At 70.1% G+C, this 54,907-nt stretch carries 61 protein-coding genes, 1 tRNA gene and 1 pseudogene (2 of these 63 cut by a window edge); 36 read left to right on the top strand and 27 right to left on the bottom strand.

What is annotated here, in order from left to right; translation table 11 throughout:
• The 5 genes from AB5L52_RS28870 to AB5L52_RS28850 all read left to right on the top strand — a co-directional run.
• Positions 1-184: the 3' end of a hypothetical protein gene (locus AB5L52_RS28870; protein WP_369367044.1), read on the top strand. The gene continues 1,091 nt to the left of window position 1, outside the view; the window shows 184 of its 1,275 coding nt (coding positions 1,092-1,275); its start codon lies beyond the left edge, outside the window; the stop codon is at positions 182-184.
• Entirely contained in the window at positions 181-2,649 is a 2,469-nt protein-coding gene (locus tag AB5L52_RS28865; protein WP_369367043.1) for a tetratricopeptide repeat protein, read from the top strand. Before AB5L52_RS28870 ends, AB5L52_RS28865 begins: the two co-directional genes overlap by 4 nt.
• 3 nt (positions 2,650-2,652) lie before the next feature.
• A complete protein-coding gene (locus AB5L52_RS28860) occupies positions 2,653-4,032 on the top strand; it encodes a protein phosphatase 2C domain-containing protein (protein ID WP_351574635.1) in 1,380 nt (459 codons plus the stop codon).
• Between the two features lie 185 nt (positions 4,033-4,217).
• On the top strand, positions 4,218-5,558 hold the full coding sequence (locus AB5L52_RS28855; protein WP_369367042.1) for a VWA domain-containing protein: 1,341 nt from the start codon (positions 4,218-4,220) through the stop codon (positions 5,556-5,558).
• Positions 5,559-5,616: 58 nt separating this feature from the next.
• On the top strand, positions 5,617-7,335 hold the full coding sequence (locus AB5L52_RS28850) for an FHA domain-containing protein (RefSeq protein WP_369367041.1): 1,719 nt from the start codon (positions 5,617-5,619) through the stop codon (positions 7,333-7,335).
• An 18-nt stretch (positions 7,336-7,353) separates the two neighbouring features.
• Here AB5L52_RS28850 and AB5L52_RS28845 read toward each other — a convergent pair whose 3' ends face one another.
• Positions 7,354-8,331, bottom strand: a complete 978-nt coding sequence (locus tag AB5L52_RS28845) for a methyltransferase domain-containing protein (RefSeq protein ID WP_369368990.1) — start codon at positions 8,329-8,331, stop codon at positions 7,354-7,356.
• Positions 8,332-8,428: 97 nt separating this feature from the next.
• Between AB5L52_RS28845 and AB5L52_RS28840 the strand changes: the two genes are divergently transcribed.
• From AB5L52_RS28840 to AB5L52_RS28825, 4 genes and pseudogenes are all read left to right on the top strand, one after another.
• Complete coding sequence (locus AB5L52_RS28840; RefSeq protein WP_351026659.1) at positions 8,429-8,833, top strand: globin; 405 nt, start codon at positions 8,429-8,431, stop codon at positions 8,831-8,833.
• A 51-nt stretch (positions 8,834-8,884) separates the two neighbouring features.
• Positions 8,885-9,115, top strand: a pseudogene (locus tag AB5L52_RS28835) (hypothetical protein); the annotation flags it as partial.
• Positions 9,116-9,147: 32 nt separating this feature from the next.
• Positions 9,148-9,363: a hypothetical protein gene (locus tag AB5L52_RS28830; protein WP_369367040.1), complete on the top strand. Its 216-nt coding sequence runs from the start codon at positions 9,148-9,150 to the stop codon at positions 9,361-9,363.
• Positions 9,360-9,584: a hypothetical protein gene (locus tag AB5L52_RS28825; protein WP_369367039.1), complete on the top strand. Its 225-nt coding sequence runs from the start codon at positions 9,360-9,362 to the stop codon at positions 9,582-9,584. The genes AB5L52_RS28830 and AB5L52_RS28825 overlap by 4 nt, the downstream gene beginning before the upstream one ends.
• Positions 9,585-9,594: 10 nt before the next feature.
• Here the strand turns inward: AB5L52_RS28825 and AB5L52_RS28820 are convergent, their stop codons facing one another.
• Genes AB5L52_RS28820 through ettA form a run of 3 tightly spaced genes read right to left on the bottom strand, consistent with a single transcriptional unit; the run spans position 9,595 to position 12,389 of the window.
• The gene (locus tag AB5L52_RS28820) at positions 9,595-10,272 is read right to left on the bottom strand and encodes a hypothetical protein (protein ID WP_369367037.1); all 678 of its coding nucleotides are present in this window, start codon (positions 10,270-10,272) and stop codon (positions 9,595-9,597) included.
• Positions 10,269-10,718 carry an acyl-CoA thioesterase gene (locus AB5L52_RS28815; protein WP_369367036.1) on the bottom strand — a complete coding sequence of 150 codons (450 nt, stop codon included), beginning with the start codon at positions 10,716-10,718 and terminating at the stop codon, positions 10,269-10,271. The genes AB5L52_RS28820 and AB5L52_RS28815 overlap by 4 nt, the downstream gene beginning before the upstream one ends.
• A 6-nt stretch (positions 10,719-10,724) precedes the next feature.
• Positions 10,725-12,389 carry an energy-dependent translational throttle protein EttA gene (gene ettA, locus AB5L52_RS28810; protein ID WP_351574615.1) on the bottom strand — a complete coding sequence of 555 codons (1,665 nt, stop codon included), beginning with the start codon at positions 12,387-12,389 and terminating at the stop codon, positions 10,725-10,727.
• 241 nt (positions 12,390-12,630) lie between these two features.
• On the opposite strand from ettA, the gene AB5L52_RS28805 reads away from it, so the two are divergent.
• Positions 12,631-13,125, top strand: a complete 495-nt coding sequence (locus AB5L52_RS28805; RefSeq protein ID WP_369367035.1) for an HAD domain-containing protein — start codon at positions 12,631-12,633, stop codon at positions 13,123-13,125.
• Here the strand turns inward: AB5L52_RS28805 and AB5L52_RS28800 are convergent.
• Positions 13,122-13,877 carry a GntR family transcriptional regulator gene (locus tag AB5L52_RS28800; protein WP_369367033.1) on the bottom strand — a complete coding sequence of 252 codons (756 nt, stop codon included), beginning with the start codon at positions 13,875-13,877 and terminating at the stop codon, positions 13,122-13,124. The two genes, AB5L52_RS28805 and AB5L52_RS28800, sit on opposite strands and share 4 nt — an antisense overlap.
• A gap of 79 nt (positions 13,878-13,956) precedes the next feature.
• Between AB5L52_RS28800 and AB5L52_RS28795 the strand changes: the two genes are divergently transcribed.
• The 4 genes from AB5L52_RS28795 to AB5L52_RS28780 all read left to right on the top strand — a co-directional run bounded on the left by AB5L52_RS28795 (position 13,957) and on the right by AB5L52_RS28780 (position 16,021).
• Positions 13,957-14,241 carry a hypothetical protein gene (locus AB5L52_RS28795; RefSeq protein WP_369367032.1) on the top strand — a complete coding sequence of 95 codons (285 nt, stop codon included), beginning with the start codon at positions 13,957-13,959 and terminating at the stop codon, positions 14,239-14,241.
• A gap of 516 nt (positions 14,242-14,757) precedes the next feature.
• Positions 14,758-14,982 carry a hypothetical protein gene (locus AB5L52_RS28790; protein WP_369367031.1) on the top strand — a complete coding sequence of 75 codons (225 nt, stop codon included), beginning with the start codon at positions 14,758-14,760 and terminating at the stop codon, positions 14,980-14,982.
• 8 nt (positions 14,983-14,990) lie between these two features.
• A complete protein-coding gene (locus tag AB5L52_RS28785; RefSeq protein ID WP_369367030.1) occupies positions 14,991-15,722 on the top strand; it encodes a GntR family transcriptional regulator in 732 nt (243 codons plus the stop codon).
• The gene (locus AB5L52_RS28780) at positions 15,719-16,021 is read left to right on the top strand and encodes a hypothetical protein (protein WP_369367029.1); all 303 of its coding nucleotides are present in this window, start codon (positions 15,719-15,721) and stop codon (positions 16,019-16,021) included. The genes AB5L52_RS28785 and AB5L52_RS28780 overlap by 4 nt, the downstream gene beginning before the upstream one ends.
• A gap of 479 nt (positions 16,022-16,500) precedes the next feature.
• Here AB5L52_RS28780 and AB5L52_RS28775 read toward each other — a convergent pair whose 3' ends face one another.
• The 4 genes from AB5L52_RS28775 to AB5L52_RS28760 form a co-directional block, all read right to left on the bottom strand.
• Positions 16,501-17,343 carry a hypothetical protein gene (locus AB5L52_RS28775; RefSeq protein WP_369367028.1) on the bottom strand — a complete coding sequence of 281 codons (843 nt, stop codon included), beginning with the start codon at positions 17,341-17,343 and terminating at the stop codon, positions 16,501-16,503.
• 10 nt (positions 17,344-17,353) lie between these two features.
• Positions 17,354-18,232, bottom strand: coding sequence for a DNA adenine methylase (locus AB5L52_RS28770; RefSeq protein WP_369367027.1), 879 nt, complete (start codon positions 18,230-18,232; stop codon positions 17,354-17,356).
• Complete coding sequence (locus AB5L52_RS28765) at positions 18,229-19,578, bottom strand: hypothetical protein (protein ID WP_369367026.1); 1,350 nt, start codon at positions 19,576-19,578, stop codon at positions 18,229-18,231. Before AB5L52_RS28765 ends, AB5L52_RS28770 begins: the two co-directional genes overlap by 4 nt.
• Before the next feature lie 430 nt (positions 19,579-20,008).
• Positions 20,009-20,473 (bottom strand): NUDIX hydrolase, encoded by a 465-nt coding sequence (locus AB5L52_RS28760; protein WP_369367025.1) that lies wholly within the window; start codon positions 20,471-20,473, stop codon positions 20,009-20,011.
• 18 nt (positions 20,474-20,491) lie between these two features.
• On the opposite strand from AB5L52_RS28760, the gene AB5L52_RS28755 reads away from it, so the two are divergent.
• The 14 genes from AB5L52_RS28755 to AB5L52_RS28690 all read left to right on the top strand — a co-directional run bounded on the left by AB5L52_RS28755 (position 20,492) and on the right by AB5L52_RS28690 (position 29,213).
• The gene (locus AB5L52_RS28755; RefSeq protein ID WP_369367024.1) at positions 20,492-21,271 is read left to right on the top strand and encodes a GntR family transcriptional regulator; all 780 of its coding nucleotides are present in this window, start codon (positions 20,492-20,494) and stop codon (positions 21,269-21,271) included.
• Between the two features lie 138 nt (positions 21,272-21,409).
• Positions 21,410-21,766, top strand: coding sequence for a hypothetical protein (locus AB5L52_RS28750; RefSeq protein ID WP_369367023.1), 357 nt, complete (start codon positions 21,410-21,412; stop codon positions 21,764-21,766).
• Positions 21,767-21,768: 2 nt separating this feature from the next.
• Complete coding sequence (locus AB5L52_RS28745; RefSeq protein WP_369367022.1) at positions 21,769-23,124, top strand: FtsK/SpoIIIE domain-containing protein; 1,356 nt, start codon at positions 21,769-21,771, stop codon at positions 23,122-23,124.
• Positions 23,125-23,209: 85 nt separating this feature from the next.
• Positions 23,210-23,428, top strand: coding sequence for a hypothetical protein (locus tag AB5L52_RS28740; RefSeq protein WP_369367021.1), 219 nt, complete (start codon positions 23,210-23,212; stop codon positions 23,426-23,428).
• Positions 23,428-24,102, top strand: coding sequence for a DUF2637 domain-containing protein (locus AB5L52_RS28735; protein WP_369367019.1), 675 nt, complete (start codon positions 23,428-23,430; stop codon positions 24,100-24,102). Before AB5L52_RS28740 ends, AB5L52_RS28735 begins: the two co-directional genes overlap by 1 nt.
• Positions 24,103-24,122: 20 nt before the next feature.
• Positions 24,123-24,317 (top strand): hypothetical protein, encoded by a 195-nt coding sequence (locus AB5L52_RS28730; protein WP_071384853.1) that lies wholly within the window; start codon positions 24,123-24,125, stop codon positions 24,315-24,317.
• A gap of 1 nt (position 24,318) precedes the next feature.
• A complete protein-coding gene (locus AB5L52_RS28725; protein WP_369367017.1) occupies positions 24,319-24,510 on the top strand; it encodes a mobile element transfer protein in 192 nt (63 codons plus the stop codon).
• A 12-nt stretch (positions 24,511-24,522) separates the two neighbouring features.
• Positions 24,523-24,678, top strand: a complete 156-nt coding sequence (locus AB5L52_RS28720) for a hypothetical protein (RefSeq protein ID WP_107069211.1) — start codon at positions 24,523-24,525, stop codon at positions 24,676-24,678.
• Positions 24,679-24,702: 24 nt separating this feature from the next.
• Entirely contained in the window at positions 24,703-25,020 is a 318-nt protein-coding gene (locus tag AB5L52_RS28715) for a SpdD-like protein (RefSeq protein WP_071384855.1), read from the top strand.
• Between the two features lie 127 nt (positions 25,021-25,147).
• Positions 25,148-26,524, top strand: coding sequence for a replication initiator protein RepSA (repSA, locus tag AB5L52_RS28710; RefSeq protein ID WP_369367014.1), 1,377 nt, complete (start codon positions 25,148-25,150; stop codon positions 26,522-26,524).
• Positions 26,525-26,526: 2 nt separating this feature from the next.
• Positions 26,527-26,724, top strand: coding sequence for an AlpA family transcriptional regulator (locus AB5L52_RS28705; RefSeq protein ID WP_071384857.1), 198 nt, complete (start codon positions 26,527-26,529; stop codon positions 26,722-26,724).
• Complete coding sequence (locus AB5L52_RS28700; RefSeq protein ID WP_369367012.1) at positions 26,724-27,986, top strand: tyrosine-type recombinase/integrase; 1,263 nt, start codon at positions 26,724-26,726, stop codon at positions 27,984-27,986. Before AB5L52_RS28705 ends, AB5L52_RS28700 begins: the two co-directional genes overlap by 1 nt.
• Positions 27,987-28,156: 170 nt before the next feature.
• Complete coding sequence (locus AB5L52_RS28695; RefSeq protein WP_369367011.1) at positions 28,157-28,732, top strand: hypothetical protein; 576 nt, start codon at positions 28,157-28,159, stop codon at positions 28,730-28,732.
• Positions 28,733-29,027: 295 nt separating this feature from the next.
• The gene (locus AB5L52_RS28690; protein WP_369367010.1) at positions 29,028-29,213 is read left to right on the top strand and encodes a hypothetical protein; all 186 of its coding nucleotides are present in this window, start codon (positions 29,028-29,030) and stop codon (positions 29,211-29,213) included.
• A 12-nt stretch (positions 29,214-29,225) separates the two neighbouring features.
• Here the strand turns inward: AB5L52_RS28690 and AB5L52_RS28685 are convergent, their stop codons facing one another.
• From AB5L52_RS28685 to AB5L52_RS28670, 4 genes are all read right to left on the bottom strand, one after another.
• Positions 29,226-30,581, bottom strand: coding sequence for a TQXA domain-containing protein (locus tag AB5L52_RS28685; protein WP_351026763.1), 1,356 nt, complete (start codon positions 30,579-30,581; stop codon positions 29,226-29,228).
• Between the two features lie 321 nt (positions 30,582-30,902).
• Positions 30,903-31,379, bottom strand: a complete 477-nt coding sequence (locus tag AB5L52_RS28680) for a single-stranded DNA-binding protein (protein ID WP_369367008.1) — start codon at positions 31,377-31,379, stop codon at positions 30,903-30,905.
• Positions 31,380-32,005: 626 nt separating this feature from the next.
• Positions 32,006-34,504, bottom strand: a complete 2,499-nt coding sequence (locus AB5L52_RS28675) for a GTPase (protein WP_369367007.1) — start codon at positions 34,502-34,504, stop codon at positions 32,006-32,008.
• Positions 34,505-34,507: 3 nt separating this feature from the next.
• Positions 34,508-36,118, bottom strand: a complete 1,611-nt coding sequence (locus tag AB5L52_RS28670) for a dynamin family protein (protein ID WP_351026670.1) — start codon at positions 36,116-36,118, stop codon at positions 34,508-34,510.
• 320 nt (positions 36,119-36,438) lie between these two features.
• Between AB5L52_RS28670 and AB5L52_RS28665 the strand changes: the two genes are divergently transcribed.
• Positions 36,439-36,511: transfer RNA gene (locus AB5L52_RS28665), tRNA-Arg, on the top strand.
• 99 nt (positions 36,512-36,610) lie between these two features.
• Positions 36,611-37,570 carry a D-2-hydroxyacid dehydrogenase family protein gene (locus AB5L52_RS28660; protein ID WP_369367005.1) on the top strand — a complete coding sequence of 320 codons (960 nt, stop codon included), beginning with the start codon at positions 36,611-36,613 and terminating at the stop codon, positions 37,568-37,570.
• A 211-nt stretch (positions 37,571-37,781) separates the two neighbouring features.
• On the opposite strand, the gene AB5L52_RS28655 is transcribed toward AB5L52_RS28660, so the two are convergent.
• Entirely contained in the window at positions 37,782-38,057 is a 276-nt protein-coding gene (locus AB5L52_RS28655; protein WP_351026673.1) for a hypothetical protein, read from the bottom strand.
• A gap of 71 nt (positions 38,058-38,128) precedes the next feature.
• On the bottom strand, positions 38,129-38,887 hold the full coding sequence (locus AB5L52_RS28650) for a hypothetical protein (RefSeq protein WP_351026675.1): 759 nt from the start codon (positions 38,885-38,887) through the stop codon (positions 38,129-38,131).
• 500 nt (positions 38,888-39,387) lie between these two features.
• On the opposite strand from AB5L52_RS28650, the gene AB5L52_RS28645 reads away from it, so the two are divergent.
• From AB5L52_RS28645 to AB5L52_RS28635, 3 genes are all read left to right on the top strand, one after another.
• Entirely contained in the window at positions 39,388-39,849 is a 462-nt protein-coding gene (locus tag AB5L52_RS28645; protein ID WP_351026676.1) for a hypothetical protein, read from the top strand.
• A gap of 228 nt (positions 39,850-40,077) precedes the next feature.
• Positions 40,078-40,374: a hypothetical protein gene (locus tag AB5L52_RS28640; protein WP_351026677.1), complete on the top strand. Its 297-nt coding sequence runs from the start codon at positions 40,078-40,080 to the stop codon at positions 40,372-40,374.
• Positions 40,375-40,637: 263 nt separating this feature from the next.
• Positions 40,638-40,937: a hypothetical protein gene (locus tag AB5L52_RS28635; RefSeq protein WP_351026679.1), complete on the top strand. Its 300-nt coding sequence runs from the start codon at positions 40,638-40,640 to the stop codon at positions 40,935-40,937.
• Positions 40,938-41,081: 144 nt separating this feature from the next.
• Here the strand turns inward: AB5L52_RS28635 and AB5L52_RS28630 are convergent, their stop codons facing one another.
• The 8 genes from AB5L52_RS28630 to AB5L52_RS28595 form a co-directional block, all read right to left on the bottom strand.
• A complete protein-coding gene (locus AB5L52_RS28630; RefSeq protein ID WP_351026681.1) occupies positions 41,082-41,456 on the bottom strand; it encodes a hypothetical protein in 375 nt (124 codons plus the stop codon).
• Between the two features lie 338 nt (positions 41,457-41,794).
• The gene (locus tag AB5L52_RS28625; RefSeq protein ID WP_351026682.1) at positions 41,795-42,046 is read right to left on the bottom strand and encodes a hypothetical protein; all 252 of its coding nucleotides are present in this window, start codon (positions 42,044-42,046) and stop codon (positions 41,795-41,797) included.
• A 152-nt stretch (positions 42,047-42,198) separates the two neighbouring features.
• Positions 42,199-42,531, bottom strand: coding sequence for a hypothetical protein (locus AB5L52_RS28620; RefSeq protein ID WP_351026683.1), 333 nt, complete (start codon positions 42,529-42,531; stop codon positions 42,199-42,201).
• 172 nt (positions 42,532-42,703) lie between these two features.
• On the bottom strand, positions 42,704-42,946 hold the full coding sequence (locus AB5L52_RS28615) for a hypothetical protein (RefSeq protein WP_351026685.1): 243 nt from the start codon (positions 42,944-42,946) through the stop codon (positions 42,704-42,706).
• A gap of 228 nt (positions 42,947-43,174) precedes the next feature.
• Positions 43,175-44,587, bottom strand: a complete 1,413-nt coding sequence (locus AB5L52_RS28610) for a condensation domain-containing protein (RefSeq protein WP_351026687.1) — start codon at positions 44,585-44,587, stop codon at positions 43,175-43,177.
• 302 nt (positions 44,588-44,889) lie between these two features.
• Entirely contained in the window at positions 44,890-45,756 is an 867-nt protein-coding gene (locus AB5L52_RS28605; protein WP_369366999.1) for a tyrosinase family protein, read from the bottom strand.
• On the bottom strand, positions 45,740-46,156 hold the full coding sequence (locus AB5L52_RS28600; protein ID WP_351026690.1) for a tyrosinase family oxidase copper chaperone: 417 nt from the start codon (positions 46,154-46,156) through the stop codon (positions 45,740-45,742). Before AB5L52_RS28600 ends, AB5L52_RS28605 begins: the two co-directional genes overlap by 17 nt.
• Positions 46,157-46,406: 250 nt before the next feature.
• Complete coding sequence (locus AB5L52_RS28595; protein ID WP_351026691.1) at positions 46,407-46,997, bottom strand: vitamin K epoxide reductase family protein; 591 nt, start codon at positions 46,995-46,997, stop codon at positions 46,407-46,409.
• Positions 46,998-47,251: 254 nt separating this feature from the next.
• Between AB5L52_RS28595 and AB5L52_RS28590 the strand changes: the two genes are divergently transcribed.
• From AB5L52_RS28590 to AB5L52_RS28580, 3 genes are all read left to right on the top strand, one after another.
• Positions 47,252-49,171 carry a long-chain fatty acid--CoA ligase gene (locus tag AB5L52_RS28590; protein WP_369366998.1) on the top strand — a complete coding sequence of 640 codons (1,920 nt, stop codon included), beginning with the start codon at positions 47,252-47,254 and terminating at the stop codon, positions 49,169-49,171.
• A gap of 244 nt (positions 49,172-49,415) precedes the next feature.
• Positions 49,416-50,228, top strand: coding sequence for a hypothetical protein (locus AB5L52_RS28585; RefSeq protein WP_351026694.1), 813 nt, complete (start codon positions 49,416-49,418; stop codon positions 50,226-50,228).
• Between the two features lie 163 nt (positions 50,229-50,391).
• The gene (locus tag AB5L52_RS28580) at positions 50,392-51,585 is read left to right on the top strand and encodes a glycosyl hydrolase (RefSeq protein ID WP_351026695.1); all 1,194 of its coding nucleotides are present in this window, start codon (positions 50,392-50,394) and stop codon (positions 51,583-51,585) included.
• Between the two features lie 34 nt (positions 51,586-51,619).
• On the opposite strand, the gene AB5L52_RS28575 is transcribed toward AB5L52_RS28580, so the two are convergent.
• From AB5L52_RS28575 to AB5L52_RS28560, 4 genes are all read right to left on the bottom strand, one after another.
• Positions 51,620-52,582 carry a class I SAM-dependent methyltransferase gene (locus tag AB5L52_RS28575; RefSeq protein ID WP_369366996.1) on the bottom strand — a complete coding sequence of 321 codons (963 nt, stop codon included), beginning with the start codon at positions 52,580-52,582 and terminating at the stop codon, positions 51,620-51,622.
• Positions 52,583-52,615: 33 nt separating this feature from the next.
• Entirely contained in the window at positions 52,616-53,755 is a 1,140-nt protein-coding gene (locus tag AB5L52_RS28570; protein ID WP_369366995.1) for a GNAT family N-acetyltransferase, read from the bottom strand.
• Positions 53,752-54,360 carry a lipopolysaccharide biosynthesis protein gene (locus AB5L52_RS28565; RefSeq protein ID WP_369368989.1) on the bottom strand — a complete coding sequence of 203 codons (609 nt, stop codon included), beginning with the start codon at positions 54,358-54,360 and terminating at the stop codon, positions 53,752-53,754. Before AB5L52_RS28565 ends, AB5L52_RS28570 begins: the two co-directional genes overlap by 4 nt.
• 230 nt (positions 54,361-54,590) lie before the next feature.
• A protein-coding gene (locus AB5L52_RS28560) for a glycosyltransferase (protein WP_369366993.1) crosses the window boundary here: on the bottom strand, positions 54,591-54,907 show its end. Its footprint extends 826 nt past the window's final position; only the last 317 of its 1,143 coding nucleotides appear in the window; its start codon lies off the right edge, out of view; it ends in the stop codon at positions 54,591-54,593.

The raw sequence follows: 54,907 nt of genomic DNA, 5'->3' as shown, positions 1-54,907 counted from the left end.
CCGGCACGGGTACGCGGAGGACCCGTTCCTGGTCGAGCGATACGACGCGGCCCGGCGGATGCTGTGGAGCGCGCCGTGCGACCTGCGGGTGGCCGAACAGGCCGTGCTGCGCTATCAGCAGCTGGCGGCCGAACTACTGGGCGGCGCGGGGGCGCCGGAGGACCGTAAGGGGGGTCGGTCATGAGCCAGGCGGGTCAGACCTGTCAGCGGCCGGGCTGCGAGGGGTCGTACGAGGACGTCGGCGGCGGTGAGCTGTACTGCGACACCTGCGGCCTGGCCCCGGTGGTGTCGGCGAACGGGATGGTCGGCTCGCCGCCCACCGGGCTCACCAAGGGCGCGGTGGAGAGCGGCAGTTCACGCGGTTCGCACAGCTCGCGTACGTCCTCGCAGTCGTCGAAGTCGCGCCGCTCGGTGTCCGGGCGGCTCTCGCGCTCGCTGTCGGGGCAGTCCAGCGGGCGGTCGGTGTCGGTGCGCAGCTCCGGCTCCTCCTCGGGCGCGTCCACGCGCGGCCGGCTCGGCGCCGGGCTGGTGAACGTGCCGCAGGTGCCCCGGCCGGACCCGCGCGCGATGGTGCTGGAGAACCCGGAGGTGCCCGAGCGGAAGCGGTTCTGCTCGCGCTCCGACTGCGGGGCACCCGTCGGCCGCGCCCGCGGCGAGCGGCCGGGCCGTACGGAGGGCTTCTGCACCAAGTGCGGGCACCCGTACTCCTTCGTGCCGAAGCTGAAGGCCGGGGACGTGGTGCACGGCCAGTACGAGGTCGTCGGCTGTCTCGCGCACGGCGGGCTCGGCTGGGTCTATCTCGCCGTGGACCGGGCCGTCTCCGACCGGTGGGTGGTGCTCAAGGGCCTGCTGGACACCGGCGACCAGGACGCGATGGCCGCCGCGATCTCCGAGCGGCGCTTCCTCGCGGAGATCGAGCACGCCAACATCGTGCGGATCTACAACTTCGTCGAGCACCTCGACCAGCGCACCGGCTCCCTCGACGGCTACATCGTCATGGAGTACGTCGGCGGCAAGTCCCTGAAGGAGATCGCCAACGCCCGCCGCACCTCCGAGGGCCGCCGCGATCCGCTGCCGGTGGAGCAGGCCTGCGCGTACGGCATCGAGGCGCTGGAAGCCCTCGGCCATCTGCACAGCCGTAACCTCCTGTACTGCGACTTCAAGGTCGACAACGCCATCCAGACCGAGGACCAGCTCAAGCTGATCGACATGGGCGCCGTGCGCCGCATGGACGACGACGAGTCGGCGATCTACGGCACGGTCGGCTACCAGGCGCCGGAGGTCGCCGAGGTCGGTCCCTCGGTGGCGAGCGACCTGTACACGGTGGGCCGTACGCTCGCGGTGCTCACCTTCGACTTCCAGGGTTACACGACCGCCTACGTCGACTCCCTGCCCGATCCGGAGACCATCGAGGTCTTCCGCCGCTACGAGTCCTTCTACCGGCTCCTCGTGCGCGCCACCGACCCCGACCCGGCCCGCCGGTTCGGCTCCGCGCAGGAGATGGTCGAACAGCTCACCGGTGTGCTGCGCGAGGTGGTCGCGCTGCAGTCCGGGCGGCCGCGGCCCGCGCTGTCGACGCAGTTCGGACCCGAAGTGCGGGTCGTCGACCGGGAGTTGTTCCCGCGGCTGGACGGTGACGTGTCCCCGCTGGGGGCGCGGGAGGTGCGCCGGGCCGAGTCCGCCGCCCCGGCGCTGCCGCCGTCGGCCCTCGTCCGGCCCGTCGACACCCCGGCCGCCGCGCTCGCCCTGCCCGTCCCGCTGGTCGACCCGGGCGACCCCAACGCGGGCTTCCTGGCCGGTCTGCTGGCCTCCGCGCCGGCCGAGCTGATCAGCGCCCTCGACGCGGCGCCCACGCAGACCGTGGAGACCCGGCTGCGGCAGATCCGCGCCCGGCTGGAGAACGGCGACCAGCGGACCGCGCTGATGAGCCTGGCCAAGCTGGACGAGGAGCGGCCGGACGACTGGCGGGTGGTCTGGTACCGGGGCGTGGCCGCCCTGGTCACCGGCGACTTCGAGGGCGCCGCGCTCGCCTTCGACGCGATCTACGACGCCTTCCCCGGCGAGGCCGCGCCCAAGCTGGCGCTCGGCCTGTGCGCGGAGGTGCTCGGCCAGCTGGACAACGCGGCCGAGTACTACCACCTGGTGTGGGCGACCGACCCGAGCTTCGTCAGCGCCGCCTTCGGTCTTGCCCGGGTGCAGCTCGCGGCGGGCAACCGGCAGGGGGCGGTGCGGACGCTGGAGTCGGTGCCGGAGTCCTCCATCCACTACACGGCCGCCCGGGTCGCCGCCGTACGGGCGCGGCTCAGACAGCGCACCGCGAGTGCCGGTGACGTACCGTTCCTGGACGACCTGACGGCCGCCGCCGGGCAGGTCGAGGCGCTGGACGCGTACGGTCTTGACCCGGCGCGGCGCGAGGAGTTGACGGCGGAAGTCCTCGGCTCGGCGCTGGACTGGATACTCTCCGGAGGCCAGGGCAGCCGGCCCGCCGCCGGCGGACAGGTGCTGCTGGGCAGCGGTCTGGACGAGCGGGGCCTCCGCTTCGGCCTGGAGCGCGCCTACCGCACGCTGGCCCGGCTGGCGCCCGGCGGCGAGGAGAGGATCGAACTGGTGGAACGGGCCAACCGTTACCGCCCCCGGACGTGGGTGTAGTTGATGTCGCAGATGCCCCAGCAGGCCGCACCGGCGAAGTGCCCGAGCTGCGCGGAGCCCGTCGAGTCGGGTGACCACTACTGCGGAGCGTGCGGGTACGACCTCTCCGTCGTACCCGCGCCGCCGCCGGACCATCCGACGCTCACCATGACCGGCTCCGCCGGGGAGGGCCCGGAGGGCGTGGCCTGGCCCGCCGCCGAGGCGGAGGGCTCCGCCGGCCCGCCAGCGGTGCATCTGCCGACCGATCTGCCCGGCACCGACGCCGGCGGCGGTCCGCTGCACGAGGACGAGCCCGGCCCGGCCGAGGCGTCCGGCGCGGACCCCCGCGGTCGGGCGTCCGGCGTGCGGGAGCCGGGGCAGCCGGCCGGGGCCGGGGTGCGCTTCGACCGGTCCGCGGAGCCGGAGGAGTACGCACTGCAGGCGCCCGACCCGCGGGTGGCCGGGAACACTCCCGCACCGGAGGAGCCCGCGCAGCTGTGCGTGGCCTGCCGGGCGGGCCGGGTGGACAGCGACGGCTACTGCGAGAACTGCGGGCACGCCCAGCCCCGCGAACGCGACCACATGGAGCAGGAGTCGGGCCCGGTGGCCGCCGTCAGCGACCGGGGCCTGCGCCACCACCGCAACGAGGACGCCTTCACCGTCGGCCACACCGCGCTGCCCGACGGCACCCCGGCCACCCTGGCCGTCGTCTGCGACGGCGTGTCCTCCGCGACCCGCCCCGACGACGCGTCGAGCGCCGCCTCCCGGGCGGCCGGTGACACGCTGCTGGCCGCCCTGCCGCGCGGCACGCATCCGCAGACCGCCATGCACGAGGCGATCGTCGCCGCCGCGCAGGCCGTGAACGCGCTCGCCGAGGAACCTGCCACGGCCCGCGAGCACGCCCCGCACCAGAACGCCCCGGCCTGCACGATCGTCGGCACGGTCGTCGCCTCCGGGCTGCTGGTCGTCGGCTGGGTCGGCGACAGCCGGGTCTACTGGGTGCCGGACGACCGCACCGCGCCCGCGGCCCGGCTGACCGAGGACGACTCCTGGGCCGCGCAGATGGTCGCCGCCGGGCTGATGAGCGAGGCCGAGGCGTACGCCGACGAGCGCGCCCACGCGATCACCGGCTGGCTCGGCGCGGACGCCTACGAACTGGAACCGCACACCGCGTCCTTCAAGCCGGACCGGTCCGGCGTCGTGGTGGTGTGCACCGACGGCCTGTGGAACTACGCGGAGACGGCCGAGGAGATGGCCGAGGCCATCCCCCGGGACGCGGCCGAGCGCCCGCTGCACAGCGCCCGGGTACTGGTGGGCCACGCCCTGGACGGCGGGGGCCACGACAACGTAACAGTGGCCGTCGTACCGTTCCCGGCACCGCCGCAGGGGGCAGGATCGGCCTGAGGCCGCCGACACGGGCCCGGACACGGGCGCGGACACGGGCGCAGACGGGGACAGAGACGGGGAACGGGGACACAGACGCGGATACAGGCGCGGATACGGGGAAGCCGCACAGGACCGTAGGGGACGGTCCGTTCACACATCGCCTCGCGTCGCAGCGAGACGTTCCGAGGGGGATTCGAACCAGCATGGCCAATTTCGCGAAGTCGCACGTGCCGCAGTTCTCGATGGACGTCTACCAGAACGAGTACCTGCCGCAGGACGGGCGCGAGGTCAACGCCATCGTCACCGTGACGGCGACCGGCGGCGGCACCGTCGGGAGCGCCGTGACCCCGCTGCACCCGGCCGGGCGCGGCCCGTCCGCCGCCGTGGCGATCATGGTGGACTGCTCCGGCTCCATGGACTATCCGCCGACCAAGATGCGCAACGCCCGGGACGCCACGGCCGCCGCGATCGACACCCTGCGCGACGGCACGCACTTCGCGGTGATCGGCGGCACGCACGTGGCCAAGGAGGTCTATCCGGGCGGCGGCGGGCTCGCGATCGCCGACGCCACCACCCGCGAGCAGGCCAAGCAGGCGCTGCGGCGGCTCGGCGCGGGCGGCGGTACGGCCATCGGCACCTGGCTGCGGCTCGCCGACCAGCTGCTGAACTCGGCCGATGTCACCATCCGGCACGGCATCCTGCTCACCGACGGCCGCAACGAACACGAGTCGCCGGAGGACCTGCGCGCGATGCTGGACGCGTGTGCCGGACGGTTCACCTGTGACGCACGCGGCGTGGGCACCGACTGGGAAGTGAAAGAAGTCACAGGGATCGCCTCCGCGCTCCTCGGCACCGCCGACATCGTCGCCGACCCGGCCGCTCTCGCCGCCGACTTCACGCAGATGATGGAGACGGCGATGGGCAAGGAGGTCGCCGACGTCGCCCTGCGGGTGTGGACACCGGTCGGTACGGCCATCAGGTTCGTCAAGCAAGTGGCGCCCACCGTCGAGGACTTGACCGGCCGCCGCACCGAGGCCGGCCCGCGCGCCGGGGACTACCCGACCGGGTCCTGGGGCGACGAGTCCCGCGACTACCACCTGTGCGTGGAGGTCCCGGCGGCCGGGATCGGCCAGGAGATGCTCGCCGCCCGGGTCTCGCTGGTCGTGCCCCAACCGGACGGATCCGTACAGAACCTGGGCGCGCAGGGCCTCGTACGGGCGGTGTGGACCGACGACATGACGGCCTCCACCTCGATCAACCCCCAAGTCGCCCACTACACCGGGCAGGCCGAACTGGCACAAGCCATCCAGCAAGGGCTCGATCTTCGCAAAGCGGGCGATTTCGATGGCGCAACGGCCAAACTGGGGCGCGCTGTTCAACTCGCGAGTGCCTCCGGGAACGCGGATACTGCGAAACTGCTTGCGAAGGTGGTGGACGTGGTCGATGCCGCGACAGGTACTGTGCGGTTGAAGACGAAGGTCGCCGAGGCCGATGAGATGACTCTGGAGACCCGGTCCACCAAGACCGTTCGTGTAAAGAAGTGACCCTGGAAGCGACTTCGAGCGATCCAGACCGACCCTTAGGAGAAGGGGAAGCACCGACATGCCGACCTGCCCGAACGGACACCAGTCGGGTTCCGACGACTGGTGCGAGGTCTGCGGTCACCGCATGGCCGGTGCCGTACCTCCGCCCCCACCGCCGCCCCCGCCCACGGGCGGTTACGGCTTCCCGCCCGCGCCGGGCGGCCCGGCCGCCGGCCGCCCGCCGGCCGCGTCGGCCCCGGAGCCGGAGCTGTGCCCGCAGTGCCGTACGCCCCGCGAGGGCGGCGCGCCCTTCTGCGAGGAGTGCCGGTGGAACTTCCTGACCAACACGGCCACCTCGTACACCCCGGCCGCGCCGAGCCCGCCGCGCCCGCCGCAGCCGCGGTTCCAGCCGCCGAGCGCGACCTACGGCGGCGGTGACGGATACGAGTACCAGGGCTCGCGACCCTCGCAGATGAACCGGCCCGCCGAGCCGATCCCGCCCTTCGGCAGCGAGCCGTCGGGCCCGACGCCGTTCGGCAACGACCGCGCCCCGTCCGGCCCGTCCGGCCCGCCGACCTCACCCGGTCCGTCCGGACCGGGTGGGCCGTCTGGACCTGGTGGGCCCGGTGGGCCTGGGGGCCCGTCGGGCTTCGGTGCCGGTCCGGGTGGTGCTGGTGGTCCTGGTGGTCCGGGTGCTCCTTCCGGCTTCGGTGGCGGCCCTGGGCAGGGTCCCGGCCAGGGACAGGGTCCCGGCGGCCCCGCCGGCCCACCGCCCTTCGGCCGTGACCAGTCCGGTCCCGGTAGCCCCTCCGGCTTCGGCGACGGCCCCGGACAGGGTCCCGGTCAGGGACAAGGTCCCGGCGGCCCCGCCGGCCCACCGCCCTTCGGCCGTGACCAGGCCGGTCCCGGTGTGCCGCCGCCCTTCGGGCGTGAGCCCTCGGGCCCCGGTGCCCCCACGCCCCCCGGCCCGCCGCAGGGCGGCCCCGGCGTGCCCGGTCCCTCCGGGTACGGCGGCGACCCCTCGCGTCCGGTTCCGCCTCCGCCCGGCCCGACCCCGCCCGGTCCCGCGGGCGGTCCCGGTGGTGCCCCGCAGGCGTTTGGGCAGTCGGGCCCGCCCGCGCCGCCCGCCTTCCCGGGCGAGACCGGCCGACCCCCCGTCGGCGGTCCGCCCCCCGGCGGCCCCTCCTTCGGCGGCGGTGACGACGACTGGGTGATCTCCCCGCCGTCGTCCACCGAACCCACCGGGGGTCCCGGGGGCGGCTACGGCTATCCGCAGCCCGGCCCCGCCGGCGGCCCGAACGGCGGTCCCGGCGGCGGCTATGGCTACCCGCAGCCCGGCGCCACCCAGGCCCCGCCGCCCGGCCCCGGCTTCCCGCAGCAGCCCGCGGGACCGGTCACCTGGACGGCGACCATCGGCCCGGACCGCGAGTACTTCATGGCGATGATGCACCGCTCGGGGCCCGAGGCCGCGGGGCTGAACCTGCCCGCGTACTCGCCCGAGCAGCAGCGCACGCTCAGCGGCAACCAGCTCACCATCGGCCGCCGCCGGCACTCCACCGGCGACACCCCCGACATCGACCTGGCGGTGCCGCCGGAGGACCCGGGCGTCTCGCACCAGCACGCGGTGCTGGTGCAGCAGCCCGACGGCAGCTGGGCGGTCGTCGACCAGAACTCGACCAACGGCACCACGGTCAACATGTCCGAGGAACCGATCCAGCCGTTCGTGCCGGTTCCGCTGCAGGACGGCGACCGGGTGCACGTGGGCGCCTGGACGACGATCACCATCCGGCGGGCCTGAGCACCACCCGGAAGACGGTCACGGCAGGGGCCAGGCACACGGCCCCGCCGGCTCGTCCAGCCAGGCCCGGACGTGGTCGCCGTCGACCGTGACGCCGTACCGCGCGCGCTCCGGCATGCCCGCGCGCTCCCACAGCGCGTAGGCCTCCCGCGGAGCGAGGGTGCCCCGGGTCAGCGCGAGCAGGAAGCGGAACGTCTCCTGCTCGCGGGCCCGGCCCGGCAGCCCGGCGAGCGACACGTCCTCCGGCACCGCCCGGCCCTCGCCGCGCAGCGGTACGAAGTAGGTGGCCGTGGGCAGGAAACCGCCCTCGGCGTGGCTCGCGTCCCGGACCGTGAGCGCGAGCAGGCCCGTGGCGAGCGGGGTCAGGATCCGGGCGCCGGGGCGGCACTGGGCGAGCCAGGCGCGCGGGACGGTGGGCAGCTCGCAGGTGGCGATGATCCGGTCGAAGGGGGCGCGTTCGGGCACTCCGCGCGCGCCGTCGCCGGTGACGACGGCCGGGTGGTAGCCGGCCGCGTCCAGGTGCCGGCGGGCCGATTCGGTGATCTCGGGTTCCAGATCGATGGTGGTGACGAGGTCGTCGTCGCCGAGCCGGTACGCGAGCAGGGCCGCGTTGTAGCCGGTGCCGGCGCCCACCTCCAGCACCCGGTTCCCGTCCGCCACCCGCAGCGCGACCAGCATCCGCGCCATCAGGGAGGGCCGGCTGCTGGAGGAGACCAGTTCGCCGTCGCGCAGCCGGGTGGCCAGCGGCACATCCTCGTAAGCGCCGCGCACCCAGCGCTCGCGGGCCTCCCGGTCCGGGCTCTCGCCCCAACGGCGCTCGTAGCCACGCCGTCCGGCGACGTGGTAGTACGGCACGAACAGGTGCCGGGGCACCGTGGCGAACGCCTCCCGCCACACCGGGTCCTCGGCGAAGACCCCCTCGGCGTCGATCTCCCGCACCAGCGCGGCCCGCGCGGCGGCGGCCAGGGTGTCGGTCCCGGTGTCGTAGGCGCCCATGCCCACACCCATACCCATGGCTCCACAGTAGGGTCGGACCGGTCCGCCGGGTCCTAAGCCTTGAGTCCTGGGTCACCTCGTCTGAGACGATGTACGGGTGAATGAGATTCGGCGCGGCACGCTTCAGGAGCAGACCTTCTACGAGCAGGTCGGCGGGGAGGAGACCTTCCGCCGGCTCGTCCACCGTTTCTACGAGGGAGTCGCCGAGGACCCGATCCTGCGGCCGATGTACCCGGAGGAGGACCTGGGCCCGGCCGAGGAGCGCCTCGCCCTGTTCCTGATGCAGTACTGGGGCGGCCCCACCACCTACAGCGACAACCGCGGCCACCCCCGGCTGCGGATGCGGCACGCCCCGTTCACCGTGGACCGCGCGGCGCACGACGCCTGGCTGCGGCACATGCGGACGGCCGTCGACGCACTCGGGCTGTCCGAGGAGCACGAGACGACGCTGTGGAACTACCTGACGTACGCGGCCGCGTCGATGGTGAACACCCCGGACTGACACTCCGGTCCGAGCCCGTCACCTTCGTCTTCTCGCGCGCGTGCGCACCGGCTGCTGCTGGGCGCCGCGTTGCTCACCGCCGCCGACGCCGCCGTCCGCGAGGGCGCCCGGAAGACCTTCGACGGCCTGCCGGTGACACTGCGGACACTGCGCCGCTCGCGCCCGTACGCGCTGCCCCGCGCACTGCAGCCGCCCCCGGCCCGCTCCGGCGACCCGGACCTGACGTATGTCGCGGCACTGGACCGCACCCAACTGCGGTCGGCCGCCGACCGCTTACCGCGCCGTACTGACAACACGACTACCAGGCCTGGCCGGTGGCCGGCCAGGACTCGATACCGCTGGTGGGCGTGGACCCGCGGGCCTACGGCGAGTTGACGGCCCGTACGGATCTGGGCCGCTTCCCCGCCTCCGCGTTGCGGACGCGCCCGCGTCCGCTGCCGGCCGGGGCCTCCCCGTCGGTCGCCTCGGCGTACGGCACCCGGCGCCCCTTCCCGGTCCGGCTCTCGGACGGCAGCATGGTGACGGTGTGACGGTCCGCATCGCACTGGTCCGCGACGGCACCCCGGCCGTGTCCGGCGGCAACTTCCTCGTCGTGAACGGCGCGAGCCTCGCCCCCCCTGCCGACCGCCCGACGGCCCTGCTGCTGACCTGTGATCACTTGGACGCGGGCGCGCTGCGACACACGGCCGGCGGCTCGGCGGACGTGCACCTCGTGGCCGACGAGCGCGCCCGCTACGCCGACTCCCGCTGACCGGAGCCGGTCAGCGCACGCTGACGCCGAGCGCCCCGAGGCCGGCCCGCCGTACGGCGACGGACCCGTACGGGGTACGCAGTCTGAGCCACGCCCCCGAGGAGAACAGTGCGGTGTCGGCGGGATCGCCGCCCGGCCGCAGGAAGCCCAGGGACTGGGCCGCGTGCACGGCCCGCACCGGAAACCCGGTCCGCCCGATCTCCCGGGACCAGATGTCCCGCCCGATCCGGTCCAGTTCGGCGCGGGTACGACCGTCCGGCGCCAGTTCCTCCGTACGCGAGCGGAACTCGGTGACCGCCGCGGCGACGGTCGCCCTGAGCGCGTCCGGGGCGGGCAGGCCCGGCTCGGCCCGCCAGCCGCCGCGCGGCGGCAGCACACCGGCCCACGGCGGACCGGTGACCGCGGCCGGTACGCCGGCGGTGGCCGCGCGCTCGTCCACGGACTCCAGCAACTGGCCTGCGGAGACGGTCACATCGAGGCTGACGTCGAGCCCGTTCTCGTACGGCTTGGCCAGCCGTACCGCGCGGACGGCGAGCACCTCGAAGGAGGGCGGACGGCCGAACACGGCGAGCGCCGTGCCGGCCGCCTGCAGGCGCACCGCGGCTCCACGGTCGTAGTGGAGCAGCCGGGAGAGGAAGGCGGCGAGGTCGGCCGCCTCCGTCTCGTCGGCCAGGTGCAGCACCGTCATGCGGCGACGGCCTCCTCGTCGGCGGAGTCGTCGTGGCTGTCGTCGTGGCTGCCGTCGTCCCGGTCCGTGTACTGCTGGAGGAACTCGCGCTCCCCGGCCGTGAGCCGGCGCGGCCGCTGTGCCTCGAAGTCGAACGGGACGACCACGGTCCGGGCCGTCACGTAGATCGCGTCCGCGTCCTTCACCTCGTAGGAGACGGTGAAGGACGCGGCCCGGATCTCCGTGATCCACAGCTCGATGTCCACGGGCGTGGGCCGGTGGACGAGCTGGCGCCGGTAGTCGATCTCATGGCGCGCCACCACGGACCCCTGCTTGGACTCCGCGCCCCTCAGGGACGTGAAGTCGATGCGGGCCTCCTCCAGGTAGCGGAGGAAGATCGCGTTGTTGACATGGCCGTACGCGTCCATGTCCGACCAGCGCAGCGGGCAGCGGTAGATGTGGCGCAAGACCGATCAGCCCCGGGTCAGCTTCTTGTAGGTGGCACGGTGCGGACGCGCGGCGTCCGGCCCGAGCCGCTCGACCTTGTTCTTCTCGTACGACTCGAAGTTGCCCTCGAACCAGAACCACCGCGACTCACCCTCGTAGGCGAGGATGTGCGTGGCGACACGGTCGAGGAACCACCGGTCGTGGGAGACGACGACGGCGCAGCCCGGGAAGTCCAGCAGCGCGTTCTCGAGGCTGCTGAGGGTCTCGACGTCGAGGTCGTTGGTGGGCTCGTCGAGGAGCAGCAGGTTGCCGCCCTGCTTCAGGGTCAGCGCCAGGTTGAGGCGGTTGCGCTCACCACCGGAGAGGACACCGGTCGGCTTCTGCTGGTCCGGGCCCTTGAAACCGAAGGCGGACACGTACGCCCGGCTCGGCATCTCGACCTGACCGACGTTGATGTAGTCGAGTCCGTCGGACACGACCTCCCACAGCGTCTTCTTCGGGTCGAGGTTGGCGCGGGTCTGGTCGACGTAGGAGATCTTGACCGTCTCGCCGACCTTGATGTTGCCGGCGTCCGGCGTCTCCAGCCCCTGGATCATCTTGAACAGGGTGGTCTTGCCGGCGCCGTTCGGGCCGATGACGCCCACGATGCCGTTGCGCGGCAGCGTGAAGGAGAGACCGTCGACGAGGACCTTCTCGCCGAAGGCCTTGTTGAGCTTGTCGACCTCGACGACGATGTTGCCGAGCCGCGGGCCCGGCGGGATCTGGATCTCCTCGAAGTCCAGCTTCCGCATCTTGTCGGCCTCGGCGGCCATCTCCTCGTACCGCGCCAGACGCGCCTTGGACTTGGCCTGACGCCCCTTGGCGTTCGACCGCACCCACTCCAGCTCTTCCTTGAGCCGCTTCTGCCGCTTGGCGTCCTTCTGGCCCTCGACCTTGAGACGGGTGGCCTTGGTCTCCAGGTACGTGGAGTAGTTGCCCTCGTACGGGTAGGCGCGGCCGCGGTCGAGCTCCAGGATCCACTCGGCCACGTTGTCCAGGAAGTACCGGTCGTGGGTGATGGCCACGACGGTGCCCGGGTACTTGGCGAGGTGCTGCTCCAGCCAGTTCACCGACTCGGCGTCGAGGTGGTTGGTGGGCTCGTCGAGGAGCAGCAGGTCGGGCTGCTCCAGCAGCAGCTTGCAGAGCGCGACGCGGCGCTTCTCACCACCGGAGAGGTTGGTGACGGGCCAGTCGCCGGGCGGGCAGCCGAGGGCGTCCATGGCCTGCTCGAGCTGGGCGTCGAGGTCCCACGCGTTGGCGTGGTCCAGCTCCTCCTGGAGCTTGCCCATCTCGTCCATGAGCGCGTCGGTGTACTCGGTCGCCATCTGCTCGGCGATCTCGTTGAACCGGTCGAGCTTGCCCTTGATCTCGGCGACACCCTCCTGGACGTTCGCCAGGACGGTCTTCTCCTCGTTCAGCGGGGGCTCCTGCAGCAGGATGCCGACGCTGTAGCCCGGGGACAGGAACGCGTCGCCGTTCGACGGCTGCTCCAGCCCGGCCATGATCTTCAGCACGGTCGACTTACCGGCGCCGTTCGGGCCGACGACGCCGATCTTCGCTCCCGGCAGGAAGTTCAGGGTGACATCATCGAGGATCACCTTGTCGCCGTGCGCCTTGCGCGTCTTGCGCATGGTGTAAATGAACTCAGCCAAGAGAAACCGTCCGGCAGCTTGAAATCTGGCAGTGGGCAGATACACCCCATCTTGCCTGAACGCCAGGCTTGGGTGTTAACCCGTTTGGTCCGGGCCGTCTGACCTGGGGTTTCTGTGGTGGCGACTGTAGCTCGTCTGTCACTGTCGGTCGCTGCCGAGTGCCCTCGGGCACCCTCGCACGGCCCAGAGACGGCCCGGGAAGTCGGGTCCCCTCACTGCTCCGCGGGGCTATCGTGCCGCTGTGACCAGCGCAGCGGAGCGCCCCATCCTCTTCCTCGACGTCGACGGCCCACTCATCCCGTTCGGGGCGTCGTACGGCTCCTCGACGCCGGTCGACCGGGGGAACCCGCTGCTTGATCGGCTCGATCCCGGGATCGGAGCACGTCTGCTGGCCTTGGGCTGTCGTCTCGCTTGGGCCACGACGTGGATGGAGGAGGCGAACGAAGTCGTCGCCCCGCGCCTCGGACTGCCGAAGCTGCCTGTGGTGGAGTGGCCGGACACCGGCGCCGACGAGGGACCGCGCGGCCTGCACTGGAAGACTCGCCCCTTGGTCGAGTGGGCCGACGGTCGACCGTTCATCTGGGTCGACGACGAAATCAGCGCCATGGATCGCTTGTGGGTCGCTGCGCAACACCCTGGGGCGTCGCTGCTTCATCGCGTCGACCCGGCCAAAGGCCTCGTAGATGCCGACTTCTCCGCGCTCGCCGATTGGCTCGCTACTGAGGGCGCCGACTAACGGTTGATCGGGATCTCGTACACGATCTCGCAGTGCGCGGCGGGCACCACGATGTCCGCCGTCTCCACGGGCCGCCCCTGGTCGCTGTAGTACGTCCGCCGGATGTGCGTGACGAGCGCGGCCTTCTGGATGCCGAGCATCGACGCCTCCTCGGCCGTCGCCTGCCGCGGCTCGGGCTGCTCCACGGCATGGCTGACCGTGACGCCGATCGCGGCCATGCGGTTCACGACACCCGCCCCGGCGTGCGGCCCACCCTCGGGGAGGACGATGAGAGTGCCAGCGGTGAGGTCGTACGGCTCCCAGCTCGTGGACAGCTGCACCGGCCTGCCATCCGCCAAGAACTCGTACGTCGTCCGGACGCACAGATCGCTCTCGGCAATGCCGAGCCGGGCCGCAATGGCTGCCGGAGCCGGCACCTTGGCATCGGTCCGACTCTCCCAATCACCTTGCCTGCCCACGGCCCTCATATCCGCGCGGAACGGCGATCCACTGGGCTGCTCCCGGGCCGATGACCGGACGACCCGGACCCGCTGCCGGGGCTCGGCGACGTACGTGCCCGATCCGGCCCGCCCCTCCAGCACACCCTGGGAGATCAGCAGCTCCTGCGCGCGACGGACGACGTTCTCGCCCACGCCGCACTCCTGGCCGATCTGGGCGCGAGAGGGCAGACGGTCCCCCGGCTCCCACGCATGCTCCGCGATCCGCCGCCGGAGTTCGTCGGCGATGCGGAGATAGGGCGGCTGCTCAGGCATATGGAAAATCTAGTCCACTAGCTCTAATCTAGTTAACTAGCTTCACCGAACGTGATTGCCGCTTGACGGAGGCTGCCCTGTGCCCGCTTCGGGAGTTAGCGCGGCGGCCATCGCTGCCCGGCTGTCCGCCGTCGGGCTCGTCGCGCGCGTGGAGGAGCACGACCGGTACTCGTCGGTCGAAGCGGAAGTGCCGGACTCGCTCTCCGCCGATTTATGGCGGGAGGCCCTGGAAGCAGTGGCAGAAGCCGATCGGTTCGGCCTCGTCGCCACCAGCCTGAACGGCCGCACCCTCTGGGCGGTCGTACGCAAAGCGGTCCCCACGACGGGCGATGTCGGGGGACCTGCCATCAGCGATAGGAGCTGAGTAGCGTGCTCAACCGTATCCGCCGTGCCGTCTCGCTCACCAGAGCGCGGTACTTCCCCAGGGGCAGGCACCGCCGCCCCTTAACGCCCTTCCGGTCGCCGGCCGCACGCGCCCTCCGTGCGTCCGCTGACGCGCCGACGGTCGTCCTGGGCCGGGCCTCCGGCATCGCGAACCACCGACACCCGCTCAGAGGTGAGGAAAACGCGCTCGTCCGCCCGTACGTGCTGGCTCGGGAGGAACGAGTACGTCCGCGCCCGGTGGTCGTCGCTTCCCACCTGCCGGCTGAAGTCTGGTCGGCCCTGGCGGGGGTCCACTGATGCCTTCCCGCCAACAGCCCCGCGTCGAGGACGCCTCGGCTGCCTCCTACCGATCGACCGCGTGCCGGATCGGTACACACCCCGCTTGCGCGGAGTCCTCCGCCGCCCCGGCACCGGTCGACCTGCCGGTTGTCTACGAGAAATGCGACTGCCCATGCCACTCGACATACGACCAGTCCACGCCCGGGGAGGTACAGCGGTGAACGCTCCCGTTCCCGGCGGCGCGCTGGTATCCAACGTGGAGGTCACCGCGACCACTGTTCAGCGCGGCGACATCATCCAGGTCGGCGGCCGGGCATGCCGCGTGGGCAACCTCTTCCAACTGTCCAACGGCGCCAAGCAACTCCTCTTCGAGTCGGGCGAGCTGCTGACCATACACACGCGAACCCGGCTCGCCGCCGTGCGGATGATGAGAAGGCGGTGATCGGGTCCATGGCCGCACGCCATCACGACATCGCCGATGACCTACGGCACCAGATCACGACCGGTCACATCAAGCCCGGCGAACGCCTTCCGCCCGAGTCCGGGTTGGCCGGCCAATACAAGGTCAGTACGGCGACGCTGCGGCGCGCTCTCGGGGCACTTCAGGGCGAGGGCCTCGTCGAGAAGATCCACGGCAAGGGCAACTTCGTTCGCCGCCCCCTCCGCAAGATCGCATACGTCGGCGGATGGGGCACGCTGGACCCTCGGACAGCCGCGGACACTGATCTGCGCGTCACGGTCCGCACCACCGCAATGGGCGCGCGCGGAGAGCTGACAGCCCTGCTGCGCGTCCCGAACGGCAGCCCACTGACCGAATTCCTCTGCCTCAGCTACGAGGGAGAGTCCCCGCACAGCATGGCCCGCATCTACGTCCCGCACGAGATGACATCGCCCGCAGCGCTCGGCGACGGACTCTCCTGTGCACGGGCAGAAGCGAGCTTCCCCGTGCTCCGCCCTCCGCCGGCAGAGATCCGGGAGACAGTCTCCGCCCGCCTCCCGACGCCAGAAGAGACGTCGGCCCTCCGCATCAGTTCAGCTCTTGCGGTCCTCGCGATCACACGCGTTGCAGCCGACACGACCGGGCGAGTCGTCGAGGCCGCCCTCCTGGTGTTCCCCGGGGACCGCGTCGACGCGGTTTTCACCACCCACCACATGATCAGTGAGAGGAAGACGCAAGGATGACGGCACGGAACGAACTCCGGCTCCTCCCGTGGTCGGGTCGGGAGGGCAAACCCTGCTACCTCAGCACCGATGACGGGGACGGCCATATGTCCCGCCTGGCGGACAACATCGAGGCGGTACAACTGGGTATGGCCGCGGAACTGTTGGACCAGGCATCGGAAACCCTCGGCGGCAAAGACTCGGGACCTGAAGAGGTACGCCTCCTGGCGGACAAGCTGACTGGATCTCTGCGGGACGTACTCCGCGTAGCGATCAGCCGTGGCCACCTCCTGGCGGCAAGCGAACCTCGCCGCTTCTGAAGCCAACGGCGTCTGCCAACCACCGTGTTCCACCTTTGCAGGGAGACGAGCCCGGTCATCCGCCCGGGTTCTTCTCTCTCGCGTTATGCCACCTGACCGATGCGCGGCGCTCTGCCCAACCGTCTGAGCTTCAGCTCACACAGCCAGACACAACGGATGGTGTGCCACCGACCATGCGCGCTGGGCCCGGCTACGCCTCCCCACCAGGCTCCCGCTGCGGCCACAGACAACCGAATCAACGTCGTCAGACGTGGTCTCATGAACTTCGAGCAGCGCTACGGGGTGTTCAACGTCACTGCAACACAGTCGACTTGAGGGCCGACCAGCTTGTAGCAACGTCTGCTATTCTGCTTGTAGTGAAGGGATGCGAGGCCCAAGAAGCCCACTGCGGTTCACGACCGCTGGCATCCACAGAAGAGGGAGGTCCGGGTTCGAGTCCCGGCGGGTAGCTTAACTGGAAGAGCGCCCTCTTTTCACTTTTACCATCCTGCTCTCTGCATTGCTGAGACCGTCTCGGCTTCGGTCAGATTGAGCGCCTGGTAATAACTTTGGAGAAAACCACTCAACTTTCTTTTTCGCTGCGCTATGTGGACCAACCGTGGATGTTCGGCGATGAAATCTTCAAGCGCAACATCGGCCCATGTGTCGCGCGAAAGACTCCCCATGAGCGCAAAGTTCATTTCCTGCGATATTCGCTTTGTCACCGCTAGCGCTAGAACTAGCCCCCCGTGAGAGAAGGTGACGGGAACGCCGAGCTGAACGCGAGTGGCCGGGTGTTCGCCGGTTACTTTCACCCACTGCGCAAGCGCCCCAGAAGATAGGCTGTTGGCCGCCGCGACAAGACCTTGTTTCGGCTTCCCACCTGCGTGAATCACCGCGTTACGCATGCGTCGAATAAGGTGGAATTGTTCTATGGAATCACTTGGGAGCCGCTTACCAGTCTTCCTCTCAAAAAGTCTATGCATGGACGATGCGTTCGCACTTTGAATTTCCGCCGACGTAATTTGGCTATCCCTAAGCAGGAGATCGAAGCATGTCTTAACGAAGTCCTCGTGAATGGCGAGAGCGTAGGGCACAGCCATAGCACCTAGGTGCTGCTCAGCTTGAGAAAGCAGCGTGCGGGCATTCGCCGTCGTCAGATTCATGCGTCGAATATGAGGTACCGCAGGGAATATTTCGGGCAGAAGGCGAGTACTGCCATCAGTCAGGCGCAGCGTATTCTCCGCAAGCCGGGATCCTGCCAGCAATGCCATCATGGCATCACTCGCCCTGACCCTTTCCTGGTCGTACGCCCGATATTCAGGAAAGTGTACGATCGTCAAACTTACCCCCTCAGACTGTTAGCCAAAGATAGTCATTCTTGCCGATAACGCCATCAAATTCTGGAACGTGCAAATCTTTACTGAAAACGGCGTACTCGACCCCCAGATGACGCACCTGCGCACTATGCGATATCTCGAACTGCATGCACCGGTGATCTGGGTACAGGCTTTCCGTGATACGGCTCTCGGCATCATAAGTCAGGAACCATTTAATGGGGCTTCCAGACAGAACCGAGGATAGTTCAGTGTGGTCTTCCGAGCTGAGGGAATCCATGTAGAGGCGATCGCCCTGGACCAAGTAGGGAGGGTCCACATACGCCAAGACGTTCTCACCCAGGGCTTCCAGGTCTTGAATATGCTGCCGACCGTCTTGCTGCGACAAGGAGACACTGTCCCGATACGATCCAAGCAGCTCTATACGCTCCGCCAACCCTTCGCGGTTGAAGCGCGCGTCGATCTTCCACTTACCCTTCTGCTCGTAACCGCCGATGGGACGGGCACGAAGGATCCCTGATCGGTTGCATCGGTTCAAGAAGAACGTTGCGAATCCTAGATCGAGATCATCTTTCCCTAGGGGACTAGCGTACGTATTTGCGGCCCTACGCCAGCTGTCGATCGTCACCTCGGCGGCGCGCACCAACTCTGCGAACTCACTGGTCATGGTGAAGACACACCGCCAGAAGGCGGCGATCCCCGGGTCCGCATCATTCAGATGTATGTGATCTACGGTGCCGTCGGTGAGAAGCTTAAGTGCAGCGCCGGCGCCTCCACAGAACGGCTCCGAGTAGTGGGTCGGTCGGGGGTGCTGGGAGTCAATTAGGTGTTTGATATATCCGGCTAGGCGAGCCTTTCCACCGGGGTAACGGAGGGGGCTGATGTATCTCGTCATTTGGGATTTTCTCCCAAATACTCATCCAGCTTTAGGAGCATGGGTGTGTAAACCACACTGAGTGTCGTGATATCCACGATCATGGGGTGGACGTCCCATTGATGCATGAAACTGTGTAGATTTTTAACAGACAAAGCACCGTCGTTCTGAGACATCCTGCGGGCTTCGTCGAGCTTCCTGTCCGCATTTTCCGGGTCGATATGGCGTAGAGCAACACCGATTCGATCCCGCAACTTGTCTTGCCGTCGACGCCATCCTTGTGTTTCTGCTGCCTCTGTTACGGCGATGTCGATGACAGCGCGGATCATAATGGCTGCAACGTTCGGAGAGTCGGCGATGACAATCTTCTTCGCCTCGTTAAGAACCTTGGCCGTTCGAGGACTGATATTCCTCATTACGACATTTTGAAAGACGCGCTTGTCTTGCTGAGGCCTATTGGGCACCGAAGATGTTGGACGGGCAGGCGCGGAGGGTTGACTCGGCGCCTGAACAGTTACTGGGGGACCCGCTGATTTTTGCTTTGGCACAAAGCGGGGCTGAGTCAGACGCTGCGAGTTCTGCGGAAGATCGTCTTTGATGGCGCCGAGATACTCGCTTCGCTGGTCTTTGCTCTTGACCCGGGACACCGAAAGATGAGTTGCCAAGTCAGAGAACAGGCGTCGCACCGAGTTATGCATTGCTTCCGGCTCATACTCGGCCAGGATCCCGTCATCCCGGAAGTCGAACCCCAAGGAATTCCTGACTTTAGGGTCGGAGAGCAGGCGAGCGAGCGTAGTGAGTCGCGTCGAGCGAACAATCTCTATGTCCTGCAACAACTTCTCGTCGGCGCTGTACCATTCCGAGACTTGCTGCATAAAGCGCAACGCTTTTTCGGTAGGGGTTTTCTTCTCCGCGAACCGCGTCTTCTGCTCAGTCGTCCAAGGCTGGATTCCGACACCCTCGTTTTCCCCGGTGTGCCTGAGAGTGATCCAGTGGCGCGCCTCTTCCCTGCTTTCTGCCACTACACAGCGTACGGACTGGGGGTATGAATGACGGCGCGCAGCAATTGCGAACATTTGCCGAATGCGCGACTCTTCCACCAAGGACGGATCGGCTAGCGCCTTGAGCGCAGCGATTCTACGATTTCCCTCGATAACGATTGCGTGACCGTCTTCATAAACTACAATGGGGAATTCAGTGGGATTGACTCCCTTTTGGGCGATGTCTTGAGCCAGCCGCAGTAGCTTCTCGGGGTCCTTCCCAAGCAGAGCTGCGATGGCTTCGCGTGTCGTTGGTGTCGGCACAGCATGCCGAGGGTTGTTACCGTCCAGTCTTAAGTCCGCCACCGCGAAGTCCCTCTGCTCCATGGGGAGATGATCTCATCGCGGAGCCGTTGTGTGGTAGCGGTCTTCAAAGATCACTGTGGACACGAGGTCGAACAGCCGGTCGGTGGAACGGGTTTGGCCGGTGGCCTGCCCGGTCTGGGGTCGAGCGTGATCAGGGGGCCGTACGCTGGCCAGCAACTCGGGCAGGCTTTGGGCCTGACCGCAATGTGCACGAGTGGCCCCCTGGTCTTGCTCGACGCGGGACCCGGACCGGGGAGGTGGCTAAAGCCGTGGAGCCGACCGGCCCCAGCCACGACGTACCCCTTCTCTGACATCAAGCGGCTGCTTGCTGTGCCCGCGGCCCGGGCGCCGGCCGGGCTGGAGCGGGGCGGAGACAGGAGCGCAGGCCCGGCCGGGGGCCGGGCCGCGCGCGGTGAGCGGAGCGAGCCGCCTTGATGAAGGAGAGAAGGTCTTATCCCGCTGGGATGAGGCGCTTGCCGTCGTGGCTGCGTACGTGGGGGCCGTTGCCGTCCAGGGCGTCCAGGAGCCTGACTGCGAAGACCTCGGCCATGCGCTCGCTGACCTCGTCGGGTGTGAGCCAGGAAACGGCTGTGGACTCGCTTGAGGTGCGTTCGGTGCCGCCGGAGGGCTTGCAGCGGAAGACCAGGGCCACGATGCCGCGGGTGAGGTTCTTGTAGACGCCGGTAAGTTCGTCGACCTCGACGTGGATGCCTGTCTCTTCCAGGACCTCGCGGGCTACGCCGGCCTCAGGGGTCTCGGTGAGTTCAAGGATGCCGCCCGGGAGTTCCCAGGTGCCGTTGTCGGCTCGGCGGATCGCCAGGAGGCGGCCGTCCTCGCGCACCACTACTCCGGCCACGGATACGGAGTGCAGGGGGGAGGGTGACGCTTCCTGTGCTTGACTCATGTAGAGGAGCATAGGAGGCAGAGAAGGACTATGGGAACTGCGGCTGGAGGGGTCGGATCCGGGCCTCGGTACGTGCAGATCGCGGATGAGATCGTGCAGCAGATCCGGGCGGGGGTCCTGAAGCCTGGTGACATGGTGCCGAGTGAGTCTGAGCTGGTGGACCGCTATGGCGTGTCCGGCGGGACGATTCGTAAGGCCATGGTCGAGGTGCGGGCGAGTGGGCTGGTCGAGACCCGGCACGGCAAGGGCTCGATCGTGAAGAGCCGGCCTCCCGTGCGGCACCGCTCCTCCGATCGCTTCCGGCGTTCGCTCCGGCAGGGTGGGCAGGCGGCCTACCTCGCGGAGTCCGCGCAGTCCGGTGCGGCTGCCAAGGTCAGCGTTCTCTACATCGGGCCCATGGAGGCGCCCGAGGATGCCGCCCAGCGCCTGGGCGTCCCGGTCGGTGCGCAGGTGCTGGCTCGTCGGCGCCTGTACTTCCGTAACGGCACCCCGGTCGAGACGGCGACGTCGTACCTGCCGTGGGACGTCGTGAAGGAGATTCCGGAGCTGTTCGCCGAGAACCCCGGCGGCGGTGGCATCTACGCCCGACTCGAAGACCACGGGCACGAGTTCGTGGAGTTCGTCGAGACGTTGCAGGCGCGGCCGGCCTCGAAGGCGGAGGCCTCGGAGCTGGCGCTGAGTCCGGGTGCGCCGGTGGTTCATCTGATCCGTGAGGCCCGTACGACCGAGGGTCTCGTGGTCGAGGTGTGCGACACCCTCATGGCCGCTGACCAGTTCGTTTTCGAGTACAGGATCCCTGCCGCCGACTGACGCCCGCTCAACTTCCTGCAACCCGTCGTGAGTTCTTCTTCGCGGCGGGTTGACTCATGTACAGGAGTGAGGCACTCTTCTTCATGTCACTCATGTACATGAGTGACGGAGTCCAGCATCTATAGAGGAGTGATCTCTGTGCGTCAGATTCCCGTCGACACCGCCGGAGCGGTCGTGATGGTCGCCAAGTCCCCGCAGGTCAAGGTGCGTGACCGCCGTACCGGCGAGATCGCCACCGACACCGAGACCGGGGCGAAGCTGATGACGGTCGACGTGATGTTCGCGGCGAACGAGGAGGTGGAGATCCTCTCCATCACCGTCCCGGAGCCCGGCATCACCGGCGAGCTGGCCATGGGCACGCCGGTCGCGCTCACCGGACTGATCGCCCGGCCCTGGGAGAACGACTTCAACGGCCAGAAGCGGCACGGCATCGCGTTCCGCGCGGTCGCGGTCACCTCGCTCGCCAACGCCGCCGCAGGACCCAAGGCGGCCTGATCATGACCGGCTTCACGGTCGCCCTGGTGCTGGTCGCCGTCGCCGTGGGTCTCCTGCGGTGGCGGCGCCCCGCCTGGTACTGGTTGACCTTCGGGGTCACGCTGGCCGTGGTGCGGGTCCTGGTCCGGTACCGCTCCGTCATGGACGCGTGCGGGTTAACCGTGCCGCCCGCGCGGTGGCGTCTCGCTCTCGCCCGTGCCACCAACCGGCCGATACCGGAGCCCCGTTCCCCGCGCATCCTTCGGCTACGGCCCACTCGCACCGGCCTGGTCCTGCGGCTCAAGCTCCGTCCCGGACAGGACGCCTTCGACGTCGCCGCAGCCTCGGACCGGCTCCGGCACTCGTTCTCGATGTACGGCGTGACCTCGCGGGAGCTGCGCTCCGGCGTCGTAGAGGTGCGGATGACCGGCTACGACGTGCTCAAGCGGGTGCAGATGCCGGCCGAGACCGACGTCCGGCCGATGCGGGTGCCGGTCGCCCTGCGGCAGGACGGCTCGGTCCACTACCGCGACTACCGGGCGATACCCCACGCGCTCACCCTCGGGGCCACGGAGTCCGGCAAGTCCGTCTACCAGCGGAACCTCGTCGCCGGTCTCGCGGCGATGGACGTTGCCCTTGTCGGCATCGACTGCAAGCAGGGGGTTGAACTGTTCCCGTTGGCCCGCCGGTTCTCCGCGTTGGCCGACGATCCCGACACCGCCGCCGAGGTGCTGGACGCGCTCGTGGTCCGGATGGAGGGCATCTATCAGGTCATACGGGCTCAGCAGCGGATCACCGCCGATGTGCCGGACGCGGAGATCGCGGCCGACATCTGGGACCTGCCCGATCACCTGCGCCCGGTCCCGGTCGTGGTCCTGGTCGACGAGGTCGCCGAACTCGCCCTGTACGCCAACAAGGAGGAGGAGAAGCGCCGGGACCGCATCATCACTGCCCTGGTCCGCCTCGCCCAGCTCGGCCGCGCGGCCGGCATCTACCTCGAAATCTGCGGGCAGCGCTTCGGCTCCGAACTCGGCAAGGGCATCACCATGCTCCGCGCCCAGCTCACCGGCCGTACCGCCCACCGCGTCAACGACGAGTCATCCGCCAACATGGCCTTCGGCGACATCGCCCCGGACGCCGTCCTCGCCGCTATCCAGATCCCGGCCGAAATGCGGGGGCTCGCCATCTCGGGCGACTCCTCCGGAGGGTGGCACCGCATCCGTGCTCCGCACACCTCGCTCCGCCAGGCCGTGAACATCTGCAACCGGCACGCCGACCGGACCCCGGACCTGCCTGAGCTGGCTCCGTTCCGGCCCGCCCTCTCCGCCTCCGCCGCCGCTCCCGTGTCGCTGGCCAAGGCTTCCTCAGCCGCCGTCTGATCCTTCTCTGATCCCCACCGGTCGGCGCGACCGCCTTCGCGCCAGGTCCCTACCCCCGCCATGCCCAAAGAAGGGAGACCCCGCCGTGTGCCCGAACTGCGAGGACTTCGCCCGGACCGTGCTCCTCCTCGGCCAACTCGCCTTGTACGCCGACATGGCCGGCGCTGACCTCGACTTCGTGGAAGCCGTCAGCGCGTCCCTCGCCGTCTCGCTGCCCGAGCCGCCGCCCGGCACGTTCCCGCCCGGCACGTTCCCGTCCGGCTACGACCCCGACGGCGGCCCCGCCTACCCCGGCGACTCCTGATGGGTTCCCGTCACGGCCTCCGTGTCGACGCGGTCCTCGTTCAGGCCGTCATCGCCGGTGCCCTGTCCTTCGCCCACCTGCACGACCTGGCCTCCGCTGCCGGACAGAACGGCTGGAAGGCCTGGGCCTACCCAGTCAGTGTCGACCTGCTCATGGTCGCCGCCTGGCGGCGCCTGCGCAGTGAAGGCCCGTCCCGGCTGGCCTGGTGCTGGTTCGTCGTAGCGCTGTTCGCCTCGCTCGGCGCCAACGTCGCCACCGCCGGGTTCCTGGACCTGGCCGACCCGCCCGCTCTGCTCCGCCTCGGCATCGCCGGATGGCCCGCGCTCGCCTTCCTCGGCGGCACGCTCCTCGCGCACTCGTCGGCTGCGGAGTCGGGGCCGGTTCCGCCGGCATCTGTCGCGGACGCGGAGGAGGTCGTGGCTCCGGTCGAGCAGCCGGTTCCGGACGCCGAACGCGCATCGGCAACTGAGCCGGTGCCCGAGTCTGACGCGGCCCCCGCATCTTCGGCCCTGGCCCCTGCTCCTCCGGTCCCCGCCGTCCTGCTCGACCACGCCCGCAAGGTCGCCGACGAGTACCGCACCCGCACCGGATCCCCAATCGACCCCGACACCTTGCGCTCCCGCCTCGGCGTCCCGCCCCACCTCGCCGACGCCATCGCCGCCCACCTCGCCTGACCAGCACGAGAGGAAGACCGGTGACCCATGACCCGGCCGACCTGACCGCCTCCGACTACCTCGACGGCGCCCGCGAGATGGCCGCCGCCAACCGGCCCTTCCTCGCTCACCTGCTCGCCGAGGAAGCCGCCCAGCGCACCGCTGACCCGGCCACCGCCGCCGGTATCCGCGCCAGCTTCCCCGCCCCGGCCACGACCCGAGAGGAGACCGACTGACATGCCAGCCCGCGACCACTTCCACTCCGTGATGCACATCGGCCCGGTGCAGATCGGCACGCACCGCGACCGCCATGGCCAGACCAAGCACGCCGCCGTGTGCACCTCCGACGGCTGCGGCTGGTCCGCCGACTACTCCAGCCAGTCCGCCGCGCAGCTCGCCGCCCGCACGCACCGCTGCCGCATCCGCTAGGAGGTCACCGCCATGCAGGTCCCGCTCTGGTTCGCACTGCTCGTCGTCGGCTACCTCGGCGTCAAGCTCATCCGCCCGCCCGCCTGGCTCATCGCCGTACTCCTGCTCGGCGGCTTCCTCCTCGCCGACAGCGTCCTCGCCCCGGCCATCAACGCCCTCGTCAAGTAGCCCGCCCGCGAGAGGAGACCACCCATGTTCCGCCCGAAGATCCCCACCATGCCCATGCCGACGGGCCTCACCACCCCTCCCGCCGTCATCGAGCCGACCGCCGTCACCCGGCACACAGAGACTCCGCCGGCCGCCACGCCTACTCCGGCGCCGTCCCGGCCCACGGTCCAGCTCACCCCCGGCACCGCCCTCGCCCTCGTCGGCGGCGGCACGGCCGTCGTCCTGGTCCTCGGCGCCGTCCTGGTCTCGCTACTCCTGGCGGTCGCCATCACCGGCGCCTCGGTCGCCGTCTGCGCCGTCGTCCTGCGCTCCCTGCTCGCCTCCGACGCCAAGCGTCGCTGACCGGCACCCGGGCGGCCTCGATACCGCCAAGCATCCGCCGCCCGGGCGCCGTCCCTGTCCGATCTCACAACCGGAAGGAACCCCAAGCATGGCCCACCGCGCCTCACCCGCGACACCGAGTGCGCCCATGCCCGACGCCTTGCTTGACCCGATCACCCTCGGGGACGTGCTCCGGGTGGCCTCGGCCTCCGACTACGCCCGCTGGGAAGACCAGATCCGCCGCACCGGCGGCTGCTCCGACCCCATCCACCTCACCGGCTGGATCCTCCACAAAGACAAGACCACCGGCGAGACCCTGCACCAATACTCCACCGAGAACGAGCCGGGAGGACGCCTCCGCATCGCCTGCGGAAACCGCCGGGCCTCCCGCTGCCCGTCCTGCGCCTGGACCTACGCGGGCGACACCTACCACCTGATCCGCGCCGGCCTGGCCGGAGACGACCGCCGCGACGTCCCCACCACCGTCCGCGATCACCCCCGCGTCTTCGCCACCCTCACGGCCCCCTCGTTCGGCCCGGTCCACAACCGCCCCGACCACGGCTCCTGCCGCTGCGGCACCCCGCACGCCCCCGACGCCCCGGAACTGGGCACCGCCCTCGACCCGGACACCTACGACTACTCAGGCGCCGTGCTGTTCAACAACCACGCCGGACAGCTCTGGCAGCGCTTCACCACCCGACTCCGCCGCGAACTCGCCGCCCGCGCCGGCCTGCCCCGCCGGGAACTCGCCGAACACCTTCGCGTCTCATACGGCAAGGTCGCCGAGTTCCAGAAGCGCGGCGCCCTGCACTTCCACGCCGTCGTACGCCTCGACGGCCCGGAGGGACCCGGAACACCACCGCCCGCCTGGGCCACGATCGACCTCCTCACCGACGCCGTACGTGCCGCCGCAGCGCACTCGTACACATCGGTCTCAGTCCCGGCTGCCGGTGACGAGCCCGCCCGTACCTTCCGCTGGGGCCGACAACTCGACGTCCGCCCGGTCAAGGCCTTCGGCGACGGCTCCGACATCACCGAACAGGCCGTCGCCTCATACGTGGCCAAGTACGCCACCAAGGCCGCCGAGAACACCGGCACCCTCGACCGCCGCATCGGCGAACTCGCCGAACTCGACCGCCACCAGGTCCCCGACCACACCCGACGACTCATCACCGCGTGCCGCGACCTGGACAGCCTCTACCCGGACCGCCGCCTCTGGGCCTGGGCCCACATGCTCGGCTTCCGCGGGCACTTCTCCTCCAAGTCCCGCACCTACTCCATCACCCTCGGCGCCCTCCGCCAGGAACGCGCCGACTACCGCGCCGCCCAGGAAGCCTCCGCCCTCGGCCTCGACGACCGCGAGCCAGACACCGTCCTCGTCCTGGCCGACTGGCAGTACGCCGGCCACGGCCACACCCCGGGCGAAGCCGCCCTCGCCACGACCATCGCCCGCGACCTCCAGACCAACCGCGAGACCGCCCGCGACGCCTTTGCCGACCAGCTGAACGCCGAAAGGGAGTGCTGACCATGGCCGCAGAGCTTCCGAACCGGTTCCTGACCCCCGATGACCTGGTCGAGATGTTCGAGCTACCCAGCGTCGAGACGGTCTACCAGTGGCGCCGCAAGCACACCGGCCCGCGCGGCTTCCGTGTCGGTCGGCACCTCCGCTTCGACCCGACCGACGTGCGGGCCTGGGTCGACACCCAGCTGGGGGAGGCCGCCTGATGGCCGGCCACGTTCAGGACCGTTGGTACAGGAGCGAAGTCGGCGCGAACGGCAAGCCTCGCAGGGCCAAGACCGAGCGCTACGGCTCCGGCATGCGCTACCGAGCCCGCTACATCGGCCCGGACGGCACGGAGAAGTCCAAGAGCTTCCCTGACAAGCAGAAGAGGCTGGCAGAGAAGTGGCTGACCAACATCGAAGCCGACATGGCGCGCGGGCAGTACATCGACCCGCAAGCGGCTCGGACAACGTTCCGGGAGTACACGGATCGCTGGCTCGGGTCGCTCACGACCGATCTGACGAGCCGGGCTGCCGTCGAGGGCCGACTACGCTTGCACGCTCTGCCCTACCTCGGCACCCGCCCCATCGGCTCGTTCCAACCCGAGCACATCCGCGACTGGAACCGCCAGCTCGAAGACGCCGTGGCGTCAGCCCAGTACCGGCGCCTCATCTTCGACGCCGTCTCCTCCGTCCTGAACGCGGCCGTGGATGACCGCCTGCTGGCCTCGAACCCCTGCCGGGCCCGATCAGTCAAGGCGCCCCGTCCGACGCCGACACGCGTGCACCCGTGGTCTGCTGAACAGGTCTTCGGCGTACGGGCTGGCCTCCCCGAGCGATACATGGCCATGGTCGACCTCGGCGCCGGATGCGGTCTTCGACAGGGCGAGATCTTCGGCCTGGCCGTCGACGACATCGGGGACCTCGGCTGGCTGTACGTCCGCCAGCAAGTGAAGAAGGTTCGCGGCACGCTCGTCTTCGCACCGCCCAAGCGCGGCAAGCTCCGTGACGTCCCCCTCGACCCCGAGGTATCGGCGGCCCTCCGCGAGCACATGGAGCGCTTCCCGCCCGTCGAGGTGACCTTGCCCTGGCTGACCCCGACTGGTCCCAAGGTCAAACACCGCCTCGTCTTCACGAGCGGCATCGGCGCAGCCATCTGGAGCCAGGGGTTCAACGACCAGTCATGGAAGCCTGCTTTGGCCTCGGCCGGCATCATCCCGACTCCGGAGAAGGGCCAGCGCTACGCAGCGGCCCGCGAGCACGGCATGCACGCCCTCCGCCACTTCTACGCCTCGGTCCTCCTGGACGCCGGGGAGAACATCAAGGCCCTGAGCCTCTACCTCGGTCACAGCGACCCGGGGTTCACCCTCCGCGTCTACACACACCTCATGCCGTCCAGCGAGACCCGGACCCGGAAGGCCATCTCCGCGATGTACCAGGCCGCCGGTCACGCCCATGACGGCCCGGAGACTGCCCAGGCAGCCTGAGACAGCCCCTCATCGGCGGGAAACCTGCTGGTGAGGGGCTGTTTTCTGCCCTCACGCGGCGGACCTGTAAGTACCGGGAGGCAATGACGTCAAGCCGCAAAACGTCGTCCACAACCGCCGCACTGCGGGCAGGATGCCGCTGACGTATTCTCTCCAAGTCAGGTGGTCACATGGGAAGCGCGCTCATCGGCTTAGCCGCTGCGGTGGTTGGCGTCACAGGCACGCTTGTTGCCTCTGTCTTGTCGCAGCGTCTCCTGGCTCGCGATCAATCGGAACAGTTTCAGCGTCAGCAACAGGCGGTTGAAGCTCAGTGGCACCGTGAGCAGCAAGTAGCTGAGCTGAACCGCCGACGCGAAGGCTACATGCAAGTCAACGCGTCCTTCCGGCGCTACCGAACCCAGCTGATCAACTTCCTGTGGACTGTGCACAAGGGAGCTGTCACACCGGACGAACGCGAGCTGGTTGAGGAGGCCCGACGCGACCATCACTCCGTCCTCGCTGAGGCTCAGATGGTCGCGTCCGCAGCGGTTTTGGTCGAGCTGGACGGGATGACGACCGCGCTGTCCAGGGTCTACCGGCGGATCATGTTCCTGGAGGAAGGGAATCCGGATCCGGATGGATCATTCACCGAAATACGGACAGACTTCGTTCGGCTTTGGGAGCGTTGGGAAGGCATGCGCGCCGTGATGCGCGCCGACCTCGGCCTCGGAAGCGTGGCTGGCGAGCCACCCGCAATCGGCCCCTGAAGCGCCGCTCCCCCGCCGACGGCCCACAGACGGCCCAGGCTGCCCAACATGGCCCCTCATCGGCAAGGAAACCGCTGGTGAGGGGCCCTTTCGTGCCCTCCCCTGGCAAGTAACACCCCATCTTGCCTGAACGCCAGGCTTGGGTGTTAACCCGTTTGGTGCGGGGGCTGTGACCTGGGGGTTTTCTGTTGTCGAGGGGGGCTGGGTGGGTGGTTTTTCAGTTGAGTGGTGGTCTGCGGTGGGCAACGATGGGGCCATGAGTCACGGCTTACGTCGTATCGGTGGACTGGCGGTCATGGCCGCGGGCATCGCATTGGGTGCCTATGCGGTCTTCGGCGCCCCGCACGACTGGCACGGCACCATGGCCCTTGGGCGTTGGGCGCTAGGGCTGGGGTGTGTGGGGATGGTCAGCGGTTCGGCGCGGCTCATCTTTTCCGAGACCTCCCAGGACGGGTCGGGTACCCGGGAGGAAGAGGCGTGAGGCCGGGCGCGGTCAGCTGTCCGGCTGCTCGCGCTTGCGGAGGACCACCAGGACCGCGCCGCCGATCACCACGAAGCCGATGGCCACGCCGGCGATCAGCGGGGTGATCGCCGCGCCGCCCGTCGCGGCGAGGTCGGTGCCGGGGGCCGTGGTGCCGCCGACCGTGGCGGGGCTGGGCTCGTTGTGGGCCCGGGTCGTCTGGGTCGTGAGCATGCCCTGCGTCTTGCAGTCGAGGACGCCGGTGAAGCGGTGACGGAAGCCGTGCGGCCCGGTGATCGTGAAGTCGTAGGCCTGGTCCTCCTGGAGCGGGATGGTCACCGTGCGGGTGGTGCCCGCGGGGATGGTGTGCTCGGCGCCCATCAGCTCGAAAGTGAAGGGCTCGTTGCCCTTGTTGGCCGCGATGATGTCCACGCCGCTCTTGGCGCAGTTCTTCCGGGCCGAGACCGCCGGTATGGCGCCACGGGACGCCCAGGCGGCGGTCGCGGTCGCGGAGACCGTGGACTCGCTGGAACCGGCCAGGATCTGCGTCTGGCTGCGGCTGTCGGAGGCGAAGGCCCGGCCGACGGGCACCGTGGTCGAGGCTTGCACCGTCAGCTGCGTCGTGCCGTTCGACGCGGCCTCGGGGATGTGGAAGTACAAGCGGCTGCCGTCGTTCACGGAGGTGATGGCTTTGCCGGTCTTGTCGGTGATCCGCACCCCGCTGGTGGCCGCGTCGGCCGGCGGGCTTACGGCGACACCGGTCGCGTTGGTGTGCACGGTCACCGGTCCCAGCAGCCCGCCCGGCCGGCCGGAGACCGCAGGCGGGTCCAGGGTGAGCGAGGCTTGCGGCTCACCGAGGCCGAGGGCGCTCTTCTGCAGATAGTCGGCGAGCTTCTCGGCCTGCGGGTCGACGGCGTCGACCTTCACGTGGTCGGAATAGCGCCAGATGGCCACTTGGGTGCCGGCCGCCGCGTCCTGCTCGGTGAGCGTGCCGACGCCGGCCCGGCGGGCGAGCGCGGCCAAGTCGTTGACCTGGGGGTAGGAGTTCTGCAGGATCCAGTGGATCTTGCCGGCGTCCTTGTTGACACCCAGCGAGGTGCCGCTCCAGGAGGTCTCCTCGTAGGGGGCGTCGCGCTGGGTGGGGTTGCGGAGGTCGACGCTGTACGTCTGCAGGGCGCCGCCGCCGTCCACGGACATCTCGAACAGGCCCGCCTGCACCCGCTGGTCGCCGCCGCCCTCGTGGATCACGGCCTCGCCGTAGGTCTTCAGGCCGTTGATCGTGGCCGTCGCCCCGCCCTCGGTCTGCGGTGTCTCCTCGGCCGCTGCCGTACCGGCGCCGGACAGCACACCGGCTGCCACGAGGCCGGATGCCGCCGAGGCGGCGGCCAGGCGGGCCGCTCCGGCGGAACGGCGGAACTCAGAGAACGCAGCAAGCACAGAATTCCCCTTCGAGCAGGACCCGTTGGACGTGGGGGACGGTCCCACCAGCAGAATCGGCAGCCCCTAGGGGCACGCCCGGCATCCTATGGATCACTCGGAGCCTCTCCTGCCGGTCGGATGATCCGATGGGCGATCCGATCCGTAATCGTTATCCCCGGGACCGTCCATGAGCTGGGCATATCGACAAATCCACCGGTTCGTGCGGGGTGTTCGGCCATCGCGTCCCGCCCCGGGACCGAACGGTCCCGGCGCATCCCCCGCCTGCTGACGTCATGTCACTGCCGCTGGCTCCGGGGCATGTTGGGCCGCTTCGTCGCTCGCGGCGCCGACGGGTTGCGGTGTCTCCCAGTTCGGCTCCGGCCGGGCCGCCGTGAGGGCCTGCTCCGGTTTGGCCGCGCGCTGGAAGGCGGCCGTACCGCGTGCGAGGTCGTGGCCGATCGCCACGGCGTCGATGTCGGCGGAGGCCCACTGCTGCTGCCCCTCGCGTCCTTCCGTGCGCACCTTCAGCCGGCCCTGGACGACGAGTGGCTGGCCGATCTCCACGCACGCCGCCACGTTCACCGCGAGCTGGCGGTTGGCCCACACCGTGAAGAAGTTGGTGTGTCCGTCGGTCCAGGCGCTCTTCTCCCGGTCCCAGTAACGCGTGGTCACCGCCAGCCGGAACCGGGCCGACGACCCCGCCGCCGACTCCCGGTACACCGGCCGGGTCGCCACGTTGCCCACCACGCACACGATCGTCTCGTTCATGTCCTCGCTCCCCTCCCCCGCCCGGCCCGCGACGGCCGGACGGACACACGTACGGGCCCGTCCCGTACGGCTGCGTCTGGCGTGCCGGCGCGTACGACCGTCGTACGCACCGGCACATCCCGCCGATCGCGCGCGCCGTCCGCCGTCCCTCCGGCCGGACCCGCCGTGCGATCGCCGCGACCCCAGACTGCCTCCGCCGGGCCGAGCCCGCCGAGCGCTGTGGACGACCGCCTCACCTGTGGAAATCGCGGTCACCCGCACGAGTGATCCCCGTCCCCCGCCGCTGTCCTCACCCCCGCCGGCCGCCCCTGGCCACCGGCTCGCATCTCCCCAGGTGGCCGCGGCCTGCCGCCGGCTCAGGCACCCCCGGGCGGCCACCTCCGGTCGTCAGCCCACACACTCGAGATGTCCACAGCCGACCTCCGACTCACACCCCCGGGCAGCAGTCCCCAGTCGCCAGCCCGGACAACCCAGATGGCCCCGGCCAGCCACCGACTCGCGCATCCTGGGCCGCCGCCCCCCAGCTCACACACCCCCGCGTGGCCGCCCCAGCCCGCACAGCCCACACACCCCCGGCGGCCGCTCCCAACCCCCAACCTGAGGGCCGAGCCCTCAGCCCTCAGCCCTCAGCCCACGGTCGCCCCCGAGCCCGTCCGCGCGACCCTCCCGTACTGTTCGCGCACCTCCCGGTAGCGCAGCAGTTCCGCCGCCACCGGGTCGAGCACGCGGGCCCGGCCGCAGCCGGCGGCCGCCTCCCGTAGGCGCCGTTCCGCCTCCTGGCCGTAGCGTCTGGCCGGGCCTCTGGCCGCCATCCGGCAGCCCCACTCCACCAGCGGTCCGCCGATGATCCCGCACACCATCAGCAGCACCGGGACCCCGAGGTTGGGGCCCATGACGCCGGCGATCTGGGCCGCCAGCCACACGCCGCCCACGATCTGCAGCAGCGTCATGGCCGCCTGGACCAGCACCGCCACCGGCCACCAGCCCGGCCGCGGCGGCCGGCCGGGCGGCAGTCCGGCCCGCGCCGCCAGTTCGTCCAGCGCCTCCGACAGCCCGTGCGCGCCGCGTACGGCCGCCTCGCGCACCGCCTGCGCCCAGGGCCCGGGCAGCCCCGACGAGGCCCGGTCGGCCACCGTACGGACCGCGTGCTCCACCCGCTGCCGGGCCGTGATCTCCTCCTCGGCCTGGGGACGCACCGCATGGCGGCCCGTCGTGGCGTCGCCGCGCCCCTGGTACCAGCGCCACAGCCGCAGCCAGGGCGTGCCGCAGGCGCGGTTGGCGTTGCGCAGCCAGGCTCGCTCGGCGGCGTCGCCCGCCGCGGTGGCGCCCACCGCGTCCGCGAGCCGCGCCGCGAACTCCTCGCGTGCCTCCTCGCTGAGACCGACGCGCCGTTCGGCGGCGTAGACGGGCCGCAGGTCGGCCGCGGCGGAGTCCACGTCGGCCGCGACCCGGCGGGCCGCCGCGCCCCGCTCCGCCACGAACTGGCCGAGCGCCTCGCGCAGTTCGCCGACGCCCTCGCCGGTGAGCGCGGACAGGGCGAGCACGTTGGCGCCCGGTTCGCCGTGTTCGCCGAGCGCCACGCCGTCCTCGTCCAGCAGCCGCCGCAGATCGTCCAGGACCTGGTCGGCGGCCTCCCCGGGCAGCCGGTCGACCTGGTTGAGGACGACGAACATGATCTCGGCGTGGCCGGACATGGGCCGCAGATAGCGCTCGTGCAGGACGGCGTCGGCGTACTTCTCGGGGTCGACCACCCAGATCACCGCGTCGACCAGCTTCAGGATCCGGTCGACCTGTTCGCGGTGCTGTACGGCGGCGGAGTCGTGGTCGGGCAGGTCGACCAGGACGAGCCCGCGCAGCTCCGCCTCGTTGTCCGGGTTGTGCGCGGGGCGGCGGCGCAGCCGGCCCGGGATGCCCAGCCGGTCGATGAGGCCTGCCGCGCCGTCGCTCCAGCTGCACGCGATGGGGGCGGCCGTGGTCGGGCGACGTACCCCGGTCTCCGAGATGGCCACGCCGGCGAGGGCGTTGAACAGCTGCGACTTGCCGCTGCCGGTGGCGCCCGCGATGGCGATGACGGTGTGCCGGCCGGAGAGTTTGCGGCGGGCGGCCGCCTCGTCCAGGACGCGGCCCGCCTCGGCGAGGGTGTGGTGGTCCAGCCGGGCGCGGGAGAGGCCGACGAGTTCGCGCAGGGCGTCGAGGCGGGAGCGCAACGGACCGTCGTACGCCAGTGGAGGCGGGGGGTTGCTGCCCTGGCCCCGGGTGTCGGTCTCGCGTTCGGCGGCGAGCGCGGCGGCTCCGGCGTCCGTGATGCGGCGGGCGATCAGGCCGTCGTCCCAGGTCTCCGCAGACTCGGAGCCGGAGTCGGAGCTGGGGCTGGAGCTGGAGTCGGCGCCGGAGCCGACGCCACTGTCGGTGTCGGTGACGGCCTCGGATCTGCGCCGGAGGGGCGCCGCGTCGCTGGGGCCGGGTTGCCGGGGCGTGCGGTGCGGCGGGCGGAAACCTCGGCCGCCTGCCGCGTCGGCGCTCCTGCCGAGGGCGGGCGCGGCCGCCCGACCCATGTCCTGGTCCGTCACGCGCGCGTCCCGCTCCCGAGGTGATCCCGCCAACGGCCCGCGGATCTGCGGCTCTGCGGCCGCGTCCTCCTGCGCCCCGCGCGACGCCCCACGCGACACCCCGCGCGCGTGCCACCGCCGCTGCGGGTCCATACCCGCGGCCTCGGCGTCGCTCGCATCACGTCCGTCACGTCCGTCACGTCCATCGCGTCCGTCGCGGCGGCCGCGGTGATCGCGTTGATCGCGTTGATCGCGTTGATCGTCTTCGGCGTCCTCCCCCTCGGCCTCGGCCTCGGCCTCGGCCCAGTTCTCGACCGCGTCCGCCGCCGAGGCGGCCGGTGCGGAGTCCAGGCCCGGAGCCTCGGTCCGGTCTTCAGGTACGGCGGAGGCGGCTGCGGTGCCGGGTGCCTCGACGGCGGTGTCGCCGGGAGCTCCCGGGCCCGGGGGCACCAGCTCCCCGAGAAGGTCGCCACGCTCTCCGGGGTTCACGACCTCGGAATTCATGTGACCGCTGTGCTCAGTAGGCGCCATGTGGTCGGTGTGCTCCATGTGGTCCTGATCAGTGGCGGCCGTCACCGGTCACCTCTCCTTCTGCAGTACGGACAGCGCGGCGATGAGTTCGGCCTGCGGCGCGGGCTGGACGTCAAGGGACTCCAGCGCGGCGAGGCGCCGCTCGCGTTCGGCGTTCATGACACGGTCCACGTACTCGGTCAGCAGGCGCCCCGCCCGCTCGCGCAGCCGCAGCGCGCCCTGGGCGCCCATCCGGGAGGCGAGCCCCTCGCCCGCGTTGCGCGCCCGGCGCCCGCCCAGCAGCGCGGTGGCGACGACGGAGGCGACGATCTCGGGGTCGGGTGCGGAGGTACGCTCCAGCACCCGCACCTCGTCCTCGGCGTACTCCTCCAACTCGCGCCGCCAGCGCCGTACGGCGAGGCCGATGCGGTGCTCGGCGGTCTCCACGGAGAGGCCGCGCTCGGCGAGGCCCGGGGCGCCTGCCGCGGGCTCGTGCCGCCATGCCTCGTCGATGCGCTCGTCCGCGGCCGTGACGGAGCACAGCAGCAGGGCGCCCAGGCTCTCCACGAGCGCGTCGAGGAGTTCGGCGGGGGTGCAGTCCAGCGGGAAGGCCCGCCAGCGCTTGAGCGCGTCCCCGGCGAGCACGGCACCGGACTGCAGGCGGCCGCGTACGCGCGCGTGCTCGGTGTCGTAGGCGGCGTCCACGGCGGAGGTGAGCCGGAGGGCGGCCGCGTACTGGGCGGCGGCCGCGCTGGCCAGCTCGGGCATGCGCGACTGGAGCGAGTCGAGGAGGCCGTAGGCGGTACGGGCCATGACGTGCTGCCGGGCGGCGGGGTCCTGGGCGTGGTGGACGAGCCAGTTCTTCAGGGGCGCCACGGCGGTGGCGGGCAGCAGTCCGGCGCCCCACGCGGACTCGGGCAGCTCGGGCACCGTGAAGCGGGGTACGTCACCGAGTCCGGCCTTGGTGAGCAGGGCGCCGTACTGCCGGGAGACCTCGGAGACGACCTGGTGAGGCACCCGGTCCAGCACGGTGACGAGGGTGGCGTCGTACTCCTTGGCGGTGCGCAGCAGATGCCAGGGGACGGCGTCGGCGTAGCGGGTCGCCGTCGTGACCATGATCCAGATGTCGGCGGCGCAGATCAGCTCGGCGGCGAGGACACGATTGTCGGCGATCAGCGAGTCGATGTCGGGCGCGTCGAGGAGGGCGAGCCCGCGCGGGAGGGTCTCGGCGGTCTCGATGCGCAGCACGCGCATGGGCTCCTCGCGGGCGGGCAGCAGCAGATCGTCGACAGGGTCCTGCTGAGCCGCCCACACCCGGGTCAGCTCCGGCAGCACGCGCATGGTGCTGAACCAGTGGTGGTCCTCCGGATGACAGACGAGGACCGGCGTCCGGGTCGTCGGCCGCAGCACGCCCGCCTCGCTCACCCGCCGCCCGACGAGGGAGTTGACCAGCGTCGACTTGCCCGCGCCGGTGGATCCCCCGACGACGGCCAGCAGCGGCGCCTCGGGCTCTCGCAGGCGGGGTACGAGATAGTCGTCGAGCTGCGCGAGGAGTTCGTCGCGGTTGGCACGCGCGCGTGCGGCCCCGGGCAGGGGCAGCGGAAAGCGTGTGGCGGCGACACGATCGCGCAGAGCGGAAAGTGTGTCGAGCAGCTGAGGCCGTACGTCCAAGGTCACCACATGCGAAGAATGCCCAATTTTAGGGGAATTCTGAAGCATATAGACATGTCTGCGTGCCGAGAGGACGGAACGGACGGAAGGAACCATTGGGACACGGGCACAGTCCAGGCATAACGAGTGCACAACACCCGGGGCGTCGGACGCCAAAAGCGATGCACGAATCGCACCTGCCTGCGATTATCAGGACCGCTTCACCGAACCTCCACATCGAGCCACGGAGGCGAAGCAGCGGGGTCAAGGAACCGGGAGCCCTATCCTTGTCCCCGGGTCACGTCACGGATCAGCCCGACCAGGGCATCCGCACGAGGCCACCACACCAGGCCCCCGTAGCTCAGTGGATAGAGCAGGCGCCTTCTAAGCGCTTGGCCGCAGGTTCGAGTCCTGCCGGGGGCGCCCGTGCCCAGCCCTCCCCCTCCGGGAGGGCTTTTTGCTGCCCGGGGCAGACTGGCCCCCGTCCGTGAGAGGTGACAGGTACTCGGCAGGAGAGACGACGTGCGACTTCGCTGTGCGGTGCTGGACGACTTCCAGGGTGTGGCCACCGAGTTGGCCGACTGGTCGGTACTCGAGGACACGGTGGAGGTCTTCTCGCTGCGGGAGCACCTGGACGGCGAGGACGCCCTGGTCGCGGCTCTCGCCGGCTGCGACATCGTCGTCACGCTGCGCGAACGCGTCCCCTTCCCCGGCTCGCTGTTCGCCCGGCTGCCCCGGCTGAAGCTGCTCATCGCCTCCGGCATGCGCAACACCGTCATCGACTACGCCGCGGCGAAGGCGCACGGCGTCACCGTGTGCGGTACGCAGAGCTCGGGCATCCCGCCCGCCGAGCTGACCTGGGCGCTGCTGCTCGGCCTCGCGCGCGGGCTCGTCGAGGAGAGCACCGCGTTGCGCGCGAACGGCCCCTGGCAGTCCACCGTGGGCGCCGATCTGCACGGCGCGCGGCTGGGGGTGCTCGGCCTCGGCAGGATCGGCGGCCACGTGGCCCGGGTCGGGCTCGCCTTCGGCATGCGGGTGAGTGCGTGGAGCCCGCGCCTGACCAAGGAGCGCGCCGCGGAACACGGTGTCGAACTGGCGGGGTCCAAGGAGGATTTGCTGGCCACCGGCGACTTCGTCACCGTCCAGGTGCCCGGGGGCGACGGCACCCGCGGCCTCATCGGCGCCGCCGAGCTGTCCCTGATGAAACCGACCGCCTACCTGATCAACACCTCCCGGGCGTCGGTCGTCGACCAGGACGCCCTGCTGGCCGCGCTGCACGCGGGCCGGATCGCGGGCGCCGGGGTGGACGTCTTCGACATCGAGCCGCTGCCCGCCGACCACCCGATGCGCACCGCCCCCCGCCTCCTCGCCACCCCGCATCTCGGCTACGTCTCGCACGCCAACTACACGACGTACTACCGCCAGGCGGTGGAGGACATCCAGGCCTACCTGGCCGGGACCCCGCTACGACTCCTGTCCTGAGCCCCGGCCGCACACAATCCGAATCCCGGCCGCGCAGAACCTGAGCCCCGGCCGCACAGAACCTGGATCCCGGCCGCGCAAAAAAGCGCCGGACCCTCCCTGGTGTCCACAGGGAAGGTCCGGCGCTGCCCGTCACCGGGTCGCCGCGGTGCTTCTGCGCACCGCCCGTCCGCGGCCGGAGCCGCACGGCTCCGGCCTGCGACGAAGCCGGTCAGAGGGCCTTGCTGTTGCAGCCCATGTCCGAACCGAGGTTGGTGGGCTGCGCGCCCGGGGATCCCTCGCCGTTGAGCAGGTTGCCGGCCAGGCCGTTGACGGCGCCGACGCTGCCGAGCACATTGATGTTCATGTCGTGCGAACGACACTCGGTGGACTGTGCGACCTCGAGGTCGTGGCCCGGCTCACCGTGTGCGAAGGCGGTGTTGACGCCGAGGGAGCCGACACTTCCGAGCATGGCGCCCACGAGGACGGCCTTCTGAAACGTGCGCATCACTTCTCCATGGTCGAGCGGTTGCGATCTGCGGCAGATCGAGTGGGGACGGCGGACATCGCCGAAGGCGGTCAGCCGATTCGGGGCAGACCCAGCGAGCCGACGGGAGGCGCGGCGACCTGCCCGAGGCCGAGCCCGGGCGCCCGCGGGGTGTCCGGTGCGAGCAGCGGGTTGACGAGCGGGTTCACCTGCGGGTTCACCGACGGGTTCACCTGCGGGGCGACGCGCGGCGGGCCATCCGCGGCGCCGAAGGTCTGCGGCATGGCGACCTGCGGGGCGACCCTCGGCATGACCTCAGGCGCGGACTGCGGGCTGACCTGCGGCATGACCTGCGCCGGCTGCTGGGGGGCGGGAGCCGGGGCCGGCTGCGGGGCGGCCGGCGGGTCGTACGACGGCCCGTTCGAGGCCTGCGCGGAGCCGCCCGACGAGGCCGAGGCGACGGCGTAACCGGTCGGCGGCTGCTGCGGCATGGGAGGCGGCGGCGGAGGGGCCTGCATCATCGGCTGGGGGTACGGCTGCGGGGCGACCTGTGCGTAGCCGCGCGAGTGGGACGCCGCCTCGGCCATCGGGCCGCTCGGCGGGGGCGGCGCGTACTGCGGCACGTACTGGGGCGGCCCGTACTGCGGTGCGTACTGCGGCGGCCCGTACTGCGGCACGTACTGCGGTGGCCCGTACTGCGGCGGCCCGTACTGCGGTGCGGGGTACTCGGGAGCCGACATTGGAGCGGCACCGTATCCGACGGGAGCGTCGGCATGGCTGACGCCGGCGCCGATGGCGGTCAGACCGCCGGCCGCTGCTGCGACGACAGCGGCCTTGTGAAGCTTGCGCATGGAACCCTCGGCCCTTCGAAACCTGAACAGGAAATCCGTTGTATTTCAGTGCAGTCTCATGTGCGCCCAGTCCGATTTTCGTACTGTGCCTTTACGGGGTAACTACCGGGCCGTACACGGACTCACGCCGGAGCCGGCAGCGAATTCCGTAACCCCTCCGTGATCCATGATCGCTGCCCTCTCCCAGCTGGCAACGACTTTTCCCCCGCCCCGGTCACGGGACTTGAAAGCCCGTCACCCGTTTGCCATTGACGGCCGGTCGCCCCGGAGCATGATTGCAGAGGCGTCCGGAACGCGGCGGCGCGGCGCACAGCGGCCTCGGGCAAATGGGTGATCAGGGCCCGGAACACCGTATCCATGGCCGCACTTACGTCGTTCCCACTGGGCCAGAGCGATGGTCCGTCGCAACCGCACAGGGCAGCAAGAACAGCAACAACTGCACTGGCTCACCAGCATTTTGAATCGTTCCGTGCACAGGTCAATGAAGGGCCGAGGGTTTCATGCGCAAGCTCCAGCAAGTCGCGCTCATCGTCGCAGCAGCCGGCGGTTTGTCCGCCGTCGGCGCCGGCCCCAGCTCCGCCGCTCCGGACTACAACGGCGGTTATCCGCCCCCCGCTTCACAGCCGGACGCCCAGGCCTCTTCGGCGAGCTCCGCGGGGGCCACCGCACAGAGCTACGGCCCGCAGCAGGCGGCTCCGCCGCAGCGGGGCGCCGAGGTCACCCCGGAGATCAACCCGAACCTGAGCCCCTCTCTCAGCCCCCAGATCTCCCCGCAGGCGACCCCGGGGCAGGGCGGCGACTCGCTCCAGAGCAACCTCTTCCGTCCGTCCCAGGAGTGCAGCCCGCAGTCCCTGTTGGGCGCGAACGTCCCGGTCGCCGTACTTGCCGCCGCCGACACCCATGGGATCGAGTGCAGCCAGGGCAACACGCAGTCGAACGCTCTCGCCCACTCCGGGCACTGACTTCGGGCACCAGAGCCGTCCGACAACCGAACACCGACGCCCGACGGGCCCTTCGAGGAACACCCTCGAAGGGCCCGTGCGCATGCGATGCGGCTTTCGGGTGCTTTTGCCAATAGATCATGAACTCGGCGCGTCGCTGTCCGTTTTGGGGTATTTCCTATTAATCTCCGGTAACTGTAAGAAGGCGATCAGCTACAGATCGCAACCTCTCACTCCACCGGAGATGACATGCACAAGCTTCGCAAGGCCGCCGTCCTGATCGCGGCCATCGGCAGCATCGGACTCGTCGGCGGCACCGCACACGCCGGAGGCCAGGAAGGCGGCAAGGAAGGCGGCGGCAAGGGCGACCGCTTCAGCGTCCTCCAGAGCTCCAACTGCAAGTCGCACGACCTGAACCTGGACGTCCTCGGCGAGGTCGGCATCCTCAACGGCCTGCTGGGCAACGCGCTCAACGGCGAGGGTGACCCGGGCGCCCAGGCCACTCACATCGGCTCGACGATGGGCTGCAGCAACAGCGCGTTCTGAACCCAGAGCCACACCGCCCGACCAGAGCGGTAAATGATCCCGGCACCGAGCCCGAGGCTAGGTGCCGGGACTTTTTTGTGCCCATCATTAAGCATTTTTTATATCCTGCTAAGCATTCAGAATGATCATTGAGCATTCGGAGTGAAGAGAATTACGAATTCGGCGCGTCGCTGTTTGTCTTCGGATATTTCCTATTACCCTCGGTTACTGTTCGAAGTCGATCTCTCACGGATCGCATCCACTTCACTTCCACCGGAGTAGACATGCACAAGCTGCGCAAGGCTGCCGTCCTGGTCGCCGCCCTCGGGAGCGTCGGACTCCTGGGCGCCGGCGCCGCTCACGCCGGCCAGGGCTTTGACGGAGGCGGCAAGAGCGGCGGTTCCCGCTTCAGCGTCCTGCAGAGCACCACCTGCAGGTCCCACGACCTCAACGCCGACGTCCTCGGCGAAGTCGGCATCCTCAACGGCGCGCTGGGCAACGCGCTCAACGGTGAGGGCAACGCCGGTGCGCAGGAGTCGTCGCTCGGCTCGAACATGGGCTGCAACAACAGCGTCGGCAAGTAAGTAGCCGCAAGCAGGACACCTTCCCCGGTGTCCCGGCCGCGAGGCCGGGACACCGGGGATCCTCATGTCGCGGGCAGGATCCGGCTCCAGAAAGCCGAAAAGCCGGACCGGGGTGATCCCGGTCCGGCGTTTTCCGATCGTGCGTCAGAGCACGATGTGCGGCTTCACGATCTGCGGCTTCACGATCTGCGGCTTCTTGAACCCCTTGGGCAGCTTCAGCTCGTTGGAGCAGGTCACCACCGCGCCGACGTTCTTGGATCCGCCGGCCAGCAGGTCGTCGCCGGGGCCCACCAGACGCGGCCGGTCGACGACCGAGCAGTCCTGCGCCTGCTTGATGACGTGCTTGCCGTGCTGGTCGGTGCGGGTCTCGCTCTTGTGGATGCAGATGGTGTCGCCCATGGCGGTGCTCTTGCAGTCACCCTTGGGGTCGACGGTGTGCGCGTGTGCGGTGCCGACACAGATCACGGCGAGACTTCCGACGAGCCCCGTGACGGTCGCAATTTTCTGCCGGGTGAACATGTGATGTGTTCCTTTGCGCTGGAGGCCCGGCGTCCGCGCCATCGACCGGCGCGCACCCGGGCCTTGGAGGAGGTCGAAGGGGGGACCCAGCGCCTGGACGCATGAACGGATGCGTCCGGCGGCGGCATTGCCGCAGCCCGGACGCGCACCCTGAGGGGTCTGTCGCGCGTCCGGGCTGCCTTCGCCATGGGGTATTACTCAGCACACCGGCGAACAGTCCGAGTTGGTCCGGGACTAGGACGTACCGTTCGTGCGATGTGCATATCGCGTTCCAAAGGAATGTCGATGCGCCACGGCCGCTGCACGGTCACTCGTGGGCATCGTGGACCTGAGTGGTCTTACTGACCGCCGCCCTGACCCGCGTACTCGCCGCCGCTGCCCTCGGGAGCGGGGTCGTCGTGCCCCTTGCCTCCGTCGTGGGTGTTGTAGCCGCCGTACGTGGCCACGGCGTTGGCCGACGAGTTGGCCACAGCGGTGTACTCCTGCGTCGGGTGGCCCTCTTCGCCGCCGGCGAAGCTGACACCGACGCCGAGTGCGGACAGCCCCGCAACCGCTGCCGCTACGACCGCTGCACGCTGAAACTTACGCATGATTGACCCTTTCTTGCCCGGGCACACAGCCCTGGTTGACTACTTATCGTGAGCATATACACACAATAGGTAGCAATTCGGGATCTTCGGTCATACGTCGTGTCGGCTCACAGCTCGATTCGTCGGGAGTCGGGAGGCTCCGGCGCGGAGTCTCAGTCCAGCAGGCCGGGCAATTCCATTTTTCCGTCGCCCTTGTCGCGGGGCGGCGTGGAGCAGGTCACCTCGGGCCCGTACTTGATCGTCCCGCTGCCCAGGGCGGCCGGCAGCGTGATGGGCTGCATCGGCATGCAGTTGTCCTGGTGGGGAAGGGCGCCACCCTCGGGCACCTCGCCCTGGATCCGCTGGATGCAGGTGACGTTGCCCTGAATGTCACGCGTGCAGATCCCCGGGTCCGCCGCGGCGTATCCCTGGGCGAGGCCGGTACAGGTCACGGCGAGGCCGCCGACGAGCCCCGAGACGGCCACGAGCTTCTTTCTACTGAGCATGTGATGCGTTTCCTTTGTGAGGGACGTCAGGGCACCGTGTGCCGCGAACCGGCCGCGCCCTGCCCTGACTTCGTCCTGGGAGCCGGGCGACCGGCCGGGCGTGAAGGGAACCCTCCGGAAGGTGACCCGAAGGGTTCCGCGGACGGCGTCGGGACTGCCGACGCCGTCGACCTCAGCCAGTGAAGGCGTTGTTGAACTGACCGCAGGTGGTGTCCAAGGTCTGCGAGAGACCGAGCACGCTGACCGGGAGGCTGCCGTCGGCCACCGTCTGCGGGCTGCACTCCTGGTAGGGGCGGTAGAGGTCGTTCACCTCAACCCCGCGACCGTGGGCGTAGGCCGCACCGGCGCCGGCACCGACGCCGGCCAGACCGCCGGCCGCCACTGCTGCGATCACGACTTGCTGAAGCTTGCGCATGGAACCCTCGGTTCTTCCTTGCTTGGACATCGAGGCTGATTGCCTACCGTGACTGAGTGAACACTACCAGTAGCGATACGCGGTATTCCACTTTGCCGGATATCCGTGTCCAAAAGGGGACATGGGTACGAAGATTGTTCTGGGCGACGACAACTTCCGTACCGGCATTGCGCGTTGCGAAAGGCACACCAACGCGGATTCCGGAAAAGGAAGTTGCCCGACCCGGTATTACGAAAATGTCGGTTCCGTGGCCAGGAGACGGTTGTGCGCGGGCACGGACACGATGAGATCCCGCAACGCCTCGACATAGCGCCGCATGTTCTTGTACGCGATGTCGGTGTCCGGGTAGCGGCAGGCCAGCCACAGCCCCTCGTTCAGCCGGGTGATCCAGACGCACACCTGGTCGCCGTACGACACCCGGAGCAGCCCGTACGCCTTCTGTTCCGGCCAGTTGGCGGAGCCGGGGACGACGCGGGCGTCGACGTAGGAGACGATCGAGTACAGATCCGGCGAGGTCGGGCGGAAGTCCGCGCCGAGCAGCCGCAGTACACGCGCCAGCGGGATGCGCGCCAGCGCCCGGTTGGCCTGCAACTCGGCGCGTACGGCGGTGAGCGCGCCGTCGAAGTCCGGTGCCGCGGGCACCTCGATCGGTGCGCCGCCGACGTACCAGCCCACGGAGTCCGACCACGCGGATTTCACCCGGGTGTGGAACGGCACGACCGTGCGGTAGACCGGTTCCCCGCCGAGCTGGTGCACGATCAGGCTGGTCGCGGCCAGGACGCCCACCATACTGCCGCCGTAGGGCCGGCAGTGCGTCTCGAACGCGGTGGCGGCGTCCGCGTCGACGAGCGGCTCGCGCATCAGCTTCTGGGCGGGCAGCGGACCACCGGGGCGCAGACCGAGGTCGACGGGGAAGTCCGGGAGCGTGCCGTCGCCCCGGGCGATGAACTCCCGCCAGCGGGCGACGATCGCGTGCGTGTCGTCGATGCCGTCGGCGTTGGCCCGCTCCAGCTCGCAGAAGTCGACGTAACTGCCCACCGGCGCCCCGGTCAGGGAGCGGCCCGTGACGCCCGCCCGGTACAGCTCGTGGATCTCGTCCGGGATGCGCTGCAGGGAGTAGGCGTCGACGTTGGTGTGGTCGAACGCCAGGTAGACGCTGGTGGAGTCGTCGCGGACGACCGCCGCGTAGATGAAGTTGGGCCAGCCGAGCGCGTCCGCCGCGACGTCGAATCGGTCCTGCAGATAGCGGACCAGGGTGTCCGCGTCGGCGAAGTCGCCGACCACCTCGCGGTGCAGGGACACGTCGTCCTCGTCGAGCGTGAACCGGTGCATGTCGTCGCCGGCCCAGCGGAAGCCGCTGCGGAGCGTCTCGTGCCGCAGGGTCCAGCCGCGCAAGGCCCGTTCCAGCGCGTCGAGATCGGCCTGGCCCGGCAGGTCGAAGGCCGTGCCGATCCAGGTCGGCACGAAGAGTCCGTCCTCACGCACCGAACGCGCGGTTCTGATGTGCGACTCCTGGATGTACGACGGCGGCCGGGGATCCGGCGGCAGCGCTGCCGCGGCCGCGACGGTCGCCGGGCTCAACGTCCACTCGACGAGGTGTCCGGGCCGCGCTTCGCAGCGCTGAATGTCAGAAATTCGCACAGGGGCGTCTCCTTCGCAGAAGACTCAGACTTGATCAGCGGAGAGCCGTGCACCGAGCGGCGGTTGCCGTGTCGCCGGGATTTCAGCGGGACGTGTGATACCTCGAACGGCGAAGCGAACATTCGAGGCGGTCGAGGCCGGCAACGCATCCCCGTCGCACCGCTGTCGACCGGCATTTCGGTGAAAGGGTCCGAGAAAAAGGCTGAGTTGAGGAAATCCTCGTACGTGCGGGAAGAGCCCCGGTCCCGTGCGGACCGGGGCTCTGCCGACTCTTGGAGCGCTGCGGCTCCCGTGGACCGGGCTCACTCGTACTGGTAGATCCCGCTCATGTCCTCCAGTTCGTCCGGCGTCACGTCCCACGGCGGCAGTTGCTCGTGCCGGGCCACGACCCGGTCGTGCTGGTCGTCACGCTCGTCGGGCGGGTCGGCCGGGAGGTAGCGGTGGTTGCGGTGGCGCTGCTGCCAGCGGGTCCACTGCAGGTCGACGAAGGAGTGGTGCAGCCAGAAGACGGGGTCGTTGACGGCGGCGCCGCCGACCATCACCCCGCCGATCCAGCGGTGCACCCGGTTGTGGTTGCGCCAGGAGACCTTGCCCCGGCCCGGCCCCCACCCCTCCAGCTTGTTGCGGAACCCCCGGGTGACCGTCGAGTCCCAGGGTGCCGTGTCGTAGACCGGATCGGCCAGTGCCACCTCCAGGTCCTGGGCGGTGGGCAGTTGGATCGGGTCCCGGGCGCGGCCGAGGTCACGGGTGAGGTACTGCCGGTCGGTCACGTTCTCGGTGAGCTTCCAGTGGCCGGACCGGTAGGCGAACGGGCCGGTCATCACCTGCCGGTCCGAGCGCCGCCCGTTGCCGCCGAGCAGATCGTCGGTCCACGGCACGGCCGTCGCCGAGCGGTCGCGGGTCCAGTCCCAGTACGGCACCGTCACCGAGTCGTCCACCCGGCGCAGCGCCCGCTCCAGGTCCAGCAGGAGCTTGCGGTGCCAGGGCAGGAACGAGGGTGCCATGTGGGCGGTGCGCAGCCCGCTCTCGCCGTCGGGGGTGTTGAAGTCGATGTGCATCCGCACGAACTCGTCGTACTCACCGCTGCGTTTGATGTCCAGCAGGGCGCCCACGAACCGGCGCCGCTCGGTGGGGGTCAGCCGGTTGACGTTCTTACGCGTGTACGCCATTCCCACCCTCCATGTGCATCGGCCCGCCGCCCATCGGCCCCGGTGCCAGGTCGTGCAGCTGCTCCTCGGGGCCGAGTTCGTCGACCGCCGCGCGGGCCGCGGCGAGCGCGGTCGGGTACGAGCGGTAGTGGTCGAGCATGCTCAGCCAGCTGCCGTCGGCGCGGCGCATCAGATGCAGCGGGCGGCCGTCGATCGTGACCTTCCACTGGGTGCCCGCGACGGCGGCCCGCTCGGCGGGGTGCACCTCGACGCCGCGGATGTGGCGGCCCCGGTAGGTCTCGTCGAAGGCGGTGGCCCGCCGGCCGTCGTCCGGGGCATGTTCGGGCTGCCGTGCGCAGGCCGCGGTCGCCGGGGCGGCGAACGCCGCGACGACGGCCGAGGAGAACAGTCTCCGCGTCATGTCCCGCCGTGTGCTGCCCCGGGACCGCGCTCCGTCCGCGGCGGGCGTGCCGCGCTGCCCGCCCACCGGCACTCCGCCGACGCCTGGAACCATCGTTCACTCCTCGTCCGGTTCGGTTGTCCGAGCCGGTAACCGCTCGACGGCCCTCCCGGTCACCGCCGTGCGGCCGGACCGGTGACCGCCGGACCGGTGACGAGCGCGCCACGGCAGTGCTGTGGCCCCGGTTGCCGGGCGTCCGGAGCCGGCCGGCTCAGCTGGTCCAGAAGTCCCACCAGCGGGTCAGGATCAGCATGCCGACGACCGCGATGTGCAGCAGCGGCAGCACCCACGTGAACTCGGCGAAGAACACCCGCAGCGCGGCCGGCGCGGGCAGGAACCGGTGCCGTACGGCGAACGAGGTGACGTACCAGAACATCAGGATCGTGGCGACCCAGGCCAGAGCGCACCACAGGCACAGCGCGCCGATCCGGTACAGCGACTCGAACTGCAGCCATGACACGAACCCGACCCCGAACAGACAGCCCGCGTCGAAGGCCAGCCAGTACCAGCGCGGAAAGGCGGCGCCGGTCAGCAGGCTCACGCCGACGCAGATCACGATGCCGTAGGCCACCAGGCCGAGCATCGGGTTGGGGAAGCCGAAGACCGCGGCCTGCGCGCTCTTCATGACGCTGCCGCAGGACACCACCGGATTGAGGCTGCACCCCGGGGTGAAGTTCGGGTTCTGGAGCAGCTTGAACTTGTCGAGGGTGATGACCCACGAGGCCAGCAGCCCGGCCGCGCCCGTGACCACCAGGAGCAGTGCGAAGCCGGAAGGGGGCGTGTCGTCGGGGGTTGAGGTCACCGCGCGACCCTATCGACCGGCGACGCGGCGGCCCGGTGCACGCTCACCCGAGCGGCGCAGGGCGGCCGGGGCTCCACACGATCGAGGGACGGCCCGTGCACCGCCACCGCGTGCGGCCGTGGCGGGAGACGCCGCGGGCGATTCGGCACGCCGGACCCATTGACCATTTTCTACGCACGAGTAAGTTGACCTCTCGGTAAGTCCGGGTGGGCACGTACCGCAGCACGTCAGCCGAGCCGCGACCGGGAGCCGTCATGGGCGTACGCAGGGATCTGACACGGGCTCGGCGGCGTGCCGACCTGTCCGCGCGTACGGCGGTCGAGCTGATCAGGGACGAGAACGGCACGGTGCGCGAGGTCCGTACCGCTCCCCTGGCGCCCCGGAGGGCCGGCGGCAGCACCGCCGACATCCCGTTCGTCAACGCCGAGGAGGCGCCCGGCGCCGTGGTCCTGCGCCGCCGGACGGACGACGGCTGGCGCCCGGTGACCGCCGCCGCCTTCGCCCGCGAGGTCACCGCCGCCGCCAAGGGGCTGATCGCCGCCGGTCTCGAACCGGGCGGCCGGGTCGCGGTGATGTCCCGCACCCGCTACGAGTGGACGGTCCTGGACTTCGCGATCTGGGCCGCCGGCGGTCGGAGCGTCCCCGTCTACGCCACCTCTTCGGCCGAACAGGTGGAGTGGATCGTGCGCGACTCCGGCGCCCGTTTCGTCGTGGCCGAGACCGCGGAGAACGCCGGGACGGTCGCCGCCGGCACGGCCGGCCACCCCGAACCCCCGCGCATCTGGCGGATCGACGACCAGGCGCTGCCCGAACTCGTCGCCCTCGGCCGGGACGTCCCGGACGAGGAGGTCACCGAGCGCCGCAGAGCCCTCACGCCCGAGGCGGTGGCCACGATCTGCTACACCTCCGGCACCACCGGACGACCCAAGGGCTGTGTGCTCACCCACGCCAACCTGTACGCCGAGGCCGGCAACACGGTGGAGCTGCTCCACCCGATCTTCCGGGAGGTCACCGGCCAGACCGCGTCCACCCTGCTCTTCCTGCCGCTCGCGCACATCCTGGGCCGCACCCTGCAGATCGCCTGTCTGCTGGCCCGGATCGAGTTGGGCCACTGCCCGAGCATCAAGCCGGACGAACTTCGTCCGATGTTCAAGGAGTTCCGGCCCACCTTCCTGGTCGGGGTGCCGTACCTCTTCGAGAAGATCCACGACACCGGGCGGGCCACCGCCGAGCGGATCGGCCGGGGCGCGTCCTTCGACCGCGCGGACCGGATCGGGGTGCGCTTCGGGGAGGCCTGCCTGGAGAAGTTCCTCGGCACGGGCAAGGGGCCGGGGATCGGTCTGTACGCCGCCTGGGCGCTGTACGACCTGCTGGTCTACCGGCGCATCCGCAAGGAGCTGGGCGGCCGGCTGCGGTACGCCATCTGCGGCGGCTCCCCGCTCGACCGCGACCTCAACCTGTTCTTCCTCGCGGCCGGCGTCATCGTCTATGAGGGGTACGGCCTGACCGAGACCAGCGCCGCCGCCACCATCGTCCCGCCGCTGGAGCCGCGTCCCGGCACGGTCGGTCTCCCGGTGCCCGGCACCACGGTCCGCATCGCCGACGACGGGGAGGTCCTCATCAGGGGCGGGGTGGTGTTCGGGGCGTACTGGAACGACCCGGCGGCCACGGACGCGGTGCTGACCGACGGCTGGTTCGCCACCGGCGACCTCGGTTCCCTCGACGGCGACGGCCATCTCACCATCACCGGCCGCAAGAAGGACATCCTCATCACCTCCGGCGGGAAGAACGTCTCGCCGGCCGTCCTGGAGGACCGTCTGCGCAGCCGCCCGCCGGTCGGCCAGTGTCTCGTCGTCGGCGACCGGCGCCCTTTCGTGGCGGCTCTCGTCACGCTAGACCCCGAAGCGGTGTCCCACTGGCTTTCGGTCCGCGAACTGCCCGAGGACACTCCGATGGCGGACGTCATCCGTGACCCGCGGATGCGTGCCGACGTACAGCAGGCCGTGGACTACGCCAACGCATCCGTCTCCCGCGCCGAATCGATCCGCGCCTTCGTTCTGGTCGAGGGTGAGTTCAGCGAGGAGAACGGTCTGCTCACCCCGTCCATGAAGGTCAAGCGGCAGGCGGTGGCGATGGCGTACGCGGAGCAGATCGAGACCCTATACGGCGGATAGGTCCGTCAAGCCAGACGGGCGATCGGGTGAATTACCCGGCATTTCATGCTTCTTGGTATCCGTACGTGTCCATATTTCGTTCACAGTCTGCAGGTGGTGGCACGTGTGAACGTGCTGCATCCGAGCGGCATCACGACACCCTGCGACGAACTACGGAACCCCGGCGGCCCGCTGCGGAGCATCCCCCCTTCACCTGGCTCCAGGGCCGGCCTTTCGAACTCCCCCTGAGAGGAAGACAAAGAGAGTGCGACAGACCCTGAGCAAGGGATTGGTCGTGGCCGCCGCCGCGACGAGTGTCCTGTCCTTCTACACCCCCTTCGCGTTCGCGGACTCCGGTCCGTTCACGTCCGGGGACGACTCATACTCGGCCTTTTCGGACGACTCGGCGGACTCCGACTTCCCGGGTGCGGCGAGCGCCATGCGGGCGATGGAGCGCGCGGAGAGCGCCACCCAGATGGCGCGCAACATGGCGGAGGAGTTCTCGGCCCCGTATTCCACCGGCTGGTCCGGCGGCCACTCGACACATGCGCAGCACGAGAGCTCCTCCGAGGACTACGGCGACGAGGGCTCGAACCAGCACTCCTCATACGGCAAGAGCTACGGCGACGAGGAGAGCCACAAGCCCTCGTACGGCAAGGACAAGGACTACGGCGACGACGAAGAGAGCCACAAGCCGTCGCACGGCAAGGACAAGGACTACGGCGACGACGAGGAAGGCCACAAGTCCTCGTACGGCAAGGACAAGGAATACGGCGACGAGGACTCGAAGTACGGGGACGACGAGTCCTGCGGGTGCTACGGCAACGAGGAGAAGCCCCCGCACCACCACAAGCCCGAGCCGGTGGAGCACCACCACCATCACCAGAGGCCGCCGCACGAGCACGAGATGCCCCCGGTGAAGCCGCACCACCACCCGCACCACCACCATCACCGGCACCACCCGATGGCCCACACCGGCGCCGAGGGCACCATCGCTGCCGTTGCCGCCAGCGGTGCGCTGCTGGTCGCCGGCACCGTCCTCTACCGGCGAGGCCGCAAGACCTCGGCCCAGCAGTAGTCGCCCGGGTGCCGGACGCCTGGCGTCCGGCACCCGCCGGCTCGCCCCCGTACGGTCGCCCTTGTGGCCGATCAGCGTCGAGCCGTCCGACTCCATTGGTGCATTGAGCGTATATATGGCTGTATCTCAGTAATGGGAGCGCAGTCGCACCAAAGGAGTGGGAATGACGTCCGAACGTCTCCGGTCCCTGAGACGAGTGACGTTCCTCGCCGCCGGATTGTTCGCGGCGGCGAGTGTCGTTCCCAGCCCGGTCGTCAAGTCCGGCCCCGCGGCGAACCCGGCCACGGGACACTGTCCGCCGGTGGCGCGCTCCGCGCCACCGGCCGTGTCCGTGCTGGGGCGGCTCGCCGCCGCGGCGTGCGGGGCGACGGGGCCCTCCCCGGGGGAGGAGCGCGCGCCCGCGTTCGGCGCGTTCCTCGGTTCCGAGCCCGCCGGTGTGCTGCGCATCGAGGGATTCAGCGACTGGCTCGATCACGCCGATGTGCGGGTGGGCCACACGTACCTGCCGGGCGACCGGTGGAGCAACATCGAGGGCCCACCGAGCTTCCTCGACAGCTGGGCGCAGTGGCGGCGGGCCCGGGACGACCGCATCCTCGTGGTCAACGTCCCGCTGCTGGAGCGCAACGAGAGCCACGTGCCGGACGCGGAGGTCCAGCAGCTGCTGCGGCGCGGGGCGGCCGGGGAGTTCGACCAGCACTTCCGGGCGCTCGCCGAGCACCTCGTCGGCCTGGGGGTGCCGGACGCGGTCCTCGTGCTCGGCTGGGAGATGAACGGCGTCTCCTACACCCATCGCTGCGGCCCCGATCCGGAGTCCTGGAAGGCGTACTGGCGGCGCATCGTCACCGTCATGCGCTCGGTGCCCGGCCAGCACTTCACCTTCGACTTCACCCCGAACCGGGGCGCCGACGCCGTTCCGTGGCCGCAGTGCTATCCCGGCGACGACGTCGTCGACGTCCTCGGCATGGACTCCTACGACCAGCCGGCCGGGATCTCGTTCGACCAGCAGGTGTCCGAACCCTACGGTCTGCAGGACCAGGTCGACTTCGCGAAGGCGCACGAGAAGCCGATCTCGTATCCCGAGTGGGGCCTGTTCCGCAACGGCGACAGCGTGACCTACGTGCTGCGGATGCTCGCGTGGATGGACGAGCACAAACCGCTGTACAACACGATCACCGACTACTGCCCGCACGGGGTGTGGCTGTGCTCCGCCAATCCCCGGGCATCCGCCCTCTACCACGCGGCACTCGCCGGTCAGCACCCCCCGGACCAGGATCCGAAGCCGCCGGCCCCCGCCTCACCCGCGCCCGAGCCCCAGCCACAGCCGCCACCGCCTCCAGCACCGCCCCGGCCCTGGTGACCGTGCACCGCCCTCCCCACGGTCACCGGTGGTCTCAACGACCGCCCGCGTACCGGGCGATGACGATGAGCTTGTTCCCGCGCCCGGCACGGCGGCACAGGCCTTCGAACCGGGGCCAGGCGCGGGCCAGGACGCGGCTCTGCCACGAGGCGTCCGCGTAGTGCGTGAAGATCTCCTGCATCTTCGCCCGGGGAGAGGTCGGGCGTTCCACCGCGATCACCTCACAGTCCAGCCGGCTCAGGATGGCCCGCATGCCGGTCTCCGTGAAGTAGATCTTGTGCTCCCAGTAGTACAGATGCCCCGTCAGATCGAGCCGGCCCCGGCTCGCGGCATGGGCCGCCAGCACGAGCGGACGCACCGGGAACGACGCGTCCGGCGTCTCGAAGACCACCGTGCCTCCGGGGCGGAGTTTGCGCAGGGCCCGGCTCAGCACGGGCAGCGGGTCGTAGAGATGCTCGATCACGTCCCACAGCGTGACCGCGTCCGCCGTGCCGTCGGGCAGCAGCGCGTCCAGCTCGTCGCTCAGCCCGACCCGCAGTCCGCGGGAGCGCGCCATGTCCACGGCGTCGGGGTCCGCGTCGACGCCGTAGGCACGGGCACAGCGGGTCTGGGCGAAGCTCACGAAGTTCCCGATGCCGCAACCGACATCCAGCACCGTGCCGATGTCCCCGGTCAGCCCCTCCACCTGGTCGAGCGTCTTCTCGTAGCGCTGTTCGTAGCCGCGCCGGACGTCGTCACTCGCGTACAGGCCGAATTTGTACTGCTCCCAGTACGCGCTGACCGGTGCCTCGCGGTCGCGGTCGGCGAGCAGCGGGTCGGCGCGGAAGTACTCCGTGCGGCACTGACGGCAGCGGACCAGCCGGTACCGGTCCTCGACGACCAGGCGCAGCGGCTTTCCCACTCCCACGCACGCGGGGCACCGCAGATCGGGTGTGTCGTCCGCCGTGCCCGCGTCCACCCGCTCGTCCTGGGCACACTCGGCCCGAAAGACTGTCATGTCGTTCGCTCCCTTCATCCCATTTACTTGCGTTTACGGTGAGTTCGTCCCCTGCGCGCCGAATCCGGAGGCGGGCCGCCGCAGCACCTGCTTGGCCCGGCGACGTGCGGCGGCGCCCCCGACGGCGGCCGCCAGCAGCGGTGCGGTGCGCCTGCGCGCCAGCAGCAGACGCTCGTTGACGACCGTCTCGGGGGCCCAGCGGTACTTGTACGGCTCGTCGCCCCGCAGCAGGCTCAGGACCTGGCGTTCGCCGTCGGCGGCGAGTTGCTCGGTGGCGGCGCGCAGCAGCATCGTCGCCACATCGGTCCGGCGCTCACGCAGCTGCGGGTGGACGCCGTACAGATAGATGCCCGCCCATGTCCTCGACAGCAGCGTCAGTTCGACCCCGACCACCTCGCCGTCGAGGAGGTACTCCTTGATCACCGCCTCGCCGGACCGCACCATCGGGCCCGCCGAGCGGATCAGGTGCTCCAGGAACCGCGGGCGGAGGTGTTCCGGCGCCACCTTGCGGTCCTGCCACTGCAGCCGGTGCAGGGCGAGGAGCCGGCGCAGCGCGCTCTCGGTCTCGTCGTGGCCCACGACGCGCCAGTGCACGCCGAGCCGGGTGAGCTTGTTCACCTTGTTGCGGATGCGCTGGGCGCGTGCCGACGGCAGCCGTCTGATCAGCTGGTCCATGGGCAGGACGGGCAACTCCAGGCACGCGGAGTCGGGCAGCCGGTGCCGTGGGCCGCGCCAGCCGAGGTAGATCCGCTGCGCCGCGCCGCCCGGCCGCACCTCACGGAAGTCGATCAGTGCGGTGCGGGCCAGTTCGGCCAGGGCGTCGGTCAGCGCGCGGGTGCCCCGGGTGTCCGCCGTCTCGTCGAGGAGCACATCGCCGAAGTCGGTGATGGCGCCGCCGATCGGCACCAGCGTCGGCCACGGGCGGGAGACGCGCATCAGCGGCGCGGCGCCCACCAGTTCACCGCGATGGCGCACCAGGACGAGCCGCAGCCCGCCCGGGGTGCCGTACGACTGCCACCACGAGTGCAGCCAGGCGTGGCTCTGGAACGGCGTCGCCGACGGGCAGGCCCGGTGCAGGCGTCCCCACTCCTCGGCCAGCCCCGCGAACACCCGGTCGTCGGTGCAGACCTCCACCGAATCCACCGGCAGCGCACGGTCGGCCACCGTGGTCACCGCACCTCCTGGGCGAGGTCGACGGCGGCTGCCGGGCCGGGCAGTTGGGCCCGCCCGGTGTCCCCGTCCGGCGTCGCCCGCCGCGGCCGGACCAGCAGGGCGAGGCCGCCCAGCAGGCCTCCGGCGCACGCGCCCACCAGCGTGGTCAGCGCCGGGGACGCGGAGGACGGCTCGGTGGGTTCGAGGGCGCGCGACAGGCGCGTGAGGGTGATGCCGGTGGCCTTCTTGGTCTTGTTGGCCTGCTTGGTGAGCTCCCCGGACACCGCGTTGGCGATGTCGGCGGCGCGGGCGGGGCGCCGGGAGACCGCGGTGATCGCGATCATCGGCGCGTCGGGCGAGGTCTCGGCCCGCACGCTCCTGCGCAGCTTCGCCGCCGGCACCCGGGCCGTCTGCTGCGCCTCCCCCAGCACGGCGAGCTGCGTCGCGACCCGGCCGTACGCCTGCGCGAATCCCAGTGCCATCGCCGGATCGGACCTCGACTTCTCGGCCGGTACGGCGATGACGTAGCTCGTGGCCGAGTACTGCGGCGGCTTCATCTCGCCGTAGGTGGCGCCGGCCGCGGCGCCGAGGAGGGCACAGGCGGGGATCACCGTCGCCCAGCGCATCAGCAGCCGGGCCAGGAACGCGAAGAGCGAGCGCAGCAGACGCGCCACGAACGCGCAGGCCGAGCGCAGTTGTCGGGCCACGAACACAAAGGTCGAGCGCAGCAGGCGCGCTGCGAGCGTGCAGGCCGAGCGCAGCAGCCGCGCCGTGTGCGCGAAGGCCGGGCGGAGCAGCCGTTCCGCCCGGTCGAGGACCGGGCGCAGCAGTCGTACGGGCAGGTGGGGGCGATCGGTCATCGGGAACTCACTTCCAGGTCGTGACCGGACAGGACGGTCGTGTACACGTCCATCAGCTGCCGGGCGGTGTGCTCGATGCTGTAGTGCCGCACGGCGTCCGGGACGTCTCGTTCACCGGGCCCTGCCGCGTGCAGCCGCAGCAGTTCCCGTGCGTACGCCTCGGCCTCGCCGATGACCTGCCGGGCGCGCGGAGCCGCTTCGGGGGGCAGGTCGGCGAGCGCGGGGGCGCACGTGTACAGGACGGGGAGGCCGGCCGCGAGTGCCTCCAGCACGGCCAGGCCGAACGTCTCTTCCAGGGCGGGCGCGACGAGCA

This window comes from Streptomyces sp. CG4, from assembly GCF_041080655.1.
In the GTDB taxonomy this organism is placed as follows: Bacteria; Actinomycetota; Actinomycetes; order Streptomycetales; family Streptomycetaceae; genus Streptomyces.
The sequence above is the reverse complement of the archived record's forward strand: the minus strand, read 5'-3'. Positions and strand labels throughout refer to the sequence as shown.

Coding starts and splice junctions, on each gene's coding strand:
- AB5L52_RS28865 (WP_369367043.1), top strand. CDS start 181: ATGAGCCAGGCGGGTCAGACCTGTCAGCGGCCGGGCTGCGAGGGGTCG.
- AB5L52_RS28860 (WP_351574635.1), top strand. CDS start 2,653: ATGTCGCAGATGCCCCAGCAGGCCGCACCGGCGAAGTGCCCGAGCTGC.
- AB5L52_RS28855 (WP_369367042.1), top strand. CDS start 4,218: ATGGCCAATTTCGCGAAGTCGCACGTGCCGCAGTTCTCGATGGACGTC.
- AB5L52_RS28850 (WP_369367041.1), top strand. CDS start 5,617: ATGCCGACCTGCCCGAACGGACACCAGTCGGGTTCCGACGACTGGTGC.
- AB5L52_RS28845 (WP_369368990.1), bottom strand. CDS start 8,331: ATGGGCGCCTACGACACCGGGACCGACACCCTGGCCGCCGCCGCGCGG.
- AB5L52_RS28820 (WP_369367037.1), bottom strand. CDS start 10,272: ATGACGGTGCTGCACCTGGCCGACGAGACGGAGGCGGCCGACCTCGCC.
- AB5L52_RS28800 (WP_369367033.1), bottom strand. CDS start 13,877: ATGCCTGAGCAGCCGCCCTATCTCCGCATCGCCGACGAACTCCGGCGG.
- AB5L52_RS28785 (WP_369367030.1), top strand. CDS start 14,991: ATGGCCGCACGCCATCACGACATCGCCGATGACCTACGGCACCAGATC.
- AB5L52_RS28780 (WP_369367029.1), top strand. CDS start 15,719: ATGACGGCACGGAACGAACTCCGGCTCCTCCCGTGGTCGGGTCGGGAG.
- AB5L52_RS28770 (WP_369367027.1), bottom strand. CDS start 18,232: ATGACGAGATACATCAGCCCCCTCCGTTACCCCGGTGGAAAGGCTCGC.
- AB5L52_RS28765 (WP_369367026.1), bottom strand. CDS start 19,578: ATGGAGCAGAGGGACTTCGCGGTGGCGGACTTAAGACTGGACGGTAAC.
- AB5L52_RS28760 (WP_369367025.1), bottom strand. CDS start 20,473: ATGCTCCTCTACATGAGTCAAGCACAGGAAGCGTCACCCTCCCCCCTG.
- AB5L52_RS28755 (WP_369367024.1), top strand. CDS start 20,492: ATGGGAACTGCGGCTGGAGGGGTCGGATCCGGGCCTCGGTACGTGCAG.
- AB5L52_RS28745 (WP_369367022.1), top strand. CDS start 21,769: ATGACCGGCTTCACGGTCGCCCTGGTGCTGGTCGCCGTCGCCGTGGGT.
- AB5L52_RS28735 (WP_369367019.1), top strand. CDS start 23,428: ATGGGTTCCCGTCACGGCCTCCGTGTCGACGCGGTCCTCGTTCAGGCC.
- AB5L52_RS28725 (WP_369367017.1), top strand. CDS start 24,319: ATGCCAGCCCGCGACCACTTCCACTCCGTGATGCACATCGGCCCGGTG.
- AB5L52_RS28720 (WP_107069211.1), top strand. CDS start 24,523: ATGCAGGTCCCGCTCTGGTTCGCACTGCTCGTCGTCGGCTACCTCGGC.
- AB5L52_RS28715 (WP_071384855.1), top strand. CDS start 24,703: ATGTTCCGCCCGAAGATCCCCACCATGCCCATGCCGACGGGCCTCACC.
- repSA (WP_369367014.1), top strand. CDS start 25,148: ATGCCCGACGCCTTGCTTGACCCGATCACCCTCGGGGACGTGCTCCGG.
- AB5L52_RS28705 (WP_071384857.1), top strand. CDS start 26,527: ATGGCCGCAGAGCTTCCGAACCGGTTCCTGACCCCCGATGACCTGGTC.
- AB5L52_RS28700 (WP_369367012.1), top strand. CDS start 26,724: ATGGCCGGCCACGTTCAGGACCGTTGGTACAGGAGCGAAGTCGGCGCG.
- AB5L52_RS28695 (WP_369367011.1), top strand. CDS start 28,157: ATGGGAAGCGCGCTCATCGGCTTAGCCGCTGCGGTGGTTGGCGTCACA.
- AB5L52_RS28690 (WP_369367010.1), top strand. CDS start 29,028: ATGGCCGCGGGCATCGCATTGGGTGCCTATGCGGTCTTCGGCGCCCCG.
- AB5L52_RS28680 (WP_369367008.1), bottom strand. CDS start 31,379: ATGAACGAGACGATCGTGTGCGTGGTGGGCAACGTGGCGACCCGGCCG.
- AB5L52_RS28655 (WP_351026673.1), bottom strand. CDS start 38,057: ATGCGCACGTTTCAGAAGGCCGTCCTCGTGGGCGCCATGCTCGGAAGT.
- AB5L52_RS28650 (WP_351026675.1), bottom strand. CDS start 38,887: ATGCGCAAGCTTCACAAGGCCGCTGTCGTCGCAGCAGCGGCCGGCGGT.
- AB5L52_RS28645 (WP_351026676.1), top strand. CDS start 39,388: ATGCGCAAGCTCCAGCAAGTCGCGCTCATCGTCGCAGCAGCCGGCGGT.
- AB5L52_RS28640 (WP_351026677.1), top strand. CDS start 40,078: ATGCACAAGCTTCGCAAGGCCGCCGTCCTGATCGCGGCCATCGGCAGC.
- AB5L52_RS28635 (WP_351026679.1), top strand. CDS start 40,638: ATGCACAAGCTGCGCAAGGCTGCCGTCCTGGTCGCCGCCCTCGGGAGC.
- AB5L52_RS28630 (WP_351026681.1), bottom strand. CDS start 41,456: ATGTTCACCCGGCAGAAAATTGCGACCGTCACGGGGCTCGTCGGAAGT.
- AB5L52_RS28625 (WP_351026682.1), bottom strand. CDS start 42,046: ATGCGTAAGTTTCAGCGTGCAGCGGTCGTAGCGGCAGCGGTTGCGGGG.
- AB5L52_RS28620 (WP_351026683.1), bottom strand. CDS start 42,531: ATGCTCAGTAGAAAGAAGCTCGTGGCCGTCTCGGGGCTCGTCGGCGGC.
- AB5L52_RS28615 (WP_351026685.1), bottom strand. CDS start 42,946: ATGCGCAAGCTTCAGCAAGTCGTGATCGCAGCAGTGGCGGCCGGCGGT.
- AB5L52_RS28605 (WP_369366999.1), bottom strand. CDS start 45,756: ATGGCGTACACGCGTAAGAACGTCAACCGGCTGACCCCCACCGAGCGG.
- AB5L52_RS28600 (WP_351026690.1), bottom strand. CDS start 46,156: ATGACGCGGAGACTGTTCTCCTCGGCCGTCGTCGCGGCGTTCGCCGCC.
- AB5L52_RS28590 (WP_369366998.1), top strand. CDS start 47,252: ATGGGCGTACGCAGGGATCTGACACGGGCTCGGCGGCGTGCCGACCTG.
- AB5L52_RS28580 (WP_351026695.1), top strand. CDS start 50,392: ATGACGTCCGAACGTCTCCGGTCCCTGAGACGAGTGACGTTCCTCGCC.
- AB5L52_RS28575 (WP_369366996.1), bottom strand. CDS start 52,582: ATGACAGTCTTTCGGGCCGAGTGTGCCCAGGACGAGCGGGTGGACGCG.
- AB5L52_RS28565 (WP_369368989.1), bottom strand. CDS start 54,360: ATGCGCTGGGCGACGGTGATCCCCGCCTGTGCCCTCCTCGGCGCCGCG.